Origin of the sequence: Arenibacter amylolyticus (assembly GCF_002150785.1) — a bacterium.
In the GTDB taxonomy this organism is placed as follows: Bacteria; Bacteroidota; Bacteroidia; order Flavobacteriales; family Flavobacteriaceae; genus Arenibacter; species Arenibacter amylolyticus.
On sequence record NZ_MTAZ01000009.1, the window covers coordinates 1 to 57,671 of the forward strand.

The following is a 57,671-nucleotide window of genomic DNA, read 5'->3' on the forward strand; positions in this document are numbered from 1 at the left end:
TACGGCATTGTCAAAATTGATTGCTTCAAAGTTGAAATCCTGACCGTCCTCTTTTGTTCTTCTATCCTTGATGATGATGTCCCTATCGGTTGCTACGGCATTGTCAAAATTGATTGCTTCAAAGTTGATATTCTGACCGTCCTCTTTTGTTCTTCTATCCTTGATGATGATATCCCTGTCGGTTGCTACGGCATTATCTATATAATTCACATGAGTCTCAATATTAAGACGCTCAATGGAATTGGATGTCATTTCTTTTTCTTGGGCAGCTATGATTCCTGCATTCAATAATATTAGTGCTAAACTTCCGGCTAAATTTTTCATAAGTAGATGATATTTCGAGGGTTATATTTTATTTCTTCTGCTAAATTAGTGAAGACACTGCGCTTAAATAATGCGTAAGAAAAATCTATAGTAAAATACATACTTTTACTAGTAGATAGGTAAAGTCTGCGAGTATCGTACTAATTCAGGGTAGATATTGAGTTTTTAGAAAGATGATGCTTTAAATTTTCAACATTACTCCTATATGTTCTGGAAAAAGGCAAGTGTAGTTTATGGTGCTTTAAGGTGCATATTCCCTTGCCATAATTAATCCTGGATACAAAGCTGGTGTTAATGATATAGCTTTGGTGGATCCGGACAAAATTGGACGGTAGACTATTTTCAAAAGTCTTTAACGTTTTAAATGCGCTAATAGTACTTCCGTCTTGCATAAAAAAATCGGTGGCATTGTTATCCGCTTGTAAATACATTATTTCTGAAGTATTTAAATAGCGGTAATCCTTATAAGATTGAAGTAGCAAGGTTTTGGGTTGTGCCTCCTTAGGCATCCTCATCTTTAGCTTAAAGATTGTCTTTCTAATTTCAAATTCGTTGAATGGCAATAACCAATAATCATAGAAATGATTCTTTATTGCTTGGTAAGCATGCTTTTTTGAAGAGGCTAGGGCAATGAACAGTGGAATTTCAATCAAATATTGATGTAACTCCACAATCATTTGGAAATACTGAGGTGCATTTTCATCTAAACGTACAAATACTATGTCTGGAGTTTGTTTAAGGATGGTATCCAGGCCGTCGTTATAATTTTTGACCACCCCCTTGCACGTAAAATCATTGAACTCCTCCAAATAATGTTGTAGTTGTAAATTAGACTTCGCGTCCGAATCCAGAATGGTATAGGTGTACTCCATTGTTGGTTATTTTTACGCAAATTAAGAATCCCAACAGGCTTTAAATGGGTTTAAACCTTAGAAAAACTAAGGTTTTAGTATTTTCGATGAAATGCACCTTAAAAGTAAGTGTGTTCTTACCTGTATTGAAGGTTTATCTCTTTATAAAAACGATTCTTGGCTAATACTTACCAACGAATATTGAGGAGTTTCTTTTTCAACCTTACATAGATTAAGGTTTTGCTTATGGGGAATGCTCAATTGTGCCGCTGGGGCAGCATTGGAATCGGTGAGCTGGGGAAAGAATACATTTGATTAGCTGCTAAAATATTTATCTTTTGGAGATTAAGAAGTTAGGGGTTTTAGGAGTTCTCACTATGAGGGAAGGGGAGGGCTTATGGATTTTGAACAAAAACACTCACAATTTCTGCTGCTATCCGCATAGGTTTTAAGGTTTTGGAATTTAGTAGGCACCATTCCGTTTTGGCTTTTACCAATAATTGATCGGTTTCTTTATTGAACATCTCAACCACACGTGTACTAATGGCGCCCCTACTTTTTTCGATATATGTTTTTAGGACAATTTCATCATCTAGTTTTGCTGCATTCTTATAGGTAATATGATGGGTGAGTACTACCCAAACGGTTTCTTCCACCAGTTCTTTAGGTGCTTTGGCTTTCCAGTGTTCCTTGGCAATATCTTGCATCCATTGAACATACCTAACATTGTTCACATGTTCTAAGTCGTCCAAGTCGTCCTGTACTACCTTAAGTGTTTTTGTGTATACGCCCATTTTATTTTTTTAGAATGTTCACCTCAAATAATTTATCCCAGTTTTTACCGGTTATAAAAAATGTCTTTCTTTCTGGGTGATAGGCAATGCCGTTAAGGACATCTAGAGCTTGGTGTTGGGTAACCCGCTCTTTGAGTCCGCCAAAATTAACCACCCCTTCTATGGCGCCGCTTTGGGCATCTATGATCATTACACTTTCCTTTTGGTAAACATTGGCATAGATTTTACCATCTACGTATTCCAGTTCATTGGCCCTATTAAAAATGGAGGTGTTGGTCACAGTTTCAAAATAACCTTCTTCTGCCATGGTTTCAGGGTTTAGGAACCAAATTTTCTGGGTTCCGTCACTTTTAAATATTTTGTTGCCATCGTTACACAATCCCCAGCCTTCTTTGCTTTCATTGTATTTAAAGCTGCCAATCTTCTTAAACTGGTGAAGGTCGTAAATAAATCCAACTCCACTTTGCCAAGTAAGCTGAAATATTTTATTGTCCATAATGGTAATGCCTTCCCCAAAATATTGGTCTTCCAAGGCTATTTTTTGAAGCACTTTTCCTGTTCTGTAATCTACTTTCCGTAAACTGGAATGCCCTTTCCTTCCGGTACTTTCGTAAAGCGTGTCCTTATAGAACTCTAGGCCTTGGGTGTAGGCGGTATTATCATGGGGGTATTCGTTGATTATTTCATAGGTGTAAATCTCAGGAGCGTTTTCTGCCAAAAGTTTTATGTCTTTGCTCACTGCTACATTTTTACCTTCATAACTGATATTGGCAGTAATGGTCTTGGCACCGAGTTGTGGTATATCCAATTTTAATCTATTATCGTTAACGGCTAGCTCGTCCTGATTGATATAGTAAGTGACTTGATCTATTTTCTTATTTTTTTTATTCTCTATGGAGATATGGACCTCTTGGTTCTTTTGAAAGGCTGTTTGGTTCTCTTCCAATTGGATCTCAAAAAGCTTACTGGGATCCGTTTGGCCACCACATGCCATAAAGAATAGGGGAATTAGAAAAAGGAGGTTTACTTTAAATAAGTTCATTTTTCACCAAATTTAGGTTATGAAATAGGTTTAATTAAAAAATTTTTATGCCGTTGTTGGGGCTAAAATCAAGTGACATCTTTTTGTAGGCCACTCAGACTCAGTTCTTCATGTTTTGGTTTTCCAGGCCGTTTTTTAAGGGCAAGTTATTTAATATAATTAAGATGGGAAAAAGGATTGTTTAAAATTTAAAACTTTGTATATTTGCAGCGGCAAGTCCTACACGACCAGCTCCTGTAGAATCCCCCAGGGTGGGAACGCAGCAAGGGTATATGGTTGTAGCGGTGCGATGTAGGTAGCTTGCCATTTTTTGTTCCCTAAATTTAGATTTTAAGCCAAAAAGCACTTCTCTTTTTTCTTTCAAAATTCCGTCTCACTCTTCATTTATTCCTTAATTTGCGGACTTATTTACTATAGGAATGCAGCAAAAGGTTGTACTGGTGACAGGTGGTTCTTCTGGAATAGGTAAATCCATAGGGGTTTACTTAAAGTCCAAGGGGTTTAAAGTATATGGAACTACCCGGAATTTAGCCAAATACCCCCATTTTAATGATTTTGAACTTCTAGAACTCGATGTTAGGGAACCAGAAAGTATTAAACGCGCAATAGACCAGCTTATTAATAAGGAAGGTAGGGTAGATGTGTTGGTGAACAATGCTGGGATTGGAATAACAGGTCCCATTGAGGAAATGCCACATGAGGAGATATTAAAAGCTTTTGACACCAATTTTAACGGTCCGCTACATGTCTCTAAGGCTGTTTTACCATTTATGAGGAAACAACATTCGGGGCTTGTAATTAATATTACTTCTATTGCGGGCTATATGGGGCTGCCTTATAGGGGGATTTATTCTGCCAGCAAGGGAGCGCTAGAATTAGTAACCGAGGCCATGAGAATGGAAACCAAGGATTTTGGAATCCATTTTACCAATCTTGCTCCCGGAGATTTTGCTACCAATATTGCCGCAGGAAGATATCACGCACCGGTTTTGGAGTCGTCACCTTATAAAAAGCCTTATGGAAACACCCTAAAAATGATGGACGAGCATGTAGATGCTGGGCAAGACCCTCTATTGGTTGCGCGGATGGTCCACAAAATAATTCAGACTAAAAATCCTAAGGTTCATTATACGGTTGGGGAGTTTATGCAGAAATTTTCCTTGTTTCTCAAAAAAATACTACCTGACAAAATGTATGAGAAACTGCTGATGAACCATTATAAATTGTAATTTTGCACAAGATTTACAGCTGTTCCATTTAATAAATGATGGCAGCATTAATAATTTAATAAAACAAGTATTATGAAGTTCTTTATTGACACGGCAAACTTAGCACAGATAAAAGAAGCCCAGGAATTGGGAGTTTTGGATGGTGTAACTACCAATCCATCCTTAATGGCCAAGGAAGGAATTACGGGGAAGGATAATATATTAAAGCACTATGTGGATATCTGTAATATAGTAGATGGTGATGTATCTGCTGAGGTAATCTCTACAGATTTTGAATCCATTATAAAGGAAGGTGAGGAATTGGCCGAATTACACGAACAGATTGTAGTTAAGGTTCCAATGATCAAGGATGGTATTAAAGCGATTAAGTATTTTTCTGATAAGGGAATTAGAACCAATTGTACATTGGTATTTTCTCCAGGTCAGGCATTGTTAGCTGCAAAGGCAGGAGCTGCATACGTTTCTCCATTTATTGGAAGGTTGGATGACATCTCTACAGATGGTTTAAACCTGATTGCAGAAATCAGACATATCTATGATAACTATGCTTTTGAAACCGAAATTTTGGCCGCTTCCGTTAGGCATACTATGCATGTTATTGATTGTGCAAAAATTGGGGCCGATGTTATGACAGGACCTCTTTCTTCTATAGAAGGGTTGCTAAAGCACCCATTAACAGATAGCGGTTTGGCTAAATTCTTGGAAGATTACAAAAAAGGAAATTAATTTACCCGATAAAAGGTAAGTAATCTAGCCCCATAGCTTTGCTTATGGGGTTTTTTTATGCCTATAATTTAGCTTTTGCAAAGAGATAGTACGGTTTAGGAGTGTATATCTTAGAAAAGAAATCTAGGCAAGCTGTTAATTATAAAAAACTGGGGAAAAGGGATTGTAGTAAAACTTAGGAAGATCTTCTGCCTAGAGGTGTTTAAAAACTCCTATATAAATCGGCATATGCATCTACAATTCGTCCGTTTTTGGTAATAATGCCTTTGTTGAGACCACCGATAACCAACGTGTACTTAAGATTTTCAAAATCGTCCGTCCTGTATTGGGTGTCTAAATCCAGATCATAGGTAAAGAGCATGGCTTGCCATCGCTTCATCTCAGTATTGCAATTGATCCCTATAAAGGTGTATTCTGGGTGAAGGCTTCTAAGTTCATCTACTCTTCTAATGATATTTTTAAAATGTTGTTCCTGGGTCCCAGACCAAAAATAGAAAACAACATTCTTATTCTTTTCTGCTATTTCTTGAAGACTTATTAAATTTTCGCCATTATCAAAGACCATTACTTCTGGTAATTTGTTGTTCGGCTGCATGTTTTTCACGCCTTCGTATACAGCTTCTATTTCCGATATATGTTGGTTGTTGGAAGAATATTTCTGGAAATCCTTTATAAAGGCTTCTATGTTTTCTGTGGTATCGTGTATATTGATTAGATAATAGATGGCTACACTTCTAAAAAGGTTGTCGCGTAAATTTTTAGTTTTCACCAAATCGTTTATTACCGCTAATTTATGTTGGTTGAAATGCAATTTGTCGCCAATAATTTCCCGGTGACTCCCCTCGCAATCCTTGGCACATCCCATATAAGCTAGATTGTCTATGTGCGATTTTAGGTAGTTGTAATAATACCTGTGATAGGCAAGGCCGTCTAAATTGTAATCTAAGTTTTCTCTATACCCATAAAAATCATCGTCTAGCTCGGGGATAGATTTTTTACCGGACACCCTTCTATGCCAAAAGGGATATTTTTCTTTGTAGTTATAGTAGTTATAGTCAATACTGGCTTGGGCTAAAGCGATGGCATTATCCGATAGCGCTGCCTCTTTTTGCAATACATTTAAAGTAGAGGTCTTTATATTCCTCAGCGAATCTATTTTATTGGAAAAATCCATGGGATCTAGACGGGCGTAAGAATAAATAGTAGGAACTTCCTCCTCTGTACTCAGAAATAATTCTAGTAAAAAGTTATTGATTTCCTTGCCTCTTCCAGAGAAGATGAGGGATTCATCAAAGTTATTGGTGTTTAATCGCACTAATAAGCTGTCACCCTTTTCCAGGTATACATACTGTAATTCTGGGTGGTGATCAAAATGATATAGGCCTTCCACAACGGATTCCAACTCAATGGAAAACTTGTTTTCATCATTTAGTTTAGCAGAGTCTATAACGATTTCATCCTTGTAAAGCACCACGTATTCACTAGTGGGATTGATTATTTCACCGGCGAAAAATACATTTTGGGACTTTTTCACTTCTGTACTACAACCAACAAAAGCAAGTATAAAAGCGTAGAGTAAAGGTTTATTCATATTTGAATAGCAGCTTTATTGTTAACAAATCTAACAAACGGAATAGATACTGGCTGTTAATAGTGAGTTAAATATCTATCAGCCCTTGCAGAGTGGGGGATAATGCGGGAGCAATATACTTGGTTTGAAGGGGGAATTTTCGTTATTTTTGCACAAAATATAAAACTTCATTTATGCTATCAGTATCAAACTTATCCGTGCAATTTGGAAAACGGGTTCTATTTGACGACGTAAACGTTGCGTTTACCCAAGGCAATTGTTACGGTATTATTGGTGCCAATGGCGCAGGTAAATCCACTTTCTTAAGAATATTATCTGGCCAGATAGACCCTACTTCGGGACAAGTATATTTAGAGCCTGGAAAACGAATGTCCATTTTGGAACAGAACCACAACGCCTATGACGAGCATACGGTATTGGAAAGTGTGGTAATGGGAAATGCCCCTTTATTTAAAATTAAACAGGAAATAGATGCGCTCTATGCAGATTACAATGATGAGAATGCAGAGAGGATAGGAGAGCTACAGGTCCAGTTTGAAGAAATGGATGGATGGAATGCGGATAGCAATGCCGCAGCCCTACTTTCTAACTTAGGGATTACGGAAGACCTGCATTTTACTTCCATGGCAGACATGGATTCTAAATTGAAGGTTAGGGTATTGTTGGCCCAAGCTCTTTTTGGAAACCCGGATGTATTAATCATGGATGAGCCTACCAACGACCTCGATTATGAGACTATCAGTTGGTTGGAAAATTTCCTAGCCAATTATGACAATACCGTAATCGTGGTTTCTCACGACAGACACTTTTTGGATTCGGTATGTACCCATATTGGGGATATAGATTTTGGAAAACTCAACCTTTACTCGGGGAACTATACTTTCTGGTACGAAAGTAGTCAGTTAGCTGCCAGACAAAGGGCTCAACAGAACAAAAAAGCAGAGGAGAAGGCAAAGGAACTGCAAGAGTTTATTAGACGTTTCAGTGCAAACGTTGCTAAGAGTAAGCAGGCTACGTCCAGGAAAAAGATGTTATCCAAGCTGAACGTCGAGGATATTAAGCCTTCAAGTAGGAGGTATCCAGCTATCATTTTTGAAAGAGAGCGGGAGGCAGGAGATCAAATATTGAATATAGAGAAGCTTTCCGCCACTTCTGAGGAGGGGGAGGTTTTATTCCAAGATGTAAATATTAACCTAGCTAAAGGGGATAAGGTTGCTATTATCTCCAGAGATTCTAGAGCATCTACGGCATTCTATGAAATACTTAATGATAATCGTAAGGCGGATAGTGGTGAATTTCAATGGGGGGTAACCACTACCCATTCTTATTTGCCAGCAGATAACTCCGGTTTCTTTAACGACGACATTAATTTGGTGGATTGGTTAAGGCAATATGCTAAAACCGAGGAGGAAAGAGAGGAAGTAAGTATTAGAGGGTTTTTAGGGAAAATGCTCTTTAGTGGTGAGGAGGCCTTGAAAAAATGTACGGTCCTTTCCGGAGGAGAAAAGGTTAGGTGTATGCTTAGTAGGATGATGTTGATGAGAGCTAACGTGCTGATGCTAGACGAACCTACCAACCACTTGGACTTGGAGAGTATTACAACCTTCAACAATTCCTTGAAAAACTTTAAGGGGACTGTGTTATTGACTACTCATGACCACGAATTTGCACAAACTGTGGCAAATAGAATTATTGAATTAACTCCAAAAGGATGTATTGATCGCTATATGAGTTTTGAAGAGTACATGTCTGACAAGACCATAAAGGAACAGCGAGATAAAATGTATTCCGTTCCTGCCTAGGGTAGATAGAGTACTAGCGCGAATTATTCGTTTGGTATAAATTATAAAGTCGTTATTCCATTGTTTCCCAACTGTTTTTCGCTTAGAAATACAGGAGGGCGGAATAAAGACTTTTTTTTTTTGACAGAATTATTAAAAATAAAAGGTAGAACAGATCCCTTGGCTATATGTATTATTTTAGTCGCTTTGGCGGATTTTGCTTAATAGATGAGCGCTATGTCTTTAAAAACCTGCTGTTCCATACTGCGGGGCTAAAGTTTTTGCCCTTTGCAAAAGCGTAATAGACCACCATTGCTACTACAGATTTAACCATAAAAAAGTAAATTATTAGGAATTGGGCCGTAGAGCTTGTTTTGGAAAAAAGTGCATGAGGTACTATCAGCGTAAGGAGGTAGCTAAGGAGAAGTATAAATACAAGAAGGTTTCCCATGCTTTTGTAAGGCCACATAAACGCTTTTCTAAATGGATGTAGATCGTTGCCCCATTTATGTATTAAGTAGTAGTAGTCGTTGTTTATAGGGACAAATAAAATGGGATCGTCCGGATCTTTTAATTTAAAGAGTCTGGAAGGAGCAAGAATTTTATACCCTTTCAATTCTAACCCGTGCTTCTTTTCTAAGCTTCTTATTTTGGAAAGGGCTTCTTGGGGAATTTCACCTTTAAAATATTGAGAATCCAAAAACCGAAGTCGATAGTTTATGGCAATTTTTTTAATATGACGAATGGAATAGATTTCCGATGTTTCCAATAGGTCAAAATTAAACTGATTGGAAGCAGTGGCCGATTTGGTGGCTAAATTTTCAGCGATTCTTGCCCGATCAGAATCTACCTTGCTTAAAATATCTTGTACCTCTTGTAGTATGGTATCAGAGGTAATATCCTTCTGCTTAGTGATAATAAGCTTTTTCTGAATATTGGTTTTTTGCAGCAACATATCTCTTTCATTTATCGCAATAATCATAAAGTTAATAAATTATGGTCTCATTGCATGGGAGAAAATCATAAATTCTGTGCTTTGTAACCTACTCATACCAAAATGGGAAGCGCCCTTTAGTAATGGTGATAAACCTAAAGTTATAGGTGTGCCTTTAAAGAATATTGCTGCTTTTTGGGGGTTGGTTCAAAAATAGAGTGCCTTTGGGCTATTGACTATTTTCTTCGGGAATGATGGGGTGGCGCGCTGTTGTGATGTAGGGTGCCAACTAGAATAAAAGAAGGGCAACAGTGATGAAAGTTTGCCAAGAACTTACCACTAGGTAAGGAGGAAGCTTTTTAGAATCGCTGTTGCCCTTTTAAAGATATTATAGGGGCTATCTTAGTTCGGCACCCAATTCTTCTTGGTATCGCTTGCGCAATTTATTCATAATGGCATCTATTTGCTTATCCGTTAAGGTGGCTTTCTCATTCCGTAATGTGTAGCTTACAGCATAGGATTTTTTTCCTTCTGGCAAGCTCTTGCCGGTATACACATCAAACAAGCTTACATTTTTTAATAGCTTTTTCTCCGTTTCCCGAGCAATATCATAAATTTGCTTAAAGGTCACATTGTTGTCTATCAGCAAGGCGTAATCTCGCTTTACCGCAGGGTATTTGGCAATTTCTTTGAATAGGATTGGTTTTCCTTGTCCCACTAACTCCAAAATGTAATCCCAATCAAAATCGGCATAAAGAACCTCTTCTTTAATATCGAAGGCGGTGGCTATGGATTTCTCTATCACCCCAAGTGATACTACTTCCTTACTGTCTACTTTTAGGCAGATACCTTCAGAAAATATGGTTCTGGTGGTGGGTTCGGATTCGTACTCGGGAAGTCCTAACCTGCTTAAGATATTTTTCACCATACCTTTTAGGAAGAAGAAATCTGATTTCTGGGTTGGAGCGGTCCAACTGTCTTCCATTCTGTTGCCTGTGATTACAAGGCTTAAATGCTTCTTTTCTGCCCTACTATCTGAAAGCTGATGGTAGGTCTTCCCAAATTCGAAGAATTTGAGATTGTGCATTTTTCTATTGGCATTGTGTTCTACTGCCTCTAATCCTGAGAAGAGCATGGATTGTCTCATTACAGAGAGGTCTGTACTCAAGGGATTCAGCATCCTAATGGTCTGCTCTTCCTTAAGGTCCTCGGTTAATTTATGGTATTCCGGAGAGGTGAGACTATTGGATAGTAATTCGTTAAAGCCATTGGATGCCAATAGGTTACCAATAATGTTCTGAATTTTAAAGTCCTCAAACTTAGACGCTGGAGCCACGGAGGCATTCAGTTTCTCCGTAAATTCTACGTTGTTGTAACCATATACACGTAGTATTTCTTCTATGACATCCACTTCGCGCTGAACATCGACCCTGTAAAAAGGAATAGACAAGCCCAAACCGGATTCGGTTACGTTCTTTACTTTGATCTCTAGGGAGGCAAGGATAGACTTAATGGTATCTTTAGAAATTTCCTGTCCTACTAATTTATCAATTTTGTTAAACGTAAGAAATACGTGATAGTCGTCTTTTTTCTTGGGGTAAAAATCTGCAATATCCGAAGTAATATCCCCGCCTGCAATTTCCTGGATAAGTAAGGCAGCTCGCTTTAAGGCATATTCTACATTGTCAATATCAATACCCCTTTCAAACCTAAAGGAGGCATCGGTGTTAATACTGTGCCTTTTTGCGGATTTCCGTACACTTACGGGGTTAAAAAATGCACTTTCCAAGAAAATGCTGCTGGTAGCGTCTGTAACTCCCGAGTTTTCTCCACCTAAGACACCAGCAATACAAAGTGGTCTTTCTGTGTCGCAGATCATTAGATCTTCGTCGCTAAGGGTGCGTTCTATCCCATCTAAAGTGGTAAACTTAGTTCCTTTGGGCAGTGTTTTTACAACAATTTTATTGCCTTTAATTTTAGCGGTATCAAAGGCATGCAGCGGCTGTCCCAATTCGTGCAACACATAATTGGTGGCATCCACCACGTTGTTCTTTGGTGTAAGTCCAATGGCTTTCAGCCTGTTTTGCAACCAATTTGGAGAAGGCTCCACGATAAGATTGCTAATGGTGATTCCGCAATATCTTGGGGCCAGCTCACTATTCTCTACCTCTACATCTATTTTAAGAGAGCGATTGGTAATATTGAAATTGGTTACCGGTGGGGTAATCAATTCTTTTTGGATGTTCATTTGCTTAAGTCCGGCCTTCAAATCCCTGGCAACCCCAAAATGACTCATGGCATCGGCCCGATTGGGGGTTAGGCCTATCTCGAAAACTTCGTCGTCTTCCACTTCAAAAACGTCGGAACAAGGTGTTCCTACCGCGAGGGTGTCTGGTAGTACAAGAATGCCATCATGGCCTTCTCCTAGACCAAGCTCGTCTTCTGCGCAGATCATCCCATGACTTTCTTCCCCTCTGATTTTTCCTTTTTTAATCTTCCAGGATTCCCCTTCCTTAGTATATAAGGTGGTTCCTATAGTGGCAACCGGTACTTTCTGTCCTACGGCAACGTTGGGGGCCCCGCAAACTATTTGTAAAGGCTTTTCCTGGCCAACGTCTACGGTGGTTATTTGTAGTTTATCTGCATTGGGATGCTTAACGCAGCTAAGCACTTCGCCTACTACTACTCCCTCTAATCCTCCCTTAATGGATTGGAAGGAAGAAATGCCCTCCACCTCTAAACCAAGGTCTGTTAATAATCCCGCTGTTTTTTGGGAATCCCAATCAATTTTTAGAAACTGTTTTAACCAGTTATAAGATATTTTCATTGCTTATTTTTACAGAGGTCAAATATAAAACAATGCCGCAAGACATTCAATAGGTAGCCTACTATATTGTCTTTTTTTTATCCCTTTAACTGGAATCGCTCAACTCCCTAAAAATGGTAGATGGGGACCAATATAAAATTCACTGGAGTCCCCTAGTCATTTCTAGCATTGCTTGGTATATACTTTCATAGGTAAGTTGTAACTTTGTGCTACATAGATTTAACCTATTTATAAAATTACAAAAGTGTATAATTTCATTCGGATTACCCTAATTTTTTGCTTTACTGTGCTGTTGGTCTCTTGCGGAGAGCCTAGAACTAATTCCTTAAAGGAGGGAATTTGGCTGGCAGAACTCCAAACCCAAGATGATTACGATCTCCCTTTTAATTTTAAACTGTACCAAGATGAAAATGGGAAGGTCACCATGGAAGTGTACAATGCTGATGAAGTGATTTATGTGGATGAAATTACCTTGACTAAAGATTCTTTCCTAATAAAACTTCCTGTTTTTGAAGGTTACCTTAGCGGAACATATACCCCAAAATTGATGAAGGGTGTCTTTGCAATGGATAATTTGGAGAGAAAAGTACCCTTTAGAGCTACCTATGGGGTAGCAGAGCGTTTTAAGACCGGGGAAGAACCCAAGTACAATGTTTCTGGGGCTTGGGAAACAGTTTTTAATCCCAATACGGAAAAACAGTACATGGCCGAAGGAGTATTTAAACAGCTAGATGGTAGGGTTACTGGAACATTTAGGACCACTACTGGGGATTACAGATTTTTAGAGGGAGTACAGCAAGGCGACTCCTTAAAGCTATCTACTTTTAATGGTGCTCATGCCTATTTGTTTAAAGCCAAGGTCTCGGATAGCCTTATAGATGGAGTGTTTTACTCTGGGAATCATTTTCAGGCGCCTTTTTCGGCCAAAAGAAACGAAAACTTTCAGTTGCCCGAAGCCGATGGGCTTACCTATTTAAAGGAGGGGTATGATAAATTGGAATTTAGTTTCCCGGATGCGGATGGAAATATGGTATCCTTGGAAGATGAGCAGTTTAAAAACCAAGTGGTGGTAGTGCAAATAATGGGGACCTGGTGTCCTAACTGCTTGGATGAAACTAAGTTTTTGGTGGAGTATTTGGAAGAAAACAAAAGCAAAGACGTTAGTGTGGTAGCCCTAGCATTTGAATATGTGAAAACGCCGGAAGCTGCCTTTAAAGCCATCAATCGATTAAAGGATAGAATAGGGGTGGAGTACCCTATTTTGCTAGCGCAATACGCGAGTTCGGATAAATCCCTGGCGCAGGATAAGCTCCCCATGCTAAACCATATTCTATCATACCCAACTACCATTATTTTAGATAGAAAGGGAGCGGTTAGAAAAATACATACCGGATTTAATGGTCCGGCTACAGGAAATAATTATCTGAGCTTTAAAAAAGACTTTTACAGCTTTATAGATGAGTTATTGGCAGAGGAATAATGATAAGTAAGTCTAGGTAATGGGCAGGCCTCCTTATATAATGGTAGACTTGCCCAGTCCTATGTTTTCGTAGTTGTAGTTATAATTCTCGTCAGAATCAATGATGTTGGCTGCGATGTAATCACCTACTTCATTAGTCCCATATTTACTGGTAGCATCCAAGTCGCGCGTAACAACCTGTTGTCTCATGGACTTGTCCACGGCTGTTACTACGGCGTTAGATTCCTCATGTAGGCCAAAATGACTAAGCATCATTGCGGTAGAAAGAATAGAGGCTATGGGATTGGCAATATTTTTTCCTTCGGCTTGGGTATAAGATCCATGAAAAGGCTCAAACATGGCGTGCTCGCTTCCAATGGAGGCAGAAGGTAACAATCCCTTGGTGCCGCAGATGGCACTGCCCTGGTCCGATAAGATGTCCCCGAACATATTGTCTGTAAGTATCACATCAAAATGGTTGGGGTGCAACATCATTTGCATGGCCGCATTATCCACAAAAAGAAACTCTAGGGTTACTTCTGGGTAGCTCTCCCCAATTCTGGTAACTACCTTACGCCATAGTCTAGAGGTTTCCAATACATTGGCCTTGTCTATTAATGTGAGTTTTTTTCTTCTGTTTTTTGCTGCCTTAAAAGCTAAATGGGCAATTCTACTGATTTCCTTTTCGGAATACTCACATAGATCGGAGGCTATGGTACCGTCCTGTCTTAATTTTTTCTCACCAAAATAAATACCTCCGGTGAGTTCTCTATATATTATAAAATCCGTTCCGAAAATTACATGCTTCTTTAAGGGCGATTTGTTTACCAAGGTTGGAAATACCTTTACCGGTCTAATACTGGCGAAAAGTTCTAGCTCCCTTCTCAGTTGTAACAATCCCTGTTCCGGACGAACCTTGGCACTGGGATTCTCATCGTATTTTAGGGTGCCGATGGTGCCAAAAAGTATGGAGTCCGAAGCTCTGCAGAGGTCAATGGTGGCTTTGGGTAGGGGCTTGCCATGTTTTTCCATAGCGATAGCTCCTATATCACCTTCCGTAAATGTAAATTGATGATGAAAGGTTTCTTCTACCGCACGCAGGCATTTAAGGGATTGGGCCAAAACTTCTGGCCCAATTCCATCTCCGCCTAAAACTGCAATTTTCAGATTCATTTAAGCTGTAATTTCTATTGAGATTCCACTAGAAGCAATGATCTCATGGATATCTTCGTCCATAACTTCTTTCTTTTTGTCGGCGAAGTTTAAAAACTCCTTATAAACCTCGTCTAACTGGGTCTTGGTAAGTTCGTATCCTACGTTTTTAGCACGGTAAGCCAAAGCAGCCCTACCACTTCTTGCTGTAAGAACGATGGAAGACTCTGTGACCCCAACATCAGCCGGATCAATAATTTCGTAGGTTTCCCTATTCTTAATGACGCCATCTTGGTGGATCCCAGAACTATGGGCAAAAGCATTGGCACCTACAATAGCCTTGTTGGCCTGTACTAGTACGCCCATTTTTTGGGCTACCATCTGGCTGGTGTCATAAAGCAGCTTACTGTTAATATTGGTATCCAAATTTAAGGTAGGGTGTTGTCTTAAGATCATCACCACTTCCTCTAAGGAGGTGTTTCCTGCTCTTTCCCCAATACCGTTGATAGTACATTCAATTTGTCTTGCACCGTTAATTACCCCTGCGATGGAATTGGCAGTGGCCAAACCAAGGTCGTTATGACAGTGACAGGAAAGGATGGCCTTGTGAATACCGGTAACATTTTCCTTTAGATACTTAATCTTGGCTCCATATTCTTCTGGTAGGCAATATCCAGTGGTATCTGGAATGTTTAATACCGTTGCTCCGGCCTTAACTACTGCTTCACAGACCCTAGCTAAAAACTCATTATCCGTACGTCCTGCATCTTCTGCGTAAAATTCCACATCCTCTACAAAGGTCTTAGCGTATTTTACCGCCGCAACAGCCCTTTCTATAATGGCGTCTTTGTTGGAGTTGAACTTAAACTTAATATGTGAATCCGATGTACCAATTCCTGTATGTATCCTAGGCCTTTTAGCGCTTTTCAGGGCTTGGGCTGCAACTTCAATATCTTTTTCGACGGCACGGGTTAGCCCACAAACCGTTGCATTTTTTACTAGTTTAGAAATCTCATGAACGGAATTGAAGTCCCCTGGGCTAGAAATTGGGAACCCTGCTTCAATCACATCCACGCCCAATACATCCAGTCTTTCGGCGATGATCAATTTTTGCTCCGTATCCAATTTACATCCGGGTACTTGTTCCCCATCCCTAAGTGTCGTATCAAAAATATGTACCTTATCTTTGCTCATTATATTTGCGTAATTTTATATGCACTTTACGAATATACTACTAATAGGTTCCCCCAAGTTGCAGTATGTAGGGCATTTACAATGGTGAGGAACTTTTTATGAGATGTAAAGAACTAAGAATCAACAACATAAACCTTTTTTATTACGATGACAAATGCTCCGAAAGATGCATTATTTGTACTGGTTAAATCGCTTTCAAAGTCAGAAAAACGTCAATTTAAATTATACGTTGGACGCTTGGGGGTAAACACCGATGCGAAATTTTTAGCTTTATTTAATTTATTGGATAAAATAAAAGTCTACGATGAAAAATTAATATTGGAAAATGGCATTGTTAAAAAGGCCCAGTTATCCAATCTTAAGGCACATTTATATAGGCAGATCCTTGTAAGTCTTAGATTAAATCCGGTAAACCAAAACATACGGGTGCAATTAAGGGAGCAGTTGGATTTTGCCACTATACTTTACCAGAAGGGATTGTATAAGCAGAGTTTAAAAATCCTTGATAAAACCAAACAGACCGCCATAGAAAATGAAGAAAAAAACGTGGCCTATGAAATTGTGGAGCTGGAAAAAGTGATAGAGACCCAGTACATTACCCGTAGTATTCCAGATAGGGCAGATGAACTTACCATCCAAGCAAAGGAATTGTCTAGACAAAACTTAATTACCAGTAAGCTATCTAACCTAGCGCTACAGTTATATGGTCAAATGCTGAAGATAGGTTATGTGCGAAGTGATGAGGACTATAGAAGGGTTAAAGTATATTTTGACAAGCACCTTCCAAAGGTGAAAATGGAAGAGCTTGGATTCAGAGAGAAATTATGGTTGTACAAAGCCCACCTTTGGTATAGTTTTTTAACGCAAGATTTTCTGTCTTGTTATAAGTATTCCAGTAAGTGGGTAGACTTGTTTTATGAGAACAAGATGATGATATCCTTAAATCCAGTTTTCTTCCTAAAGGGGAATCATTATTTGTTGGAGTCCTTGTTTTATGTGAGGTATAGTTCCCAGTTTAAGGAAACCTTGGAGCGGTTAGAGGAAATTGTTGCTAGTAAAGATTTTCCGGCCAACGACAACCTTTCATCCCTAGCTTTTATCTATATCAATTCCAATAAGTTAAACCTTCATTTTATGGAAGGTAGTTTTGAGAAGGCAGAGTATTTGGTGAAAATTGTGGAATATGGAATCTCCAAGCATCGAGGACGATTGGATGAACACCATATCATGGTATTGTATTATAAAATAGCTTGTCTATATTTTGGAATGGGCGACAATAAATTGTGCATACAATACCTAAAGAGAATTATTAACAATAAGAATCTTAAAATGCGGGAAGATTTAATGTGCTTCTCAAGAGTTTTAAGTTTAATTGCCCACTATGAAGCGGGAATGGATTATCATTTAGAGGTGCAATTAAAGAGTACTTATAAGTTTCTTTTGAAGATGAACGACCTGCATGCCGTGCAAAAGGAAATGATAAAGTTCTTAAGAAGGTTGGGGGATATTTATCCGCACCAATTGCGCAACGAATTTAATAAGCTTTATGTGGAATTAAAAAAATACGAAGATCACCCTTATGAAAAAAGGGCGTTTTTATACCTCGATATAATTTCCTGGCTGGAGAGTCATTTGCAGAATAAACCGGTAGCACAAGTAATACAGGAAAAGGCAGCGATGATTACCCGATAAGTAGTAGAAATTAAAACGAAACACCTTGTAAGGCAGCGCACTAACTAGGGCTGTTTTACATTTCCCCAATTTAAGTGGAATTCTAAATTATTTGGAAAGGGGTAGCCAAGTATGGAAAACCCACCCTTTGCTAGTGGAAAGCTATTGCTTACACGCCTTCCAAAGGTTCTCCTGTGGCAAGGGTGCCACCAATTCTAAAAGCTCTTTTTTCACAGGGTGTACAAAGCGTAACCTCCTGGCATGTAGGTGAATGCTACCGTCCTTGTTGCTCCTATCTGCCCCGTATTTTAGGTCGCCCTTAATTGGGCATCCCAAAGCGGCAAGCTGCGAACGTATTTGATGGTGTCTTCCTGTTTTTAAATCAATTTCCAACAGGGTATAGCGGTCCAGCTGCTTTAGTACCTCATAGTCTAAAATAGCCTTTTTACTATCCGGAACTTGATTTTTATGGGCGTAGGATTTGTTTTGCTTCGGATTTCGTTTTAGCCAATGTATCAAGGTGCCACTTTTCTGATCTGGCTGTTTGCCTACAATTGCCCAATAGGTTTTTTGGGCATCTTTTTCGGCAAATAGTTTGTTGAGTCTAGGGAGGGCTTTAGAGGATTTGGCGAAGACCACAATCCCGGTAGTGGGCCGGTCTAACCTATGGGCAACCCCTAAGTAGACATTGCCTGGTTTATCGTATTTTATTTTTAAATATTGCTTTACTACCTCGCTCAACGGAGTGTCTCCGGTTTTATCGCCTTGTACAATATCTCCCGCTCTTTTATTGATGGCTATAAGGTGATTGTCCTCATAGATCACCTGTAAATTAGCGGGAGTAGAATGTATTTTCTGTTGGTTTGTTGACACTTTTATGGCCTAAGAAGGTTGTTGTTACTTGTGGTCTTATATGTTATTAATACTGTTCTTCATCACTGGGGAAGTCCTTGGTCTTTACATCCTCTACATATTGTGAAATGGCATTGCCCATTTCTTCATATAGATTAAGATACCTACGTAAAAACCTTGGATTAAACTCCTGGGTGATTCCCAATAGATCGTGTACCACCAGTACTTGTCCGTCTACCCCGTTACCAGCTCCGATACCAATTACGGGGATAGAAACACTTTCTGCTACCTCTTTTGCTAGTGCAGCGGGAATTTTTTCTAGTACTATAGCGAAACAGCCTGCCTTTTCCAGCATTTTGGCGTCGTTCTTCAATTTTTGGGCTTCGTCTTGCTCCTTAGCACGCACCGTATAGGTACCAAACTTATAAATGGATTGTGGGGTAAGCCCTAAATGTCCCATTACAGGTACGCCTGCGTTTAAGATGCGTTTAATAGAATCCTTTATTTCTTGTCCGCCCTCCACCTTTACAGCATGGGCGCCACTTTCTTTCATGATTCGAATAGCAGAACGAAGTGCTTCTTTGGGATCACTTTGATAACTTCCAAAAGGAAGGTCCACTACAACCAGTGCCCTATTTACCGCTCGTATGACGGAGGAGGCATGGTAGATCATTTGATCTAAGGTTATAGGGAGAGTTGTCTCATGACCCGCCATTACATTACTGGCAGAGTCGCCCACTAAGATTACATCCACATTGGCGGTGTCTACAATTTTCGCCATGGAATAATCATAAGCCGTCAGCATGGATATTTTCTCCCCGTTTTGTTTCATATCAACGAGCGATTTTACAGTCACTCTTTTGTACTCTTTTTTGGCAACAGACATGGTATTTATTTTTAGAGCGATAAAAGTAAGGAGATTTGTTCTAAAACTTGGTGGAAATCCACGGACTTGTGATTAAATCCTACAATTTTGGGGATATTGGAAGAAGTTTTGCTGATTTTTAGAATAAAAAGGGATAATTACCACATGGAGCTAAGGATGCGATATGCTGCTTTTGCTCCTTATGTTCCAATTTCTGATGTTATTATAATTGAAGTACAAATATCTGTTTTTTTGGAACTCCTTCCTTATTGGGTATACTTCTGTTGAATGCAAGTGTTTTTCCATCGTGGGACCATACTGGATTGGATAGGGGAAAGGAAGACGGATGGGTAAGTACTTGGCCCTCCTTGGCACCCACTCGTAGATGAACCAATGCATTTTGCCAAATGTATACCAAGCTTTTCTCTTTGGGATGCCATCTAATGCCCCCTGTCACATCGGTAGGGTGAAAGGTTTGTTGAGTGGGCGTTCCGCCCAAAGGAGAGATGGTAAAGACCTGTTTCGCACCCTGTTGGTCTCTCGCTATAAAAGCTAACATACTGCCGTCAAAGGACGAACGGACAATGCCCTCGCAGCCAGGAAATTTACTTTCGGTAGTAAAGCTTAATCTTCTCTGTTGGGTACCCTTGGGAGGAGATGGCATGGTAGTGGCGGTTCCCTCTAAAGGGGTATTGGAGGGGAGGCTAATGTCTTCTGGTATATCTACCACAAAAACTTCATCTACCTCCTCACCGTTTTTATTTTTTACTGTACCTATAAAAGCTCTTGCACGCTGTAGATGACCTTCATTATTTTTATATCCGGCATTTCCTATCCAACTATCTCCGGCGGCCCTACTAATCTCGTCGCTTCCAGGAACAGGTTGGGGTACAACCTTTACTACCAAAACGCTAAACCATTCCCCGGAGAAATCTTCTTCGGGAATGGATGGGGTAACCAAAACGGGGGAGCTCTTTTTAGACACTCCAATGGTTCTAAGGTTATAGGGAATCCCGGTTTCATCCTCCATTTTTTTAAGGAGGGCATCGTTATAGGTGAATCCAATCCACCCTCCATCCCCACTAAATTCGTGTCGGTGGGTACCACCTCGCAAGGCCCCTGGAGTGAAAGGAGGGGAGCTGTCCCTAGCATCCATAAAGACAGGTTTATTTGGGGCGTTGTCACGTACAATCACCCCTGTTCTTCGCCACTGTTCATAGGGGCGTTCTGGACTGCAATTGTTTAAGCCATGGATAAAGATAACTTGGTTCTCGGTATGACTATAGCTGGCGGCACCAACCCCTGGCCCGTAGGGAGTTTGCTCTTTTGTTTGATATAGGATTTTCTTTTCTCCGGTTTTTACGTGTACCTTTTCTATTATTCCATTGGCCCCGATGCCTCCCTCTTCTGTTCGGGTATCGTAGACCAGCCATTGGTCATCCGGAGAGAAGTTATCATTATTGTCCAAATCGTGATTATAGGAGAAATCATGGGTGAGTTGAATTTCCTTTTTATACGAATTGTGGTTGCAACCGCTCATACACATGGTTATTACTATTAAGCGTAAAAGTATCCTTTTTTCAGATTGTTTGTTCATAGAACGGAAGATGGAAAAGCTGGCCGCTTTATCGGGTAATAACTTAGGTCTAGGTAATCTTTTTGATTACTAAGTTGATAAGCATGGTGCCGATGCGAGCTCTATGTTATTTATGGATTTAATGAAATTGAATTCCCTATCTATTGCCAGCTAAGCTCCACCCTCGTTTTCAGTACGTTTTTTATCAAATTGGAACTCGCCCGTGCTTGCTGATTTTTATTCGCTACTCGTTCCTTGCTTCTCCATTGGTGCGCTAATTACGCCAAGATATCTTCCCATCCAATAGGGGAGGAGCCATATATCCCCTGCGGAATATTCCTGATTGCCATCTCCTCCAACCCGATCTAGGCGGAACATATTGGCATTATGACGTTGAACGGGTCTTTCATCTGGGGGTAAGACCTCGGCGATGGTCTGCCTTCTGAAATTAGGTTCTATATGGGTGATGTCTTTTCGATGACTGTTCATAATATCCCAAGTTACTAGGTCCATGGGATGTTTCCTTAGGTACCAGGCAGCTTCTTCCAGGTCAAATTCCTGGGTGCCGGTTAAGGCGGTCATAATATTCCATGCCCCTTCTTTTTCGGGTCTTTCAATTTCCCAATGATCTATGATAGCCTCCTTGTATTTCGCTTTTAGGGAATCGTTTAAGGCATATCTATAGAGTCCCCAATAGCCCACGTAGTACATTTCGTCGTCGGAGTGGTTCCAAGATTCGGAGAGCATATTGCTCCAATCGTCTCCTTCTTCGCCTGCGACTCCTATTTCTTTCATCGGGCGCATTAGGTTTTCCAAATAGCCATGATTGTCCATTAAATCCATTGCCTTTTCCTTATATTTTTCCTTCCCCGTAAAGTGGTAGGCGGTTTGAAGCATCCCAATAATATTAGAAGAATTCAATTTGCGATCGCCCACGGTTTTAGGATGGCCATTCACATATTCTGGGTTCCATCGCCCCCAAGTGGTTGGTTTTCCATCGAAATCTACCAAATACAAATCGTTCTTTACTATATGGCTCATTAGGGTATCTATTAATACAATGGCGCGGTCTTTTAAATCGTTGTCCATCAGTTCGGCCATAACCCCATAGGCAAAGATGTGCCCTATGGCTTCGTCACTACTGGTAGTGGCTTTCCAATCCCATTCCGGATCATCGGTGTGCTGCCATCTTTCCGGATCTCCCAAGCGTTCTATATAACCACTTCGCTCAAAGGAGCGCGAAGGGAAGCCAGGTACGGGGTTAATATAGAAAAGACGTTCCATGGCCTCCATAGATTCCCTGCAGTTTTGTAGCGCATCTTTAGACTTTGTAACGGCATAGCGAAATACTTCACCAGCCAAATACATGGTAGTCCATAATCCGTCGTTATCGGAATCTGAGAGTCGGCCAGAATCTATATTCCCATTGTCTAAATCGACCAACGTAGAATTAAACCCTAGTCGGATATGCCTATGACGCACTTGTTTGTCATAGTACTGTGCTTTGTCATAAAGGGTCATTTCCTCAAAAACGATTTGTCCCAATCCGGCATCGGTAAGAATTAGTATAGATCCATCATGGGCTTTTGATATGTGATGAACCAAGTTACCAGGCAACCACCTTTTCCCGTAGTAGTATTTAAACTTACCGTTGTCTTTTAGCTTAAAGGCTCCTTTGGTAGAGCCAAACCAAAGGGTTCCATCAATATTTTCTATATAGGTGATTTCGGTCCAAGGGAGCTTCTTATGGGTTTCCCCAATTTGCTCACCTGTTTCTAAGGAAGCCTCCAGATACCCATCTAAAGTGCCAATGATTAATTTTGATTCCCATAGGGCCAAAGAGGTGAAATTAGCACCTTCGATAAGGGTGGTTAGGTTTTTATCCTCGGGTTTGAAAACGGTTACCGATTTTTCCCCTAGGATATAAAAGATGCCTGTTTCATCATCGAATTTAATTTGAAGGACCTTATCATTGGGCAATGCCCCTTTCCAGTCATTGTTTTCTTTTGTTAGATATTGTAAAGCCTTTCCATCGCTGATTAAAAAACCAAAATCTTTCCCTGCGGCTATAATATTCGCCTTGGGCAATTGGTGCATAAGGTAAAGGGTCCCTGCCCATGCATTGCTCAACACCGCCCTATCGTCCAAATAAATGAACTGATCTTGATAGAGGGTGATCGCTGTTATGTTTTTGTCGGTCAAGGGTCTATAGGTCTTGTCGGGCATTAGTATGCCAGGGTAGAGAAACTGACCATCATGGGTGCGAAGTATCCCTTCAGAAGAAGCAATCTGAATGAGGTTATTTCTGTCCATATGGGCAGAAAAAAGGGTGAGATCATCTAGATTTGCATGGTATTTTACACTGTAATCTTGCCTATAAGGCACATCTTTATACACGGGCAGGGAGGCAGAAGAATTATTTTGCTGGGGCGCCTCGTTACAGGAAAGACTCAACAACAGCAGCCAAGCGGTAATAGGAAAAAACGTTCTCATGTCAATATTGGTTTTGGTCGGTTACAAGCGTCCCTATTTTAATCTGTATTTTAAGACAGCGATTTATGTGGGGACCCTACTATTACAAATAAACCTGATTTTAGCATGGCATACCTCGTATATGTTACGGGATTTGCATTAAATATTGACTTCCTGAGTGAAAATTGGGAATCCTACGGAGTTTTCCTGTTAGGATAATTGATATTCTGAGGTAGCAGCTAGTAGTGTTTGTAAGTGCAAAACGAATAGGGGAAAGTCCACAACAACCTACATGGGTTTGGACCTTTTTATGCGCTATTAGTTGATAAATCTACTAACAGCAACCTATATATAAATAAAAATACCCAGAACCACCGCTATAAAGCAAGTTCCGGGTATTTCCCTATCAACCAATAAACACTAATCACATACTTCTTAAATCGATTTTAAATAGGCTTCTAGGTCTAGCTTGTCTTGAGCACTCAGCTCCAATCCAAAGTGGTTATCGTAATGGGTTATTACCTCGTTTAAGGTGGCAAATCTCCCATCGTGATAGAAACCTCCCTTCATACGGGCAAAAAGTCCTCTTAAGGGTGTGGTTCTATACATGCCTGTGGGGGATCTTTTGGCTTCAAAGTCGTCTATCCCTATTTCCGCGGCGGTGTGTAAATTATACCCCGCGTCGGTAAACATAGGAGCTATATGGCAGGTTGCACAAAGGGCGCTACCGTTAAACAAGGATTTGCCTCGTTCTGCAGCTGCCACATCATAGCTTCCTTCGGGGGGAGTGGGGGCGGTTAATGATAATTGATAGGCTTGCAATCCTGGTAATTTGGAGGTGATGAGGTCTGGATCATTAGTAATATTCCCAAAATTGTTTTCTGCTGCAATAGGAAACTGGTTGGCATCGTTTAAACGCGCATCGGTAAAGCTACCCTGTCCGTGCATTTCCAAATTTGCTACAAAGGCATTCCAATACACCATATCTCCCCAGCCGGTATAGGTCGCTAAATTAACGCCTTGTAATCCATAGGCAGCAGGTAATAAATTAGCCGCAATGCTTCCATCTGGTTTAAGAGCAATACCATCTACCATTAAGCCAGCATTAAATTTTCCGGGCCCCCAACCTGTTAGTACCGCCTCAACCGTGGGTTCGTCCACATGGAGTAGATCGGCCAGGAACTTTTTGTTGTCGGTTAGGTTTACAATTGCGCCAACGTTTAAATCCCTATTGGGGTACCCATCCAGTCTTCTCCCTATGCCTTCTGAAAAGGAATTATCTACCGTAGAGTGACACAGTGCACAATTAATCCCAATCGCCGTCATATTCCCCTCCTCATTAAAGGATCCTTTTATCCCCACCACGGCATTCATTTTTAACAATGCAACTGTAGTCGCAGGATCGTTGAGGTCTACTTCCCCCGCCAGGATGGCCGCTGCTACCTCGGGAGGAATGGCCTCGGAATCTACTTTTAAGCCTACTGTTAGGGCAGTGGCCGGACTCACCCCGCTACCGTAGCCGCCTAATTCCTCGCCCAAAATAGCTTTGTCTAAATGTAGGACGTCACTCCAAAAGGCCTCGTCCCCAAAGGTGTCGTACCTAAAAGTTTCTTTTCCTTCCGCAACAAGTACTGGATCTAAATGCAAGGTAAGGGTGTCTGTTACAGTTTCTATAATGGTATCGTTTACTATTTCTGTAATGGTTTCGGTGATTGTCCTGGTTTTGGTACAACTATAGACAAATATCATGCTTCCAACGAGCAAGATTCCGACAAATTTTATTGGATTAGCTACTTTCATAGTTCTTCTGTTGTTAATGATTATTATTCAATCTGTTTATCCCCATCAAATTAAAATATTGGGCCTGGGGGAATAACCCTTTTGCGATAAGGATTCCTTGGGGGTTACATTCACAGGAAGACTATGTTAAGAACCAACCTAAATTGCTTTAAATTGGTTCTTAATCTCCCTATAAACACCAACTAATTAAGAGCTAATCTTAATAGTTCCCTTCATCACCTTGTGCAGGCTACAGAAATATTCCTCGTCCTGGGTGATGATTTTACTCCAAGTTTCATCCTTACCAAATGGTTTGGAGGTCCACTTTCCATTTTTTTCATCGGTCACGTCGTGTAGAATAAAGTCTTTGTTAACCCATATTACTTTGTCTCCTTTATGTACCGTAAGATGCTGGGGTATAAACTTCATTTTTTCAATGGTGACCGTATGTACTTGAGGTTCGTTGGCAATTGGGGCCTTTATTCCAATACCTCCTAGCAACAAGAGGAAGGCAATTGTAAGCATGCTAAATAAATAGATAGTAGGTTTCATTTTTTTGACGCCATTTTCTTTTGTAACATTTCTGCATGTCCTAGGTGGACTTCCAAGGCGGGAACTACATTTGATAATAGCTCCTTTAGTTCCCCATTTTGAGACTGTGGTATCAATAGCGTATTTACCGCGCCAATTACCTGTTTGTGATATGCAACCTCGTTTTCCACATAGAACTTGTCGAAATTCTTATTAGTAAGCTTTTTCAACTTTGCCTTGGTTTCCGCAGCCTGGTCTAGCAGGGACTTACTAACCGCATTGTCCTTGGGAACCACTTTTAATTTTGTAACCAAAGCCACTGCCTGATTAATCACTGCGGTGTGGTCTTCTACCATTCGGCTAGCAAAATCCAAAACCTCTTTATTTTTAGATTTATTCATGGCAATTTTGGCGAAATCAATATCAATTTGATTGGCTACCACCGCAACCGAGGCAATTTCAGGATCGGTAAGTTGGGGTGATGTTTGGGCGTACATAGGGATGGCTATCATAAACATGGAGAAGACACCTAATACGCTGAGGTAATTTGTTATCGTTTTCATCTTGTTGTATTTATTTGTTTCCCATTGGATGTAAATAGGGAGGAAAGGTTACAAACCAACACATGAACGCTTTAAAATTTATTTAATGTGTTGATTGTAAGATGAATGTAAAACTGACTTTCTAATTAAAGGGCCTAAGAAGAAGATAGCCTTTCCAGATAAATTCCAGTTTTAGTAGGCACCTAAATTGCATTGCTTTTCCTTTTATATTTTTTTAGGAATGGGTAAGGAAAGAGGTTGAGGGAAGTTAATAAGTACAGAAATGTTTGGTGTCAGGAAATCTTAAATTTAATAAGAAGATTAGAATGGGTTTTAGCGATTCAATTTCGTAACTTGTTATGGGTTAAGTATCAATGTGTTATTAATCCTTATTCTATCAAATAGCGCGTAGGTTTCTGTTTATTTTGTAACCTTTTCTATTGTATTGCATCCAACCTTAAAATAGTAGCTATGAACATCTGCAAACCCTTAAGAAAATTAAACCAAGCTCCCTATGCCACTTTACCAGATTGGGTAGTGGTCCAAAAAGTATTGGATGGTGAGACCGAATTGTTTGAAATATTGTTGAGAAGGCATAACCAATTATTGTTTAGAACGATAAGAAGTTATCTGGATAGACCTTCGGACATAGATGATATAATGCAGGATACCTACATAAATGCATTCCAGAAATTATATCAGTTTAAAAATGATGCCCTCTTTTCTACTTGGTTGGTTCGGATCGGAATTAATGAGGCGTTACAGCGGAAAAGGAAATCTAAAAGAAATAAAACCGTAGCCATCAACAATGAAAAAGGAGTTATTCAAATTGCTGATACGTCTATTATGAATCCAGAAAGAAAAACAATGTACTCAGAGTCTGTGCTAGTGGTGGAAAAGGCAATAGACCAATTACCGGAAAAGTACAAGGTTGTTTATATGTTGAAAGAAGTCCAGGATATGGATATTGTTGAAATATCAAAAAGCCTAGACCTCACTACCAGCAATGTAAAGGTGCGGTTGCATAGGGCTAGGAAGATGATTCAAGAGTACATCCTTAAATTCTCCAATGCTAAAAATGCATTCGAGTTTGGCAATGCCAAATGTGATTTGTTGGTACAAAGGGTAATGGATAGGATTAAAGAACTATAGTAGAATTTATTGTATGCTATTCACCAATGTTTAAGTAGTGGTTATTTTAATGGCGCATAATTAAAGTTAATTTCGGTTTACAAACTTATATTTGTGGAAGAGAATAAACTAAGGGCGCTTTTACTTTAAAATCTCCGTGTATAGGGTGGTTTTAATGTTAAAATTGGGAGCCTTTAGGGTTGAGTTAAAAAAATAAAGTTCCCTATGACCTTGGATTACTTAAAAACGTCCCTATTTAAAGCCTTACAATATTTTAGTATCTATGCCTCCATTGCGTTGCTTTTTTTGTGGCTAGTCAGTGGTTTGGAACTTTTTATATATAAGGGAAGTCACTTTTTGCCATTAGATTACTTTAGTTTGCTTAAGTCCAGTATATTCATCGATACCGTATTTTGGGCGCAATGGATTTTCATTCTTTTCCTGGTCTTTTTACCAATTTTTCTACTGCATCAAAAAACTGCCAAGATATTCTTAGGGGGGGTATGGATGCTTTTCTTTATTATTCATCTAAGCTTAATAAATTATTTTAATACCTCCCTGGTTCTGTTGGGTGCCGATCTTTTTGGGTATTCCCTTCAAGACATTAAACAGACGGTAGGGGCCTCTGGAGGGGTATCCTTAATTGCTTTATTGGGCCTGCTCCTTATCTTGGGGCTCTTTTTATGGGCACTATTCTTAGTACCTAAAAAATGGAAAGCACCCAAGGCTTTTGCCATTGCCTTGCCCTTGGTATCGCTCCTAGTATATACCTCGGGAATTAGCAGTAGAGTGGCCGAACCGCAACTGGGTTCGGATTTTGCCAATAACCTGGTAATCAATAAAACGCAACACTTTTTTAAGGAAGCTGCCAATTATTTTTTTGATCCTGGATTTGAGGTAGATATTTATGCCGATAATTATTTGGGCGGACCAGGAAGTAAGCATATGAGCGATGTAAAAATGGTGGACTATGTAGATGATGCTTATCCTTTTCTTCATGCTAAACCTGATAGCGATGTCTTGTCCCCATTCTTTAGCCCTAAGTTGAAGGCTCCTAATATTGTTATTTTAATAGTAGAAGGCTTGGGCAGGGCATTTACCAATGAAGGTGCTTATTTGGGTAATTTTACGCCTTATTTAGACTCTTTATCCCAAAATAGTCTCTATTGGAAAAACTTTTTAAGCAATGGAGGAAGAACCTTTGCGGTGCTGCCTTCTATTATAGGATCACTGCCTTTTGCAGAGAACGGATTTTTAGCATTGGAAAACGCAATGCCGAAGGAAAACTCCCTTATAAGTCTACTAAAGAATCATGGGTACCAAACTTCCTTTTACTATGGTGGCGATGCTAGTTTTGATGGAATGAAGGGTTACCTAAATAAAAATGGCATTGATTATATCTTTGATGAAGAAACTTTTCCCAGTTCCTATAAGAAACTCCCTGCCAATAATAATTTTAGCTGGGGATATGGCGATGGCGAATTATATCGCTATTACTTAAACAGTCAGCAGGCCGATTCCCTGGCAAAACCCAAGCTTAACATCTTACTTACCAATACTACCCATAGTCCGTTTGTATTATACGACGAGGAGTATTACGGGAAGAAATTTGAGCAACGTTTGGAGGCCCTCGGTTTTGATACTGAAAAAAAGGAGGACTACAAAGCGTATGCAAAGCAATATGCTACGGTTCTTTACGCAGATGATGCCATAAAATACTTTATGGAAGCGTATAGGCAACGGGAAGACTATGAGAATACCATTTTCCTAATTACTGGCGACCACCGATTGCCAGAGATACCTCTAAGCACTAAAATAGACCGTTATCACGTTCCCTTGTTAATTTATTCTCCCTTATTGAGCAGAACGGCAGAAATGGCATCGGTGTCTAGTCATTTTGATATTGCACCTAGCTTACTTAATTATTTGGGAAATAATCATCAAGTACCATTACCGGATTATGTAAGTTTTATGGGGCAAGGCTTGGATACGGTGAGGAAGTTTAGAAGCGTACAACAAATCCCGTTGATGCAGACCAAGACCGATCTGGTCGATTTTGTTATGGGAGACTTTCATTTAAATGGTAATAATCTATACCAATTAAATGATAACCTAGGCGAGGTGTTAGTAGAAAACCCTGAAAAACAGCGGGAATTGCAAGCCGCTTTTTCTGCCTTTAAAAGACGGAACATAAAACTAACGGAAAAAGCGCCCTTGGTGCCCGATAGTTCTTATACCAAGTACAATGGTAATTATTAATCCTGCGATACCAATTCCATTTCTTTTTCCAAAATCTGGCTAATTAATGGATTATAAAAATTCCAAAAGAAACTACCACGCTCTAAAGGGTTACGGTCATCATAGAAGAATCCTTTAAAAAATCCGACTCCCTTAAAGTAGGAACTGTTAAACCTTATGGGATTGTCACTAAAGTCGCCCGAAAAGTAAAAAAAGCGATAGTCGTCTCCCAAATGGCGGGTAACTGCCGGGAAGGATTCGGGTATTTGGTACTTGGCCAATTCCTCTTTACCAGCGGGTAAAAGGCCTAATTTAAACGATGCATCTACGGTATTAACCTCTAAATTAGGTATCATTACATCAAACCAAAAGGGGTATTTGGTTTTTGCTGGTAAAAGCCACTTCTCTTGTGCCTCTGGAGTAGCATAAATAAAGGGCAACGCATTATCCACATGGGTGCCTTCCTCTAAAATAATCACCTGGTCGTTATCGTTCACCAAAGCCAAACCGGCACGAGTAAAGGGCCAAGATCCATTATGGGATTTTTTGTAATTTTCTATAAGCCACTTAGGGATTTCTAAATTTTTGGTAGGATCCAAATTATCAAAATAACGGCCCGTCCAACCGGTCCATTTTAGATGGAATAATTCTTCAAATTTCTTTCGATTTTCGGCGCGGGTAGGGGATCCAATAGTATTAAACTCGGTAATGATGAGCTTGTTACGTTCTTTCATGTACTCCAAAAAGATAAGGTCTTCGTTACTTAAGCCCCCATAAAGCATACCCGATTGTGCATTTACATCTCCCTCCCGGTACCATTCATTGTTGTAAATACCATAGGTGTCGGTGAAATAAGCCATATCGGCATCCGCACTTAGTTTTTTCAACTGATCTGTAGTAAATCTTTCTAAACCTTTTAATTGAAACTCATCATCCTTTAAGGGGAAGAATCCAAAATAATCTTTACTGATTTTATAAGGATCTTTGGAGGTTTTGGTGTATCTGTTGTGATTTAATATCCACCCTAGGGAAATATGTTCTTGACCTTCTGTAGTTAAAACAGTCTTATCTACCAACGCAATAACCAGCTTTTTTTTAGGGGTAAAAAGCCAGGACATCCACATAACAAGCGGGATACCGATGATACAAACTAGTATAAGACCAAAAATCTTCTTTGCCATAATTAAAATCGTTTGCTATATCCAACACCTATGGAGAGTTGGTTCCCTCTGGTTTCCGCCCTGTATTCTTGATTCTCTAAAGAGGCCTGAATACTAAATTCATGGGTGTCCCAGAGTAGTTTCTTATACCCTAAGGACATATTTACAGATTTTAGTTTGTAGCTATTGTCTGGATCAAAGGCAACGTTGTTTGCATTGTCGTCCGGAGAGATGCCGGTGCCTATTTTAAAACTAAGATAGTCGTCCGCTCCGCCTAAATAATATCTGGTGGTTAGGGAGTAAGAATGAGAAATTGAATTTGAGGAGGGCGTTAAATAGGTTCGCAAATTAAACCAATAATTCTTATAGTACTTACCAACACCTAAGGTGTAAACCCATGTATTACTGGAAAAAGACAGGAAGCGAAATCCGGCATCTGCTTCAAAGGCGGCAGGAAGATTAGCATAAAGGGAAAAGCCTGCTCGGTAACGTGGAAAGATGCCCTTGTTTTCCGAAATTCCACCACTTACATAGGCGTAAAAAAGATCCGAGATTCTAGGGTAGGCATCCAGCTCAAACTGGGCGCCATTGGTAGTAAACCTATTGGCATAATTAAAACGGGCGGTTAAAGAACCCAAGCCCGTTTGTCTGCCATAACTAACACTGGCTAAATGCCAGGGGTCATTAAAACGCTTATCAAAATAAACAAAGTCGTAACTAAGGCCAATACTGTTTTTAGCAGCGGAACTGTTTACGCTTCCCAATAAACTTCTTGCTTCTGTAAATTCTGGATTGTTTTTTAGTAACTGGTCTATAACAATTCGCGATTCGTTAAATCGTTTTAAGTCCTTTAAAATTTTCGCTTTTAACAGTCCCAAACTTTGCGAGTTAGGATGCTTTTCCAGCCCGGAATTGACCACAACTAAACTTTTCTCGGAATTGGAGTTCCAGTACTCAAGGTTGCCGTAGGCTAGGGAAGCTCCTTCGTGGCCTGCTTCTTTTTGGAGTACTTCCTTAAAAACCATTCTAGCTTGTTGTAGACTATCGGTGTAGGTGTACAGTCTGCCAAGGAAGACGCTTACTTCCAAGTAATCGGGGCTTTTAGCCAATGCCTTCTTTAACAGGGCAATTGCTTTAGGGTAGTTGTCCTCATCAAAAGCCGCGGTCCTAGCCAAACTATACAATTCATCCGTGGATGCCTCTGTTTGTGCAGCCATAGGCAAGACGTTGATCGCTAGAAGTAGAAGGAGAAGTAGTTTTATTTTTTGTTTGTACATATTCAATTAAAATTTACTAATCAATATTGGGTTTGGAGGGGTTAGATAAACCGGTACGAGTCATCTTTCCCCAAGATGTTTTTCCCAGCAACAAATCAACATTTCCTTTCACTGCCGCCCACATAACAAAAGGATGGTACAAAAGTGGCTCTAATAGGGCAGTACGCAGCAAGAGGAGCATGTATTTTGGCTTTTTATATTGTTGGAATGAATATTCTTCAAAAAACAAGGCTGTAATGGAGAACAATACCGAAAAGGTATAGACTACCCCGAAAAAGACCAGGAATACTTGGATATTTATTTGGCCGAAAATGAACATTAATAGTAGAAAAATGATTCCGAAAAATTCGATAATCGGTGCAAACCATTCAAAAAACATCCAATAAGGGGTACTGAGCATGCCCAACACGCCATACTTTGGATTAAATAGTAGCTTTTTATGCAGGCTTAGGGTTTCTATGGTGCCGCGTGTCCACCTGTTCCTCTGTCTATGTAGTACCTTCCAACTTTTAGGGACTTCGGTCCAACACAAGGGGTCGGGGACAAAGCTTACGGTGTATGGAATTTTTTTGTCCCTCATTAAGCGGCGCATGCGAACCAGTAACTCCATATCCTCACCTACGGTAGCGGGATTATAACCACCCGATTCTATGACCGTTTTCTTGTCGAACATACCAAAGGCACCAGAAATAAGCAATAAGCCATCTATACGGGACCATGCCATCCTTCCCATTAGAAAAGCCCGGAAATATTCTAAGAGCTGAGCCCGATCTATGAAGGAATCCGGTAAGCGAACTTTTATTATCCTCCCATCTTCAATAATACAGGAGTTTGCAACCCGGATAATTCCCCCAGAGGCAATAACTTTTTTGTTGTTGTTAAGAAATGGCTTTACCAACTTTAGAAGCGCATCCCTTTCCAAGATGCAATCAACATCTATGCAACAAATAATTTCATGACTACAGCAATTAATTCCAGAGTTTAATGCATCTGCCTTCCCACCATTTTCTTTATCTACAACTTTTAAATTTTTATAAGCTTTCTGTCTCGACGAATAAACAGCGCGCACATTTTTGGTAGCAATAGGGGAATGGTAGAGTACATCATCCTGGTAAAGATCGAAGGTTTTGATTAATGAATCCAAGGTGTTATCGCTACTTCCATCATTGATGATTACAATTTCGAAGGAAGGGTAATCAAGGGTGAGTAGGGATCTTACATTTTCAATGACATTAGCCTCTTCATTATAGGCGGGTGCTAAAACAGAAATTTTAGGTAGGTGGGACGACTGCAGTAAGGCAACTTCATCTTTAAAGTTGTTCTTGCGTTTATAATCACGGAGCTCAAATAATGAATATAAAGCCAAGAAGATATAGCCCGAAATGATAATTAAACCATAGGTTAAAAAAATAAAACTTGCTATATCAATAAATTCGAAAAAATTAAAATTCAAGAGGCCCTAAGGTATTATATGGATTGTTAACAAAAATTTGGTGTGCACATTATCTAGCTATCAATAGTTATGAAGATGTTGTTTAGTAGGGCAAATTGTCATATTTAATAGTATTAAAATTCGCTCCAAGGAAATGGGATGCTTCTAAGTTCTTTTGAAGGGCTACCTTCTTAAATTCCACTTCTAAGCTAGGTTCCTCTGTAACCATAAATTTACCAATAGATTTTAGATGTTTCTCGGAACCAATTTTACCAATAGTTTTTAGGATTTCATGTTTTATTAAAAGGGTTTCCTCGTTAAAATTATGAATTAAAATAGGTAGGAGTTCCGGCTCCTCCATTTTCCGTAGTGAGATGATGGCTTGCTGTCGTAACTCGGGATTTTGGTGATGTAAAAACCTCAATAAAATAGGGATATGTTCAAATTGGTTGTAATCGGCAATCATTTTCATGCAGAAAATCACCACGCTAGAAATATCATGATGGAGCCATTTGGAAAAATCAGGGGTTTCTCCGTCATAACTTTTAAGTCCATTCTCAATATAAATTTGTTCCCAAAGCGTTAAAGGAATTTCTACTTTGTCTAAGAATCCCAAAGGGTTTTCAGTGGACATATGGAGATAGTACAAAAATGCTTGCTGTCTTAGTTTCTTGTAATTGGTGTTAAATAAGGAATCTACTAAGGTCATTGGGATCTCTAAATTTAATTGATATGCTACATTGAGAGCTTTGGCTTGTTTATACCATGCCTTACTTGTTAATTTGGTTAGGAGAAATTCCTTCAATCCAAAACCATAAAAAACCTCCTTTAAACTGGCCGAAGATTCCCCTTTTAAGTTCTCTGCGAAAACTAGAATCTGATCAATCGCTATTTGTTTGTCGAGGGAAGTCCTGAGGTGTCTGTTTTTAAAATTGCGAGTTTCCTTTTCCTTATCAAAATCTTCATTAAATAAATAGTTGTTGATGAAATCTATTATGAAAAGATTTAACTTTTTTCTTCTGTGGTTTTGACTGTTTTTATGGACTCTCAGATAAAGTATAAGGCTTAACAATAAAATAGTGAGTACAACAAAGACCATGGTCATTACCAGGTTTATTTCCAGGACTACGGGTAAGTCGGAAATATAAAATGGTAAATTCCCCATAGTTAAATGTAGCAACATCATATTATGGTCTAGCATCTACTTTTAGGAGTGAATGTTTTTTTTTGATGCACCTAAACTCCTTTTTACGCGCAAAGTTAATTCGTTTGGACTAAAAGGTTTGCTTATAAAATCATCTACGCCCATATTAAATGCATCAGTGATAATATCTTCTTGGGTAGCGGTAGAGAGCACAATGATCGGGATGGTGGGATAATTTTTCTTAATGTGTTCTATAAGTTGACTCCCCGAAACAAAAGGCAACATCAAATCTGTTAGAATTAGATCAAAGCTATTAGTTTCTAGCTCTTCCATAGCACTCCTTCCGTCTATTGCGGTAGTTACCTCGTATCCTTCCTTAGTAAGCTTAAATTCGAGCGACTTAACAACCATTGGATTGTCTTCTATGACTAAAATCTTCTTCTTCATTTTAATTAATATCTAGCTGGTAATCTGCGGTAATTTGGGTTTCAATTAGTTGAAATTCTTGATTTAATTCACTAAATAATGTATTTAATTCTTCTTCTTTTTTGGCGGTTTCCATAGACTGGCACAGATCCCTTCCATGCTGATTTAAAACCATTTGAAAGGAGGGCTTTATGCTATGGGCAATTTTTCGGGCTTCGTCAAAATTATTTTGTTCCAGGGCTATTTTAAGGTCGTTTAACCTACCAGATACAGACTCCTTAAATAAAACTAGGGTTTCTGCAACAAACTCCTTGCTCCCCTCGGATAACTCCTCTAAATAGTCCGTAGAGTAAGATTTCACCAACTCTTCATTCTTATCCTTAAGCTCTACCGTATTTAAGAAATTTTCAATTTCTAGTGCCGTTTTATCCGAAAAAGGTTTGCGTATAAATCCTTGTAACTTTTTATTTGTGATTTCTGTATCGGAGTCTATTACAATTAAGGTTGGATGCTCCATTTTAAGCTCTGTCCGCAGATAATCCATGGTCTGCCATCCATTTAATGGACTAGAGGACTCTTCCAAGATGAGCAATTGTGGATTTCCATTCTCCATAATCCATTGTATGGCACCCATACTGTCTGTAAAGTCTAGGACCACAAACGGACTGTTGTTAAGAATCCTTTTTATCCGGGTACGCTCTTCGGCATTACTTACTACTATTATTATTTTTTTATTGTTCACCTGTTTTTGGGGTGTTAGGTTATATCTATTAAGTTGGGTCCAAGTTTACACTTACCTAAAGTGTATCTGTTTTTATTAAATTGTCAATGATAACTTTTTTAATCGTATCTAGCACCACGGGCTTGGTCACATAATCATCCATACCGTGATCTAGGCACCTTTGGCGTTCCCCAGAAACCGTTCTTGCGGTTAAAGCTATAATGGGAATACGAGTTCCATTGCTTTCTAGTTTTCTTATTTTCTTGGAGGCTTCATAACCACTTAATAGTGGCATCTGAATGTCCATTAATATCAAATCAATTTCCCTGTTCTTATAAGCTCCTACTGCCTCTTCACCATTATCCACTTCTATCAACTCTATTTTGGGAAGTAGTTTTTTTAGAATTGTACGGGTTAGATGCTTGTTAATCACATTATCTTCGGCTACCATAATCCTAAAATTGTAGTCGGAGATATTTTGCTCATTAGGTTCTGTGGCTATTGATTTTTCTGAATCTGGACATTGGATTTGAGAAATAAGTTTAAAAAGCGCGTTTATTTGTATAGGCTTTACCACATTGAACTGCACCTGATATTCCGCACATTCCTGCCTTACCTTTTGATCTTCCCCGGAACTGTGCAAAAGAATAATAGGAAGCTCTTCCTTGGATATCTTAAGTACCGTCCTAATGTGTTTAATGAGGTCAAGACCATTTAAATAGGGCATATGGTAATCGATAATGGCCAAATCAAAAGCCTCACCCTTTTGCAAGGTATTTATGGCTTCTATTCCATTAGATAGGAGGGTGGTATTGATTTGTTCTACGGCTAGCATTTCATTTAGGATGGTGCGGTTATTGGCATTGTCATCCACCACTAAAACTTTCCCAACACTTCGGGTAACATCGACATGTTTAGGACTTTGTTCCAATTCCGTTTTAAATGCTACGTCAAAATAAAATACACTGCCCACATCTGGGGTGCTTTTTACTTGAAGCTTACTCCCCATAATTCCTAATAAGCGGTTGCTAATTGTTAGTCCAAGTCCAGAACCACCAAACTTACGGGTGGTGGAGGCGTCTTCCTGGTTAAAGGCATGGAAAATTTTATGTATGTTTTCAGGGGCAATGCCAATTCCAGTATCGCGAATGGAAAAACTGTATACCATTTCCTGTCCTTGAGCATCGCTTCTCCCATTCACCTTTAACTCTATCTCTCCCTGATGTGTAAATTTAACGGCATTCCCCAATAAATTAATGAGAATCTGTTTTAAGCGTACCGTATCTGCATACAGAAAGCGTTTTATTTTTGGGGAAATATTTAATAGAACCTCTAGATCTTTGTCGTGTGCCTGAAATTTAATAAGGTCTATAGCTTCCCCACAAAGCTCCACTAGGTCGGTTCGTTCAATATTTAACTCCAGTTTCTCTGCCTCAATTTTGGAGAAATCCAAAACGTCGTTTATCAAATCTAGTAAGGAGATCGCAGAGGTGCGAACGGTTTTCATATAGTTTTGCTGACTCTCTGAAAGCGCTGTTTTCATTAACAGGTCTGTAAAACCAATAATGCCGTTTAATGGAGTTCTAATTTCGTGACTCATATTCGCCAAGAATTCGGACTTGGATCTACTCGCCGTTTCTGCTTTTTCCTTAGCGGTGATAAGGGATTCTTCCATTGCCTTAAGCTTGGAGATATCTGTTCCCACCCCTAGGTATCCAGTGATGTTCCCCTCATTATCTTGTACGGGGGTAACTACTAATTGGACGGGAAAGGTACTGCCGTCTTTTCTAACATAAGTCCATTCCTTTGGAGTTATTTTTCCTTGACCAACCTCATAGCTAAAAACCGCCTCTCTAGGTATGGGCTGACCATATTTATTTGAAAGGGCTGCTACCTGATTCGTAATTTCGTCCTCTAAATGAAAGATGGCTGCCCTAGAAGTTCCAATGACCTCCTCGGCACGGTATCCTAGTAAATTTTCAGCTCCCTTATTAAATTTCCTAATAGTAAGATCTAAATCGGTTTCTATGATGGAAATCTGTGTGGTGGCATCTAGCAAGCCTTGTAGGTCGGATAAACTCCGTTGTAATGCTTTTCGGCCCAAAATGGTCTCCGTCATATCTACCACCTGGCCAATTAAGGAGGTTACTTTTCCATCTTCATCATACATGCCAGCTACGTGGAAATGACAGTAAACAATATGCCCATCCTTATGGATATACCTCTTCTCAATACTGTAGTTGTCAATTTCACCTTTAATTAGTTGGTTTAGAAGATGACTATCATTTTTATAATCCTCAGGGTAGGTAATATCTTTAAACCGTAAACTAGCAAATTCTTCCTTAGAGTACCCTATCATGTTTGCTAGGTTGTTATTGAACATTATCCAAGTACGGTCTAGCCCAATAACTCCCATTCCGTTAGGAGAGTGATCAAAAGCCTGAATAAATTTATCGGCATTTTCTTTTGCCAATCGTTCTAATTCCTTCTGTTCGGTTATCTCCTCAAGTTGGGTAATAATCAATTCTTCTCCATCTTTAGCCCCTGGAAGAATGGTAGTATTGATGGTACACCAAATGAGCTTTCCTGTGTTGTGAAAACATTTCACCTCCAACTTATAACTACTGATTTCCCCTTCAATTAGTTTCTTTCGATAATCTACAGCCTTTTGCAGGTGATCAGGATGGATAACATCCTTAAAGGTAAGTTTCATCACGTCTTCCCTAGGGAGATGGTCTAATCCGAAAATATTGATCCCTGCAGGATTGATATCAATAAGTTTATTCTCCTTCGTAACCAGAATAATTCCCAAAGGTGACCTTTCAAAGATCATTTTGAAGCGTTCCCTTGTTTTCTTATGTTCTATGGATCGCTTCTTTTTCTCGTCAATATCCTGAAAAGCTCCGTAGACCCTAATACATTTTCCTAGTTTAAATTCTGGTTTTCCAAAAGCCCGGACCCAAATATCCCTCCCCTTAGCGGTAATTATTTTGCATTCTATATCATATGGAGTACCGTTAGTAACACAATCATTAAATGATTCAATTATAAGATCTCTACTCCATCCTTCTTTAAAAAATTGAATAGCCTCATCAAATTGTGGTATGTAGTCACTATCTACTTCGTGAATTTCTTTGGTAACCTTAGTCCAGAGCACCTCCTTTTTTAGAGTATCGACTTCCCATCCTCCAATTTGGGCAATTTCGTTGGTTTGTTCATAAATGTCCAGAAGCGCGTTTAAATCGTGCTGCTCTAGTTCATTATCCTTTTCCAGTCTTATAAACCGTAAGAGGTAAAAGAGTCCTTGTTGACTATCCTCTATAGGGAAGGCTTCTACCGCTAAGCTTTGTTGGTTTTTAGAGGCATCCTGCACCGTAAGTTGCCATTCTGAATCTCCTAAATCTCCCTTTTTTAACGAGTTTATGAATGCTTCCAGGGTCTCTGTGGTATTGGCATTCAGATGTTTATTTATAAAGGCGGCTTCGTAGTCAGCTTCTGAATAATCAAAATGAAGGGCCTGCCAAAAAGATTGACTTACCCAAAAGCGACTTTTTTCATCTGCCCTAAAAAACCATAAACCGGCTAGCTGTTTTTCTGTAATCCAGCTTAAAACAGAAGGGGTATATTGAAGTAATTGGTTTAATTGATCTTTTAAGGAGTAGTTTTTTGACATACATTATTAGTTGGGGGACTTAGGCTAAAATACATAAATCATTTTACTTGGCGGTAAAATAAGCCTTTCGTCGATAAAATCTTAGGTTTTTGCAACGCTATGAAAAAGGAGAATATTTAATTAAAGGGATCTCTTAGGTTTTTTGGGGTAGCTTATGGCATTAATGGTGCCCACAGGTTTCTAAGATGTTTTTTGAAATAGCTAAGTAATTGATAGATAGGAGTTTTGTCTTTTTATGGATTATTAATTTTTCCGACGACAAATATAAAAAAAATTACCGACTAGGAATTATCCAGATACCTCATAATAGGAAAGTTATGGTAAGCAAAGATTTAAAGCCATTTGCCCCTAGCTGCAGCCCTTCTTATTAAATTTTGATTTACCCGTTAACTTACCTTAGAATTTAAAGCTGTTTAAAATGCTCCATATAACAGTTGTGGGTCTATTTTTATTAAGTTGGTTGTACTATAAGTTACCTTGAAACGTATCTCGGTCTGTAGATGCGGTAGTGCATTGGAATAGAGGCTAGGAAGAATAGCATAATATCGCAATTGCTTTGTAACCTTTTGCCAATCGAACCATCCAATAGATACAAAACACAAAAATAAAAATACGATGAAACTACATACACCAGTGGAGGTAAACCTTCTAAAGTATACGTTTGGATTGGTACCCATAGTGGCCGGCTTGGATAAGTTTACACATATTTTAACGGATTGGACCGCTTACCTTACCCCTTGGATGTTGGATTTAATTCCGTTTGAAGCAACTACCTTTATGGGGATTGTTGGGATTATTGAGATCGCGGCAGGTGTCTTGGTACTGATAAAGACCCATATAGGTGCCTTAGTGGTATCTGGTTGGTTGGTGCTCATTGCCTTCACTTTACTGATTGGCGGAGGGTATTTGGACGTAGCGGTGCGCGATTTAGTGATGGCTGTTGCGGCTTTCTCATTGGCGAAGCTTACTGAAGCGTCATAAAAGCAATGGAAGGCAGGTAAAAAGGGAACCTCTAAAGCCATAGAGATTCCCTTTTTTCAATGTAAATGGTGACTACTTTTTACCAATTGGAACTTATTTGCTGCCTACGGTAAAGGAAGCTTCAATAGAGATAGCACTTACTTAAGATCTGTTACTTTCAATTGCTTTTGATCCCAGTATTCGTCCTTTCTAAATTCATAATTAGTGGGGGTGTAATCACCCACCAAGGTAACGTCTGCTTTGGCGGGAACAGGAAGATCCATGGCCCAAAACACTCCGTTTACTAATAACCTTCGAGTACCTTCCAGTAATAGGTCGTTTGCCGCCCCGATGGTAGACGTAAATACTCGGCCTTTTTGGCCGTCTTCTAGCTGGTAACTCTTGGTCCAGGCTATAGGCATCATAGGGTTGTTCAATTGCACTCCCTTATCATTGGTGGTTGCAACTTCTTCGTCTGTGGGTTTCATCCCGTAGAAAATATCCTTTTCATCAAATTCCCCTGTTCGGTTTACTACCTGTCCTAGCATAATGGGCTGCGAATCCCCAGGGAGCGGAAGCCTAACTCCATAAACATCGGTGGGACCCCAAACATCTCCGTCTTCCAAACCGTTGTTTATTGGATGGGATTTTGCTCCTTCCGCAATAATTCCCCTCGTGCTCTGGTGTTTGTGATGCCCGTGGTGGTTTACCCAGTTTTCTCCTAAGATAAATCGGCCAAAACCATCTTTCCATTCCTCTTTATCCCCATTGTAGTAATTGCCATAATGTTTAAAGCTGGAGTTGGAATCGGCACCGAAATTAAAGGCGTGGGTGGCGGTACGGATCCCTAATACCGGCTTGCCCTCTTTCAAGTAGTTGTCTATATGCTGCATTTGATTGTCTGGTAGGGCACGGAACCGGGTAAAGATAACCATCAAGTCTGCGGTGTTTAAAGCCTCTAATCCTGGGATGTTCTGACCGTAATTGGCGTTGATGATCCCTGGTTTCCCTGGGTCTTGCGCAAATAGAACGGTGGATTTAAATCCGTGGTGGGTGCTTAAAATCTTTGCCATTTGCGTTAACGCCTCCTCAGATCGGTATTCCTCATCCCCAGAAATGAATACAATGTGCTTTGCATTGTCATCCGTGCCATCAAAAGTTAGCCACTGCACAGGATCATCCTCGGTTTTATTGGCGTTGTCCTGTGCTGTTTTTTTACCATTACAGGATACTATGACAAGAGCAAGCAATAAATAAAAATAATTTTTCATAACGTATTTTAAATAGTGTATTTATCAATCTAAACATAACCATTAAATTAGGATATGTTCTAAAATAAGACAGTTAGGGTAGTAGCTTGCCCTATGATCCTTGCATCCCCTTCTTTATAAAATCCAACCCCTGAGTATAGATTTGCACCGAGGGGGAAAAATCCCGCCAAACATTAATGGCATTCGCAAATTCCGGTATCACCGTGCTAAAAGCCTCAATAGTAAGCCAACCGTCATATTCTATTTCTTTTAGGGTGCTAAAAACGGCATCCCAGTGAACCTGGCCGCTGCCAGGTGTTCCACGATCGTTTTCACTAATATGGACGTGCTTTAGGTGTGGTGCGATGGTTTTTATGGCGTCTACCTGACTCTTTTCTTCAATATGAGCGTGGTGACTATCGTACATTGCACCTAAATTGGGATGATTTACCTGTTCGGCCAAGGTCTTTAAATCGGCCATTGTATTGTATAAATAGCATTCAAATCTATTGAGCGCCTCAGGGGCAAGCATAATGTTGGCAGTAGCGGCATATTCAGCTGCTTTTTGTAACATTTCCACACTCCATTTCCTTTCGGATAGGGTAGGGGGTTGCCTGGTAAAATATGCAAAAGAGGAATGAAACGGCCCGCAAACCACCTCCACATTGGATGCGGCGGCCACGTCTATGGACCATTTTAGTTTATCTAGGCCAGCTGCCCTTATGTTGGCATCCGGGCTGGCAATGTTTTCTTCAGCTGCTAAACTTGCAACAGCGGTCACCCCTAAATCTAGCGACTTAAAAAAAGTGCCTAGCTTAGAATAATGACCAACATCCCCTTCTCCTAGGAATAGTTCTATGCCATCATAACCTGTAGCCTTTATTTTTTCCACGAGTGGGAAATGCTGCTCAGTAACATGATTGGTCCAAAGCAACATATTCATTCCAATTTTCATAATCTATAGTTTTTAAAATCCTTTGGCTTTGTTTAAAGTTTAGCTAATGGAAATACAGTAAGACAACTGTTTTTTAGTTGTCAATTTCCACCTGCCTATTTTCCCCGATGGCGCTGCATCGGGGAAAGGAGGTATGTATGTAGAATGGTTGGTTTACAATTCTGGTGCGGGCTGCCCACTAGTGGCTTGCGCGGTGGTAGTTTGGTTTCGTTTTCTTATCCAGAACCACAGGATGGCAAAAAGGATGATTAAAATGGCAGGAAATGAGACCATGGTTCTTAGAGTTGCCTGTCCGGCTACCAACTCCAACTCATCCCCAGTTAATCCCGCAGCTGCGGCAACAGCCTTGTCTTTATCTATCCAACCTCCTATTATTGGTTGGAAAATTGAGGTAGAGAACATTCCCACCGCACCGATAATAGACATACCTAAGGCACCACTTTTAGGAATCTTATCTGCTACAAAGCCAATCATGTTAGGCCAGAAATAAGCCACTCCCAAGGCGAAAAATATGGCCGCCACATAGGCCATGGCCCCTGTTTGTGTGCTGAATAAGAATATACCAATGGTAGCGATCACTGCTGATCCCAACAGTACCCCGGTTTGGTCGAACTGTTTAACAACACTTCCGCCAAAATAGCGGGCAACAGCCATTAAACCAGTTACTAATGCTAATATTAACATTGGGTTGGCACCACTTTTCTCTAGAATAAGGCTGGACCATTGCTGAGGACCAAATTCGGAAATGGCGGTCAATGCCATACAGAATATCATGAATATAAAGAGTGGGGAAATCATGGCTTTTAGGTTTCCGCTAAGGGTAGCAGCTTCCTCTACCTTGGCTTCTGGCCATTTTTGACCCAAGAAAATATAGCCGTATATCAATGTGGGTATAAGGATAACCCAAATCTGGCTCTCCCAGCTCATACCTCCGCCAACTAAGCTTCCACCAATAGAAAACCCATCTGTCATAAAGGTAGAAATAATACTTCCTATTGCAATTCCCCCCGGGAACCACATATGAAATCGGTTCATCATCTTGCTCATTCTTACTCCTTGATAAGCATCGGCAATCATAGGATTACAAGCAGCTTCCGTACAACCGTTACCTAAACCAATTAGGAAGGTAGAAATCAGTAGGCCGGTATAGCTACCAGAATAAATAGTCATAATTATACCTATGGTATGGGCGAAAAAAGCAAATTGCATAATGGCTTTTCCTCCTACTTTATGATATATTAAACCTCCTATAACCATAGAAATAGGGAAGCCAAAAAACCACATGGAATTGATAAAGCCCAATTCTTCTGCGGTTAAACTGAGTTGATCTCCTAGTTGAGGTAGAATTCCCGCTCTAATACTAAAGGAGAATGCGGTAGTGATTAAGGCGAGGCAGCTCCCCCAAAATAGTCGGTTGGCATTAGGGTGTAAAATAGATGTTGATTTTTCCATCGAGATAATACTTTATAATTATAGTTTGGTTATTGATTTGATGCTATAAGATTAATCACTTTTTTGTAATAATCATAATTTTTTATGATAGGTATCCTTTTATTAATAAGGATAGTCCGTTCCAAGAACCTATTTCCAGATTTACGATAATGTAGGTGTATAAAGGAAATACTAGGGTTAAACATCAACAAAACTAAATTATAAAGCAGTTGCATGCTTCCTATTTCTTGTTAAAGAACAGTACTATTTTGTCTTAAAGGTGGGATTTTGAGAGGAAATGGGATATGTTAGGCCTATAACGGGTATGGAAAGCTTGTGCTATGCTTACCTTTCATCATTGCATAATGTATGCTTGCTCCAGAAGGGGTAATTTAGGAGAGGCTGTAGTTAGGGCATCGGATTTTATATTGCCTGAAGAATCTAAGATTAGTGTACATTAATTGGCATTATGAATCTAAAAGCCATAAGCTAGCTTATCACTAAATTCCTAGGATATACTGGTCTTAATGTTCAAAAATAACTTTCTAAACTCATGGGGGCTCATTTTAACGATGGACTTAAACTGTCTGTTAAAATTGGATAAGGCGTTAAAACCGCATTCGTAACTAATTTGAGAAATATTCAAATTATCCTCCAGCAATAATTTTCGGGCATGTCCTATCCGTATTTCATTTACAAATCGGGTGAAGGTCTTATTGGCCCGTGGTTTAAAATACCTGCAAAAGGATGTGGTGGTCATATTTAAGAGGCTGGCTATTTCTTCCAAGGATATCTTATCCTTAAAATTATTCATTACATAGTTGTACACAATCTGCATTTTTTCGGCATCATCCCCTTTAAAGGCGTTTACGTAACCAGGACTGGCCAAAAGGTGGTACTCTTCAGAATTGGCAAGGATGTCTATGATTTCCAAAAGCTTCATAATTCTAGCGAAGCCATTTTCTTTTGCTAATTTTGGCATTAGCTGATTGATTTTGTGTCTGGTTTCGCCATAAAACTCCATGCCTCTGACCGAGTTTTCAACCAGTTTATTGATCTTGTAAAACTCCTCCTTGTTTAAAAGAGACTCGCTTAAAAGCTCATTGTCAAAATAAATTACCAATCCTCGGGTGGTGAGGGTGCTGTCTTTTTCAAAATAATCGTCATCACTACGCCATAAATGGGGAAGGTTTGGACCCGTGATCACTAGATCTCCCTCCTCAAAAGACTGCACATGGTCCCCTACAAAACGGGTGCCCTTCCCTTCGGCGATAAAGGAAATTTGAAACTCGGGATGAAAATGCCAATTGGGATTGAAATAGGGGCCTACCAAGTCTTTGAAAATAAAAGTTTGCTTATTGGTCAATGCCTTTTCAATGTTCGGAGTACTCATAATTTTTCCTATTTCTTTTTAAATGCCCCTAAGTTAAGACAAAAAAGTGTCGACAATTAGTAAAATAAAGGAAATTTGATGTTGTATAGTATTCTAGATTTGTAGGAGTTGATTGATACGCCAATTATTAATCAATATATTTAGACTCGGAAAAATGATATTACCCGCTTGTCTTTCTTAGGAATTTAGCCGGATTTTCATCGTTTAAAAATACTATCTGCTTTTCTCCATTACTGGAGTTTTGCGGATGCCAAACTATAAAAACCAAATACTATGCAAGAAAACAACTTTCCTAAACTTCACAACGCCTCATGGCCTGGGGTAGTTGGAAAAGGACCAGATTCTGAACCACCAGTATCTTTGGATACCCTAATTGATCTCACGGCCAATGCGGAAGTCGACGGTGTAAAGTTTGACGGATTTGATCTTTTTGTTTCCGAACCACATATGGACATCGATTCTACCGATGACGGAATTAAAAGGATGGCCGACAAGGCTAGGGCAAGAAACTTAGAAATAGGAAGTCTTGTGGCTCCAGTATGGGCAGGCACTGGCGGTGGATCTGCCATGGGGAGCAAGGCAGAACGCGATCAATTTGTGACTCAGGTGAAAAAAGCCTGTGTCATAGGAAAAAAACTACGGGATTTAGGGGTGAGGCCCCATGGGATAATCAGAATCGATTCTTCCGTAGATCCCGCTAGCTGGGCGACCGATCCAGTCGCTAACACCAAATTAATTGCCCAAACTTTTAGAGAGGCCTGTGATGTGGCTGCAGATTATGGGGAGTCCTTAGCGGCAGAAGGGGAAATCTGTTGGGGCGGAATGCATGGATGGAAAACCATGATCAATACCCTGGAGGCCGTAGATAGGCCCAATATTGGATTTCAGGCCGATATGGCCCATACCCTGTTGTATCTTCTTGGCGCCAATAAACCCGATGAGCGGATTTTACCAAAGGACTTTAAATGGGAAGATAGGGAAGCCCTTAATGAGGGGTTAAAAACGCTTACTGCGGCTTTAAGACCGTGGACCATTGATTTTCATGTTGCCCAAAATGATGGGACGGTCTTTGGTGCCGGTTCCCATGATAAAACGGGGCGACATTGTTTGGCGACGGACCCCAATGGTAAATTGGATATAGTGGCCGACGCTGGGTATTGGTTGCGTGATGAGAATGGGGTGCTGACCAAAAATTTTAAACATATTTGTTGGGATGGCTGTATGTTCCCCAATGAGGTAATGATGAAACAACAAACGTGGAATGATATCCTCGCAGCAATGATTGAGGTAAGACAACAACACGGGTGGTACGAAGCCGAATAATTAGGACGCCCTATTTACCTGTACTCGTACAATTAAATCACTCACAACTAATTAAAACATTAAAATGTCAGAAAAGAAAAGTATCAGAATAGGAATGGTAGGTTACGGATTTATGGGGCGTACCCATTCTAACGCCTACAATAGATTGGCTAATTTTTTCCCAGAGTTAAAATTTCAACCGGTGTTGAAAGCGGTATGCGCGCGTAATAAAGAACGCCTGCAGGCCTTTGCAGACCAGTGGGGGTACGAATCCATTGAAACCGATTGGCGCAAATTAATTGCTAGGGACGATATTGACGCTATCGATATCTGTACCCCTAATAACATGCATGCAGAGATCGCCATTGCCGCGGCAGAAGCTGGGAAGATGGTGTTGTGTGAAAAACCTTTGGCCAGAACAGTAGCAGAGGCTCAGCCCATGGTAGATGCCGTAGAAAAAGCAGGTGTTAAGAACACCGTTTGGTACAACTATCGTAGGGTTCCTGCAGTTACCCTTGCCAAAAAACTGATAGATGCGGGAAAATTGGGGAAGATATTCCATTATCGCGCCAATTTCTTGCAGGATTGGACCATAAGTCCAGATTTACCCCAGGGGGGAGAAGGTACGTGGCGATTGGATAATGACGCTGCTGGATCTGGAGTGACTGGAGATTTATTGGCGCATTGTATAGATACAGCCATGTGGTTAAATGGGGGAATTAAGGATGTTTCTGCAGTAACGGAAACTTTTATCAAAGAACGTATGCATTCTGGGACCGGAGAAGTTCAAAAAGTAGGTATAGACGACGCGTGTATCTTTCATTGTCATTTTGACAATGGGTCCTTAGGAGTATTCGAATCTACTCGTTATGCCCGTGGACACAAAGCTGCGAAAACGTTCGAGATAAACGGGGAGCATGCCTCTATACGATGGGATCTGCACGATTTAAACAGGTTAGAGTATTTTGATCATAGGGATGAATCCATGGAGCGAGGATGGCGATCCATTCATGTTACTGATGGAGATCATCCTTATATGGACAAATGGTGGGTACCCGGACTTAGTGTGGGGTATGAGCACACCTTTGTTCACCAAGCTGCGGATTTCTTTAAAAGTTTGGAAGACAATTCCGTTTGTTCCCCTACCTTTAAGGAAGCCCAAGAGACCCAAAAGGTTTGTGAGGCTGTCTTAGACTCTGCAAGGGAAAGACAGTGGAAGGATACAGGGGTTATCTGGTAGGTAATAATCGTATAAAACAAGGAATGGGGTTTGGTGTAGTCCGCCCCAATTGTTTTAAATAAAATCTTAGGGTGAGGGAAGCATGGAAGGCCATCCCACCCCTTCTTATTAATGTATATATCGGGAAATTGTGGACTCCATACTATTTCCCTGTGCATCCAAAAATTTGGGAATGACTGAGAAAATAAAAGGCTTTTGTCTGCATGGACGTGAAAAAATAATGCCCCATTCGGAAGGATTGGTAACTAGGAATACTTCTGTGGTAGATATGGATCTCCCGCCTCTGAAAGAAGGTGAGATCCGGGCAAAAACCTTGTTTACCGGTATCTGTGGGTCAGACAACAGTGCCGCCTTGGGAAAGGCCAATTTTGATTGGGTAGAGCGACCTAGGGTTATTGGGCACGAATTTAGTGCTCAGGTGCTAGAACTGGGCCCAGGAAACCACGGTGAACTAAAGGTAGGTGATATAATTACCCCACTGGCCATGTTGGGTTGCCAAGAGGAGGATTGTCCCGCCTGTAGTGTGGCTAAGTGGAACCTTTGTCCGACTAAACAAATAATAGGTTTCCATAGAAATGGCGGTTTTGGTCAGCAGGTCATAATGGAATCAGACCGTGCCGTAGTTTTAATGAACGGATTAAGTCCGGAGCAAGGGGCCTTGGTAGAACCCTTATCCGTAGTGGTTAATGCACTGCACAATAAATGCGATATTAAACCAGGACAGGATGTAGTAGTCACTGGATGTGGAATTATTGGGCTGATGTCTGCAGAAGTGGCACGTGCTGCAGGGGCAAGGGTGGCAATAACCGGAATTGCCCACGATAGGGATATTCGATTGAAAAAAGCGAGGGAAAGAGGGTTTATTGCCATGGAGGTATCGCCGGAAAACCCTTTATCCAAACAGCTACAAAACGGTATACAAGATGCCAACGGAGTGGCCTTTGGTAACCATGGAAAAGTAGATCTCCTTATAGAATGTTCCGGAGTACCCCAAGTTTTATCCGAGGCCATTTCCGTAGTACGCCCAGAAGGGGATATCTGTGTAATTGCCACCTACGGCAAGGAGGTAGCGATCAATGCGACTCATCTAACCAGAACCTCCTTAAACATGAGGGGGTCCATGGGATCGTGCAGGGCAGATTATATGGTGGCACAAAAACTGATGCTTACTGGGGCATTCCCTGCGGAACACTATGCTGATTTTTATGATTTTAAGGATATTACCCAAGCATTTGAAGACTCTATAAAAGCCACCAACGTAAAGGCAGTGGTAAAAATGAATAGCTAACAGAAGAAAGAGTATGCATACAATATTTATTACCGGAGGTACAGGCTGCATAGGATCGGCAACTATATACAAGTTATTGGAATCCAAAGAGGTTTCTAAAGTTGTGGTGGCCACGCGGGCCAATAATACAGATTCTTTAAAATTATGGTTAGGGGAAGACCTAGATCCACGATTGGAATTTGTAAGCTTGGACGTGGCAGATTACAAGGCAATGGAAGAAACGTTGTTGCGTATAAATCCTACCCATATTATTCATTTAGGAGCTTATCAGAGTCCTGATTGTTCCATGTATCATATAAGGGGAATGGAAATCAATACAGGCGGTACCATGGCGCTCTTTGATGTGGCGGAAAAGCTGAGGAACTTAAAACGATTTGTTTTTGCAAGTTCGGCAGCCGTATATGGCATGCGTAGCATGTATTCAAATCCAGGAATTAAAGAGGACGCGCAATTGGCACCCCCAAACCATTACGGAATATGGAAATTAGCTGGGGAACATTTGGCCAGATTGTTTTTTGACAATACCAAGGTACCCACCGTTTGCCTAAGGATCAATACCACCTATGGGAAGGGGAGGGACAAAGGGAAGACTTCTGCTCCTACCAATGCTCTAAAAACGGTGGCCATGGGCGCGGTAAAAGGAGAGGTAATCCCCTTTGAAATGCCCTACGAAGGACGTGAAAACTATCACTTTGTGGAAGATGTAGGCACTCATTTTGCAGTATGTGCGCTTTCCGAATTTAGTGGATTTGGGGCTTTTAATATCAAAGGAGAAACCATTGCTATAGAGGATTTTTTGGAGATAATAAGGCAAGAAGCCACTGCTTTGGGAATAGGGGAGTTTGCACAGCTCTCCATAGCCGAAGGAGCAGCACCCAACCTCTTTGTGTCGGACCTCAGTCATGAAAAAATTGAACGTACCTTTCCAGAATTGCCTTTAACCTCTATTGGGGAAGGGGTTCGTAAATCCCTGCTTGAGTTTAAGGATATGGCAGAAAAAGAAATCTTAAATTATTCAGAACAAGGCTCATGAAAACAATAAAAATAGGACTCCTAGGTGCTGGGGATGTGGCCGATTTGCATGCCGAGGCTATCAATTCTTTGGAGGGGGCAAAACTGGTGGGACTCTGGAACAGAACCCCGGAAAAAGGAGCCTTAAAAGCAGCGAAATACGGCTGTAAGACCTATAAAACGGAAGAAGAGCTTTTTCAGGACCCTCAATTAGATGCGGTTTTTATACTGACCAATATGGAGACGCACTGTGAGTATACCGTAAGGGCCGCGCAAGCAGGGAAGCACATTTTGGTAGAGAAACCTGCAGCCTCCAATATTGCCGAACTGGAGAAAATGCAACAGGCTGTAGAGAAAGCGGGTGTAAAATGTATGCCTGTACACAACTATATCTACGAAGATGGCATCCAAAGGACCAAAAGAATGATCCAAGAAGGCCGCTTGGGTGCTATTACCCAGTTTTACATGATGTACAATATTCATCATGCAGACGATATCCGGGCCAGATACCCTGGAGTAATTCGCCAGATACTTACCCACCACAGTTATACCATGTTGTATTTGGCTGGCTTGCCAAAAACAATCTCTTGTTTAAAGCATACGGTAGATGCAAGTCTTGCTCCACAGGAAAATGTGGCCATGGCAACTATTCAGATGCAGAATGGTAGCTTAAGCCATTTATCGGCCAGTTTTGCCAATGACGATCATGCCGGAGATCCATGGACCTGTATCATCAAAGTAATGGGCACTAAAGGGAGTACCCGCTACAGTTACAGGGATTGGGTAATCAATGCCAGGCACGGGGCACATTCCCAAACCTATGAATGCTATCCCGAATCCATAAAAAATACGACAACCCATTTCGTGGATAAGGTGTTGAGGCATAATGAAGCACCCCTTTCCACCTTGCAAGATGCCATTAGCTGTCAAAAAATTATTGAAGCCTGTGAAAAATCGGTAAAAGAGGGAGTTCACGTCAAGTTTAATTAATAGATAAACAAACCAACCAACCTTATGAATATCAAGAGGAAGTGGATCCTAGGTAAAATATGCCTTCTGATCTTAATGGCAATAACAGTACATAGTTGTGCGGAAAAGGGAAATACCATTCCCTTGCAGAAAGCATCGAGTATTGTGTTAATTGGCAATAACCTAGGGTCTAGGATGATGAATTTTGGCCACTTTGAAACGGAAATGCATTTGCGCTATCCGGATAGTTTACTCTTTATAAGAAATATGGCCGACGGGGGCAATACCCCTGGCTTTAGGCCACATTCCTCACGCAATTCGCCTTGGGCATTTCCAGGGGCTGAGGTATTTCACGCAGAATTGGCGGAGAATTCTGGTAGTATCGGTCACTTTGATACGGAAGATGAGTGGCTAAGCCGATTAAAGGCGGATGTAATTCTTGCATTTTTTGGATATAATGAATCTTTTGAGGGGATTGAGGGGCTTGATAATTTTAAGGAAGAACTAAATGCTTTTATCCAGCATACCTTAAAACAGAAATACAACGGTACCGAGGCACCAAAATTGGCTTTGGTTTCCCCAATTGCCTTTGAAGACCTATCCGCAGAAATGGATTTGCCTAATGGAATTAAGGAGAACGAAAATCTTGCTATGTATACCGAGGCGATGCGTGAGGTAGCAGCCAATAATGGGATCTACTTCCTAGATGCCTTTACACCATCCCAGAATTGGTACAACTCAGAAAAAGAGAATTTAACGGCCGATGGCTTCCAGTTGAATGATTTGGGATATCAAAAGTTTGCCAGATTATTGGCCGATAAGCTGTTTGATAAGGAAAAGGCTGTGGCAGAAGCACATAGAGACTTGGTGAGGGAGGCTGTATTGGAAAAAAACTGGTTTTGGCACAATGATATTAAAATCCCAAACGGGGTGCATGCCTATGGGAGACGTTATGACCCATTTGGGCCAGACAACTACCCCTTTGAGGTAGAGAAGATCCGAGAAATGACGGCTATTAGGGATACTGCTATTTGGGAGGCTACGAAAGGGAAAACAATGGATTTAGCTGCAGCAGATGCAAAAACGAAGAAACTCCCTCCGGTGGATACCAATTACCGTCCCAATAATAAAAATGGGAATCCCGAGTATTTATATGGGGAGGATGCCCTGGATAAAATTACGGTTCCAGAAGGTTATAAATTGGAGCTGTTCGCTTCTGAGGAAGAATTTGAAGAGCTAGCCAATCCGGTACAGATGACCTTTGATACTCAAGGCAGGTTGTGGGTAGGCGTTATGCCAAGCTACCCTCATTATAAGCCTGGGGATAGTAAACCAAACGATAAACTTCTTATTTTAGAAGACACCAATAATGATGGCAAGGCCGATAAACAAACGATTTTTGCGGATGGTTTGCACCTTACCATTGGTTTTGCCTTTGCTCCCGAGGGAGTCTATGCTTCCCAGGGTACTAATCTGGTACTACTAAAAGATACGAATGGCGACGATAAGGCAGATGTAACGGAGGTGATATTAAGCGGTTTTGATGATCATGATACCCACCATGCCATCAGTGCTTTTGCTACAGATCCCTCTGGGGCCATTTATATGGGCGAGGGGGTGTTTCTACATACCAATGTAGAAACGGCCTATGGTCCGGTTAGAGGCACCAATGGCGGATTTTATAGGTATAGTCCACAGCGGCATCACCTAGAGCGTACCGCACAACTCTCTATTCCCAATCCCTGGGGAATTGCATTTGATGAGTGGGGACAGAATTTCTTTGCACATACCTCTGGTCCGGATATGACCTGGATGATGCCGGGAACCATTAAATCGCGTTACGGGGTGGCCAATCCCTTGCCAAAAAATTTAATTGAGGATGCCCATAGGGTACGTCCTACCTCTGGATTGGAGTTTATTTCCAGTAGGCATTTTCCCGATGAGGTGCAGGGCGACTTCCTTATCAACAATACCATCGGATTTTTGGGGACTAAACAACATTCCATTTCAGACGATCCAGATTCGGCAGGATATCTTAGTAAGCATCGATTGGATCTAGTAAAGGCTACCGATCCCAATTTCCGGCCGGTGGATATGGAGTTTGCACCCGATGGATCGCTGTATTTCTTGGATTGGCATAATGTGTTAATTGGACATATGCAGCACAATGCAAGAGACCCGCTTAGAGACCACAGTCACGGTAGGGTATATAGGATTACCTATCCGTCTAGACCCTTGGTGAAGCCGGCAAAAATTGTAGATGCTAGTATAGAGGAACTATTGGACAACTTAAAATTACCTGAATTTAGGACCCGAGAGAGAACAAGATTGGAGTTACGAGGCAGGGATGCTGATGAGGTGTTAAGCAAATTGAAGGAGTGGACAAATAATTTGGATAAAGGGGATCCCAGATACGAACACCATCTTTTAGAAGGGCTATGGGTAAGCTGGGGGCTAAATAAGATTGATAAGGAGCTTTTGGATCAAGTTTTAAATTCCAAAGATTTTAGAGCCCGCGCCGCAGCGGTAAGGGTAGTGAGGTATGGCGGACACCAGTTGGACAATCAAGAAGAAATATTGATGAAGGCAGCCCAGGACCAACATCCAAGAGTGCGTTTAGAGGCCTTAACGGCCGCATCCTGGTTAGATAAGGAAAAGGGGCTGCCCATAGTTATGGAGGTGGGCAAGAAACCCTTGGATAATTGGATGCAAAGACCTTACGAAGCCGCCATCGCCCATTTAAACGGACATAAATTGGGAGAAGACCCCGAAAGCAGTAAAATCAACACCCAATTAACAGGCAAGGACAGGGAGCGATATATTAAAGGCGCGGAAATTTATGCAAGGGAAGGATTCTGTATAACCTGTCACCAGAGCAATGGTAAGGGATTAGAGAGCTCTGGATTTCCTCCACTGGCTGGTTCGCGTTGGGTGACGGGAAGCGAAGACCGTTTGATAAAACTTACCATTAACGGCATGATGGGTCCTATAGAGGTCTTGGGTAAAAAATATCCTGGGCAAGTTCCGATGACCCCCTTTGGTGGCATGTTAAACGATGAGGAAATGGCAGCAGTGCTTACCTATGTACGCAATACTTTTGGAAATAAGGCATCTGTAATCGATGCCGAAAAGGTAAAACAGGTACGTGAGGCAATCAAAGATAAAAATGGATTCTATACCGCCGAAGAATTGTTAAAAGAGCATCCCCTGGAATAGAGAAAACTACAATTAAAATAATATACACAGCTATAGGCAAAGGAATGCTAAAAAGGCTCTGTAATTTAGGAAATGCAATAATATCATCGTTTTAAGGCGAATTAGTGCTAAGTTTGTGTTAAATTCATGAAAATCTTAGGTTTACATTAGAATAAGGGGTATTATGCTAGATTCTGATATTAAGCTAAGGTGTAGTTTAGAAGACAAACCTAATTTAATGGCAGAATAATATTGTTAAACTATTAAAAAAACAGATATTATTTATGGCTAGATCTAGAGGAAGATTGGGGAGACCTGCTACGAGACCGACAGAATTAAGAGATGGTTATTATATCGAGGTTCGCAACAAGAATCAAAAATCGGGAGGGATCAAGATCCGAAGGGATACGGAAGAACAAATGATGTATGCCTATGAAGAGTATAAAAAAAGTAAAGACGTTACGGTTTTGGGAGAAATGAAAGACGGGAAGGTCGTAGATGTAGTGGCTTAAGCCATCTCATTATCACGTATAGTAAAAACCCTGTCCATATTAGGACAGGGTTTTTGCTTTTCTAGGAAGGCCTGATCTATAAGTATTGTATATGTGAACATGGGGAGATTTAAGTAGAATTAATTCAATGAATTCGACTTTTTAAAATATCTTTATTAAATCGGTGGTCCCTATCTACTCCTTCATGGCCAGAATATATTCTGCCACGGCCATTTTAGCTTCGTCCGATAGGTAGTCCTGAGGGGGCATTTCTGGGTAATCTTCCCGTAGGTTTTTTGGGTTGGTGATATAGTCTACAATACCCTGGGGATTATTATTGTGTATCGCCTGAATAATTTGGGTAGGCGGACCAATTAACCGCTCATCCCATGCATGGCAACCTGCACAGACGCCGTAGTAGGTAAGCTGACCTATTTCCTCCTTAGAAACCGATCTTGGAGCTACGGGGACGTCCAATAGAAAGGTGGTTACCTCTTTGGTGTCGGTTATTTGCGCCGGACCAAAATTGTCCAGTCCAAAGGTGCGGTACCTGTTCTTATCTCTGATAGTACTACCTACACCGACGCCCATAGCAAGGATATCCGGGCCTTTGGTAGATAATTGAGTGAGCATTAGGGCTTTTATCTCCCCGGTGGGATTGTTGCCATTATTATGCATAAAGTTATCCAGTATGACAATCCGGTCTGGATTGGGCTCAGAATTAGGATCGTTGGAAGTACTGCCGCCTGTGGCGAGGTCTACAATGGTAATCCCCGCATTGTCATTCCCGGATATAATATTGTTCTCTATGATGACGTCATCGGCCGCCATAACCAAAATGCCGGTCCCAGGGGGTATGCCCGCTACAATGGATCCTGGAGCACCAAAATTGGGATGGTTGTTGTTAACGACAAAATTATTGCGGATAATGATATCGAAGGCAGTTTTAATGGGTAATCCTGGGGTAATAAATGCCAAGATTCCACCAGTATTATTGTGCGCGTAATTATTTTCGACTAGTGCGTGTCTAGAATTTTCAATTTCTATTCCTGCTACACTATTAAAGACCTCATTGTGGAGTACATCAATATTATCGCACATACCCACATAAATGGCTGCGTCTTCTATTCCGCTGAGCACATTGTGTTCTATCAACCCATTTTTACCGTATTGTGGAAAGATGCCGTATACCCCCGCATCCATGATCCAATTATTCCTGAGGACAAAATTATTTCCGGCCTGACCCATGATGCCGTTGCCTTTATAGTTCATGATCTTGAAATTCTCTATATGGATTCCGTTTCCGGAATATAAAAAGGCATCATTCAATTCCTTTTTACCATCCAAGGTGGGCCATTCCCCCTTTACGATAATTCCCTGTACACTAATATTATCCTTGTCTATATACACGGTTTCATAGTAATTACCAGGAAAAACCTGAATCAAATCGCCCGGCTTCGCCGCTAGTACCGCTTTTTGGATGGATTCCCCTTTTTTAACCTGAATGATTTCTCCGGTGAATTCTTCGCTCATCGCTAACTGCGTACTATCCTTGGTGAGTCCCACATTCCTATATTTCATAGTGGTTGGCATGGGAACATATTTTGACGGGCCACTGGAAAAAAGTGTTTTTCCGATAAAAACACCAAGGGCAAGTGTGAGGATTAACCCGATAATTAATAATCCTGATGATTTTTTCATTTGTTTTAATTTAGATGTTGGTTGTTCATTGTAGTTAGCCCAGAGGGTAGTATTTCTGGAGTTTTTGGCATAAAGGATTCATCTGTCAACGTTTTTAGAAAATCTACGATTCTATCTAGTTCATAATCGGTTAAATTAGGTTCCCAAATATGCCAATGTAAGATCAAATCCTCCTCTTCCGGTACAGCGTGTCCACGACCGTTATTATAAAATTGCACCGTTTCCCTGGGACTGTAAATTATTTTGTGTTTTTGCTCTGAGTTAGTCGAAAAATGATTTTGAAGTTCATAGGCAAAAAATTTATTTTTAAATTTTTATTATATGGACCCAGAATTAGAAAAACAATTAGATGCCTTAATAGGTAAAATCAGCAACAAAGAAGACTTCGATCAAGTCAAGGAACAGTTGCTTAAGCGTGGTATCGAATCGCTTTTGAAAGCGGAAATGACAGCCCATTTGGGGTTTGAAAAGGGTGGCGCTGTAGTTGGGAACAACCAGCGTAATGGTTACTCGGAAAAGACTATCAAAACCCAGAACGGAGAGCAGCGCATCAAGATACCCAGAGATCGTCAGGCCAGCTTTGATCCGGTGATTGTACCCAAACATCAATCCATCAGTCAAGAACTCGAGGACTGTATCCAATTACTATATGCCAAAGGGATGGGTAATAGCGATATTATAGACTTTATGGAAAGCACCTATGGTGTCCATTATAGCACCTCGCAGGTATCCATCATTACCAACCAATTACTGGAGGATATCAAGAGCTGGCAGAACAGGCCATTGGAGGATGTATACCCCATTGTCTGGATCGATGCCATCCACTATAAGATACGCCATGAGGGAAAAGTTGTCTCTAAGGCCTGCATGATTGTCCTGGGGATTAATACCGAAGGGCAACAGGATATTTTGAGCATGAGTATTGTCGAAACAGAAAAGGCCGCTGCCTGGATGTCCATATTGGATGATCTGCGCTCCCGTGGGGTAAAGGATATCTTCTTTTTGTGCAGCGATAATCTATCTGGATTGGACAAGGCGGTAGAGGCCATTTACCCCAATAGTATTCGTCAGGTCTGTATTGTGCACCAAAT

45 protein-coding genes and 1 other RNA gene (1 of these 46 running past the window's edge) are annotated in these 57,671 nt (G+C 40.5%); 17 read left to right on the forward strand and 29 right to left on the reverse strand.

Annotated elements, in window-relative coordinates; genetic code table 11:
* The 4 genes from BV214_RS05395 to BV214_RS05410 all read right to left on the reverse strand — a co-directional run.
* Positions 1-324: hypothetical protein (locus BV214_RS05395; protein WP_140157723.1), on the reverse strand; the 324-nt coding region annotated here is incomplete at its 3' end.
* 140 nt (positions 325-464) lie between these two features.
* A complete protein-coding gene (locus BV214_RS05400; RefSeq protein WP_086476479.1) occupies positions 465-1,196 on the reverse strand; it encodes a LytR/AlgR family response regulator transcription factor in 732 nt (243 codons plus the stop codon).
* A gap of 374 nt (positions 1,197-1,570) precedes the next feature.
* The gene (locus tag BV214_RS05405; protein ID WP_086476480.1) at positions 1,571-1,969 is read right to left on the reverse strand and encodes an acyl-CoA thioesterase; all 399 of its coding nucleotides are present in this window, start codon (positions 1,967-1,969) and stop codon (positions 1,571-1,573) included.
* A gap of 1 nt (position 1,970) precedes the next feature.
* Positions 1,971-3,011, reverse strand: coding sequence for a glutaminyl-peptide cyclotransferase (locus BV214_RS05410; protein WP_086476481.1), 1,041 nt, complete (start codon positions 3,009-3,011; stop codon positions 1,971-1,973).
* Between the two features lie 210 nt (positions 3,012-3,221).
* Between BV214_RS05410 and ffs the strand changes: the two genes are divergently transcribed.
* The 3 genes from ffs (at position 3,222) to fsa (ending at position 4,966) form a co-directional block, all read left to right on the forward strand.
* An RNA gene (ffs, locus tag BV214_RS05415) (signal recognition particle sRNA small type) lies at positions 3,222-3,320 on the forward strand.
* Positions 3,321-3,430: 110 nt separating this feature from the next.
* Positions 3,431-4,240 carry an SDR family oxidoreductase gene (locus BV214_RS05420; protein WP_086476482.1) on the forward strand — a complete coding sequence of 270 codons (810 nt, stop codon included), beginning with the start codon at positions 3,431-3,433 and terminating at the stop codon, positions 4,238-4,240.
* A gap of 72 nt (positions 4,241-4,312) precedes the next feature.
* Positions 4,313-4,966 (forward strand): fructose-6-phosphate aldolase, encoded by a 654-nt coding sequence (gene fsa, locus BV214_RS05425; RefSeq protein ID WP_086476483.1) that lies wholly within the window; start codon positions 4,313-4,315, stop codon positions 4,964-4,966.
* A gap of 202 nt (positions 4,967-5,168) precedes the next feature.
* Here fsa and BV214_RS05430 read toward each other — a convergent pair whose 3' ends face one another.
* Positions 5,169-6,557 (reverse strand): transaldolase, encoded by a 1,389-nt coding sequence (locus BV214_RS05430; protein WP_086476484.1) that lies wholly within the window; start codon positions 6,555-6,557, stop codon positions 5,169-5,171.
* A gap of 173 nt (positions 6,558-6,730) precedes the next feature.
* Between BV214_RS05430 and BV214_RS05435 the strand changes: the two genes are divergently transcribed.
* A complete protein-coding gene (locus tag BV214_RS05435) occupies positions 6,731-8,359 on the forward strand; it encodes an ABC-F family ATP-binding cassette domain-containing protein (RefSeq protein ID WP_086476485.1) in 1,629 nt (542 codons plus the stop codon).
* 214 nt (positions 8,360-8,573) lie between these two features.
* Here the strand turns inward: BV214_RS05435 and BV214_RS05440 are convergent, their stop codons facing one another.
* Positions 8,574-9,320, reverse strand: coding sequence for a hypothetical protein (locus BV214_RS05440; RefSeq protein WP_245806750.1), 747 nt, complete (start codon positions 9,318-9,320; stop codon positions 8,574-8,576).
* A 349-nt stretch (positions 9,321-9,669) separates the two neighbouring features.
* Positions 9,670-12,099 (reverse strand): phenylalanine--tRNA ligase subunit beta, encoded by a 2,430-nt coding sequence (gene pheT / locus BV214_RS05450; protein WP_086476488.1) that lies wholly within the window; start codon positions 12,097-12,099, stop codon positions 9,670-9,672.
* A gap of 244 nt (positions 12,100-12,343) precedes the next feature.
* Between pheT and BV214_RS05455 the strand changes: the two genes are divergently transcribed.
* The gene (locus BV214_RS05455; RefSeq protein ID WP_245806751.1) at positions 12,344-13,579 is read left to right on the forward strand and encodes a peroxiredoxin family protein; all 1,236 of its coding nucleotides are present in this window, start codon (positions 12,344-12,346) and stop codon (positions 13,577-13,579) included.
* Between the two features lie 33 nt (positions 13,580-13,612).
* On the opposite strand, the gene leuB is transcribed toward BV214_RS05455, so the two are convergent.
* Both leuB and BV214_RS05465 read right to left on the reverse strand, forming a co-directional pair.
* Positions 13,613-14,731, reverse strand: coding sequence for a 3-isopropylmalate dehydrogenase (leuB, locus tag BV214_RS05460; protein WP_086476489.1), 1,119 nt, complete (start codon positions 14,729-14,731; stop codon positions 13,613-13,615).
* Positions 14,732-15,904, reverse strand: coding sequence for a 2-isopropylmalate synthase (locus BV214_RS05465; RefSeq protein ID WP_086476490.1), 1,173 nt, complete (start codon positions 15,902-15,904; stop codon positions 14,732-14,734).
* A 147-nt stretch (positions 15,905-16,051) separates the two neighbouring features.
* Here BV214_RS05465 and BV214_RS05470 point away from each other — a divergent pair, with 147 nt between their 5' ends.
* The gene (locus BV214_RS05470) at positions 16,052-17,596 is read left to right on the forward strand and encodes a hypothetical protein (protein WP_086476491.1); all 1,545 of its coding nucleotides are present in this window, start codon (positions 16,052-16,054) and stop codon (positions 17,594-17,596) included.
* 141 nt (positions 17,597-17,737) lie between these two features.
* Here BV214_RS05470 and BV214_RS05475 read toward each other — a convergent pair whose 3' ends face one another.
* From BV214_RS05475 to BV214_RS05505, 7 genes are all read right to left on the reverse strand, one after another.
* Positions 17,738-18,448 (reverse strand): RluA family pseudouridine synthase, encoded by a 711-nt coding sequence (locus BV214_RS05475; RefSeq protein WP_086476492.1) that lies wholly within the window; start codon positions 18,446-18,448, stop codon positions 17,738-17,740.
* Between the two features lie 46 nt (positions 18,449-18,494).
* Positions 18,495-19,313, reverse strand: a complete 819-nt coding sequence (panB, locus tag BV214_RS05480; protein WP_086476493.1) for a 3-methyl-2-oxobutanoate hydroxymethyltransferase — start codon at positions 19,311-19,313, stop codon at positions 18,495-18,497.
* A gap of 202 nt (positions 19,314-19,515) precedes the next feature.
* Positions 19,516-20,832 carry a DUF3748 domain-containing protein gene (locus tag BV214_RS05485; protein WP_086476494.1) on the reverse strand — a complete coding sequence of 439 codons (1,317 nt, stop codon included), beginning with the start codon at positions 20,830-20,832 and terminating at the stop codon, positions 19,516-19,518.
* A gap of 273 nt (positions 20,833-21,105) precedes the next feature.
* Positions 21,106-23,361: a ligand-binding sensor domain-containing protein gene (locus tag BV214_RS05490; RefSeq protein ID WP_217868634.1), complete on the reverse strand. Its 2,256-nt coding sequence runs from the start codon at positions 23,359-23,361 to the stop codon at positions 21,106-21,108.
* Positions 23,362-23,775: 414 nt separating this feature from the next.
* Entirely contained in the window at positions 23,776-25,140 is a 1,365-nt protein-coding gene (locus BV214_RS05495; protein WP_140157724.1) for a hypothetical protein, read from the reverse strand.
* 186 nt (positions 25,141-25,326) lie between these two features.
* Positions 25,327-25,671, reverse strand: coding sequence for a plastocyanin/azurin family copper-binding protein (locus BV214_RS05500; protein ID WP_140157725.1), 345 nt, complete (start codon positions 25,669-25,671; stop codon positions 25,327-25,329).
* Positions 25,668-26,213 (reverse strand): DUF4142 domain-containing protein, encoded by a 546-nt coding sequence (locus BV214_RS05505; protein WP_086476495.1) that lies wholly within the window; start codon positions 26,211-26,213, stop codon positions 25,668-25,670. The genes BV214_RS05500 and BV214_RS05505 overlap by 4 nt, the downstream gene beginning before the upstream one ends.
* Positions 26,214-26,663: 450 nt before the next feature.
* Between BV214_RS05505 and BV214_RS05510 the strand changes: the two genes are divergently transcribed.
* On the forward strand, positions 26,664-27,344 hold the full coding sequence (locus BV214_RS05510) for an RNA polymerase sigma factor (protein ID WP_086476496.1): 681 nt from the start codon (positions 26,664-26,666) through the stop codon (positions 27,342-27,344).
* A gap of 204 nt (positions 27,345-27,548) precedes the next feature.
* Positions 27,549-29,582 carry an LTA synthase family protein gene (locus BV214_RS05515; protein ID WP_086476497.1) on the forward strand — a complete coding sequence of 678 codons (2,034 nt, stop codon included), beginning with the start codon at positions 27,549-27,551 and terminating at the stop codon, positions 29,580-29,582.
* Here the strand turns inward: BV214_RS05515 and BV214_RS05520 are convergent.
* From BV214_RS05520 to BV214_RS05550, 7 genes are all read right to left on the reverse strand, one after another.
* Complete coding sequence (locus BV214_RS05520) at positions 29,579-30,742, reverse strand: hypothetical protein (protein WP_086476498.1); 1,164 nt, start codon at positions 30,740-30,742, stop codon at positions 29,579-29,581. The genes BV214_RS05515 and BV214_RS05520 overlap by 4 nt on opposite strands.
* Before the next feature lie 2 nt (positions 30,743-30,744).
* Positions 30,745-31,998 carry a YaiO family outer membrane beta-barrel protein gene (locus tag BV214_RS05525; RefSeq protein ID WP_086476499.1) on the reverse strand — a complete coding sequence of 418 codons (1,254 nt, stop codon included), beginning with the start codon at positions 31,996-31,998 and terminating at the stop codon, positions 30,745-30,747.
* Positions 31,999-32,014: 16 nt separating this feature from the next.
* On the reverse strand, positions 32,015-33,451 hold the full coding sequence (locus BV214_RS05530; RefSeq protein WP_086476500.1) for a glycosyltransferase family 2 protein: 1,437 nt from the start codon (positions 33,449-33,451) through the stop codon (positions 32,015-32,017).
* A gap of 82 nt (positions 33,452-33,533) precedes the next feature.
* Positions 33,534-34,595 (reverse strand): HEAT repeat domain-containing protein, encoded by a 1,062-nt coding sequence (locus BV214_RS05535; RefSeq protein WP_176328461.1) that lies wholly within the window; start codon positions 34,593-34,595, stop codon positions 33,534-33,536.
* Between the two features lie 42 nt (positions 34,596-34,637).
* Positions 34,638-35,021, reverse strand: a complete 384-nt coding sequence (locus BV214_RS05540) for a response regulator transcription factor (protein ID WP_086476502.1) — start codon at positions 35,019-35,021, stop codon at positions 34,638-34,640.
* 1 nt (position 35,022) lies between these two features.
* Positions 35,023-35,742, reverse strand: coding sequence for an Hpt domain-containing protein (locus tag BV214_RS05545; RefSeq protein ID WP_086476503.1), 720 nt, complete (start codon positions 35,740-35,742; stop codon positions 35,023-35,025).
* Between the two features lie 55 nt (positions 35,743-35,797).
* Positions 35,798-39,394, reverse strand: a complete 3,597-nt coding sequence (locus BV214_RS05550; protein WP_086476504.1) for a PAS domain-containing hybrid sensor histidine kinase/response regulator — start codon at positions 39,392-39,394, stop codon at positions 35,798-35,800.
* A gap of 615 nt (positions 39,395-40,009) precedes the next feature.
* Between BV214_RS05550 and BV214_RS05555 the strand changes: the two genes are divergently transcribed.
* The gene (locus BV214_RS05555; RefSeq protein ID WP_086476505.1) at positions 40,010-40,375 is read left to right on the forward strand and encodes a hypothetical protein; all 366 of its coding nucleotides are present in this window, start codon (positions 40,010-40,012) and stop codon (positions 40,373-40,375) included.
* A 137-nt stretch (positions 40,376-40,512) separates the two neighbouring features.
* Here the strand turns inward: BV214_RS05555 and BV214_RS05560 are convergent, their stop codons facing one another.
* The 4 genes from BV214_RS05560 to BV214_RS05575 all read right to left on the reverse strand — a co-directional run bounded on the left by BV214_RS05560 (position 40,513) and on the right by BV214_RS05575 (position 45,383).
* Positions 40,513-41,625: a ThuA domain-containing protein gene (locus BV214_RS05560; RefSeq protein WP_086476506.1), complete on the reverse strand. Its 1,113-nt coding sequence runs from the start codon at positions 41,623-41,625 to the stop codon at positions 40,513-40,515.
* 91 nt (positions 41,626-41,716) lie between these two features.
* Entirely contained in the window at positions 41,717-42,559 is an 843-nt protein-coding gene (locus BV214_RS05565; RefSeq protein WP_086476507.1) for a sugar phosphate isomerase/epimerase family protein, read from the reverse strand.
* A 153-nt stretch (positions 42,560-42,712) separates the two neighbouring features.
* Positions 42,713-44,011 (reverse strand): MFS transporter, encoded by a 1,299-nt coding sequence (locus BV214_RS05570; protein ID WP_086476508.1) that lies wholly within the window; start codon positions 44,009-44,011, stop codon positions 42,713-42,715.
* A gap of 487 nt (positions 44,012-44,498) precedes the next feature.
* Positions 44,499-45,383, reverse strand: a complete 885-nt coding sequence (locus BV214_RS05575; RefSeq protein WP_086476509.1) for an AraC family transcriptional regulator — start codon at positions 45,381-45,383, stop codon at positions 44,499-44,501.
* A gap of 273 nt (positions 45,384-45,656) precedes the next feature.
* On the opposite strand from BV214_RS05575, the gene BV214_RS05580 reads away from it, so the two are divergent.
* The 7 genes from BV214_RS05580 (at position 45,657) to BV214_RS05610 (ending at position 54,900) form a co-directional block, all read left to right on the forward strand.
* Complete coding sequence (locus tag BV214_RS05580; RefSeq protein ID WP_086476510.1) at positions 45,657-46,706, forward strand: sugar phosphate isomerase/epimerase family protein; 1,050 nt, start codon at positions 45,657-45,659, stop codon at positions 46,704-46,706.
* 64 nt (positions 46,707-46,770) lie between these two features.
* Entirely contained in the window at positions 46,771-47,925 is a 1,155-nt protein-coding gene (locus BV214_RS05585) for a Gfo/Idh/MocA family protein (protein WP_086476511.1), read from the forward strand.
* 172 nt (positions 47,926-48,097) lie between these two features.
* Complete coding sequence (locus tag BV214_RS05590; RefSeq protein WP_086476512.1) at positions 48,098-49,213, forward strand: zinc-dependent alcohol dehydrogenase; 1,116 nt, start codon at positions 48,098-48,100, stop codon at positions 49,211-49,213.
* Between the two features lie 13 nt (positions 49,214-49,226).
* Positions 49,227-50,246 carry an NAD-dependent epimerase/dehydratase family protein gene (locus BV214_RS05595; RefSeq protein WP_086476513.1) on the forward strand — a complete coding sequence of 340 codons (1,020 nt, stop codon included), beginning with the start codon at positions 49,227-49,229 and terminating at the stop codon, positions 50,244-50,246.
* Positions 50,243-51,214 carry a Gfo/Idh/MocA family protein gene (locus BV214_RS05600; RefSeq protein WP_086476514.1) on the forward strand — a complete coding sequence of 324 codons (972 nt, stop codon included), beginning with the start codon at positions 50,243-50,245 and terminating at the stop codon, positions 51,212-51,214. The genes BV214_RS05595 and BV214_RS05600 overlap by 4 nt, the downstream gene beginning before the upstream one ends.
* Before the next feature lie 75 nt (positions 51,215-51,289).
* Positions 51,290-54,409 carry a PVC-type heme-binding CxxCH protein gene (locus tag BV214_RS05605; RefSeq protein ID WP_245806752.1) on the forward strand — a complete coding sequence of 1,040 codons (3,120 nt, stop codon included), beginning with the start codon at positions 51,290-51,292 and terminating at the stop codon, positions 54,407-54,409.
* A gap of 263 nt (positions 54,410-54,672) precedes the next feature.
* Positions 54,673-54,900 carry a hypothetical protein gene (locus tag BV214_RS05610; RefSeq protein ID WP_317045167.1) on the forward strand — a complete coding sequence of 76 codons (228 nt, stop codon included), beginning with the start codon at positions 54,673-54,675 and terminating at the stop codon, positions 54,898-54,900.
* 174 nt (positions 54,901-55,074) lie between these two features.
* Here the strand turns inward: BV214_RS05610 and BV214_RS05615 are convergent, their stop codons facing one another.
* On the reverse strand, positions 55,075-56,580 hold the full coding sequence (locus tag BV214_RS05615; RefSeq protein WP_086476516.1) for a parallel beta-helix domain-containing protein: 1,506 nt from the start codon (positions 56,578-56,580) through the stop codon (positions 55,075-55,077).
* A 5-nt stretch (positions 56,581-56,585) separates the two neighbouring features.
* On the reverse strand, positions 56,586-56,798 hold the full coding sequence (locus tag BV214_RS05620) for a hypothetical protein (protein WP_217868643.1): 213 nt from the start codon (positions 56,796-56,798) through the stop codon (positions 56,586-56,588).
* A 103-nt stretch (positions 56,799-56,901) separates the two neighbouring features.
* Between BV214_RS05620 and BV214_RS05625 the strand changes: the two genes are divergently transcribed.
* Positions 56,902-57,671: the 5' portion of an IS256 family transposase gene (locus BV214_RS05625; protein WP_086476517.1), read on the forward strand. It continues 424 nt past the right edge of the window; only the first 770 of its 1,194 coding nucleotides appear in the window; the start codon lies at positions 56,902-56,904; its stop codon lies beyond the right edge, outside the window.

What these genes read in the sequence shown, in the direction of transcription:
- BV214_RS05615 (WP_086476516.1), bottom strand. Translation starts at nt 56,580, where the DNA reads ATGAAAAAATCATCAGGATTATTAATTATCGGGTTAATCCTCACACTT.
- BV214_RS05430 (WP_086476484.1), bottom strand. Translation starts at nt 6,557, where the DNA reads ATGAATAAACCTTTACTCTACGCTTTTATACTTGCTTTTGTTGGTTGT.
- BV214_RS05540 (WP_086476502.1), bottom strand. Translation starts at nt 35,021, where the DNA reads ATGAAGAAGAAGATTTTAGTCATAGAAGACAATCCAATGGTTGTTAAG.
- BV214_RS05435 (WP_086476485.1), top strand. Translation starts at nt 6,731, where the DNA reads ATGCTATCAGTATCAAACTTATCCGTGCAATTTGGAAAACGGGTTCTA.
- BV214_RS05420 (WP_086476482.1), top strand. Translation starts at nt 3,431, where the DNA reads ATGCAGCAAAAGGTTGTACTGGTGACAGGTGGTTCTTCTGGAATAGGT.
- BV214_RS05505 (WP_086476495.1), bottom strand. Translation starts at nt 26,213, where the DNA reads ATGAAAACGATAACAAATTACCTCAGCGTATTAGGTGTCTTCTCCATG.
- leuB (WP_086476489.1), bottom strand. Translation starts at nt 14,731, where the DNA reads ATGAATCTGAAAATTGCAGTTTTAGGCGGAGATGGAATTGGGCCAGAA.
- BV214_RS05485 (WP_086476494.1), bottom strand. Translation starts at nt 20,832, where the DNA reads ATGAGCGGTTGCAACCACAATTCGTATAAAAAGGAAATTCAACTCACC.
- BV214_RS05490 (WP_217868634.1), bottom strand. Translation starts at nt 23,361, where the DNA reads ATGAGAACGTTTTTTCCTATTACCGCTTGGCTGCTGTTGTTGAGTCTT.
- BV214_RS05605 (WP_245806752.1), top strand. Translation starts at nt 51,290, where the DNA reads ATGGCAATAACAGTACATAGTTGTGCGGAAAAGGGAAATACCATTCCC.
- BV214_RS05470 (WP_086476491.1), top strand. Translation starts at nt 16,052, where the DNA reads ATGACAAATGCTCCGAAAGATGCATTATTTGTACTGGTTAAATCGCTT.
- BV214_RS05560 (WP_086476506.1), bottom strand. Translation starts at nt 41,625, where the DNA reads ATGAAAAATTATTTTTATTTATTGCTTGCTCTTGTCATAGTATCCTGT.
- BV214_RS05590 (WP_086476512.1), top strand. Translation starts at nt 48,098, where the DNA reads ATGACTGAGAAAATAAAAGGCTTTTGTCTGCATGGACGTGAAAAAATA.
- BV214_RS05570 (WP_086476508.1), bottom strand. Translation starts at nt 44,011, where the DNA reads ATGGAAAAATCAACATCTATTTTACACCCTAATGCCAACCGACTATTT.
- BV214_RS05495 (WP_140157724.1), bottom strand. Translation starts at nt 25,140, where the DNA reads ATGAAAGTAGCTAATCCAATAAAATTTGTCGGAATCTTGCTCGTTGGA.
- BV214_RS05600 (WP_086476514.1), top strand. Translation starts at nt 50,243, where the DNA reads ATGAAAACAATAAAAATAGGACTCCTAGGTGCTGGGGATGTGGCCGAT.
- BV214_RS05510 (WP_086476496.1), top strand. Translation starts at nt 26,664, where the DNA reads ATGAACATCTGCAAACCCTTAAGAAAATTAAACCAAGCTCCCTATGCC.
- BV214_RS05610 (WP_317045167.1), top strand. Translation starts at nt 54,673, where the DNA reads ATGGCTAGATCTAGAGGAAGATTGGGGAGACCTGCTACGAGACCGACA.
- BV214_RS05585 (WP_086476511.1), top strand. Translation starts at nt 46,771, where the DNA reads ATGTCAGAAAAGAAAAGTATCAGAATAGGAATGGTAGGTTACGGATTT.
- BV214_RS05440 (WP_245806750.1), bottom strand. Translation starts at nt 9,320, where the DNA reads ATGATTATTGCGATAAATGAAAGAGATATGTTGCTGCAAAAAACCAAT.
- fsa (WP_086476483.1), top strand. Translation starts at nt 4,313, where the DNA reads ATGAAGTTCTTTATTGACACGGCAAACTTAGCACAGATAAAAGAAGCC.
- pheT (WP_086476488.1), bottom strand. Translation starts at nt 12,099, where the DNA reads ATGAAAATATCTTATAACTGGTTAAAACAGTTTCTAAAAATTGATTGG.
- BV214_RS05515 (WP_086476497.1), top strand. Translation starts at nt 27,549, where the DNA reads ATGACCTTGGATTACTTAAAAACGTCCCTATTTAAAGCCTTACAATAT.
- BV214_RS05580 (WP_086476510.1), top strand. Translation starts at nt 45,657, where the DNA reads ATGCAAGAAAACAACTTTCCTAAACTTCACAACGCCTCATGGCCTGGG.
- BV214_RS05550 (WP_086476504.1), bottom strand. Translation starts at nt 39,394, where the DNA reads ATGTCAAAAAACTACTCCTTAAAAGATCAATTAAACCAATTACTTCAA.
- BV214_RS05500 (WP_140157725.1), bottom strand. Translation starts at nt 25,671, where the DNA reads ATGAAACCTACTATCTATTTATTTAGCATGCTTACAATTGCCTTCCTC.
- BV214_RS05525 (WP_086476499.1), bottom strand. Translation starts at nt 31,998, where the DNA reads ATGTACAAACAAAAAATAAAACTACTTCTCCTTCTACTTCTAGCGATC.
- BV214_RS05405 (WP_086476480.1), bottom strand. Translation starts at nt 1,969, where the DNA reads ATGGGCGTATACACAAAAACACTTAAGGTAGTACAGGACGACTTGGAC.
- BV214_RS05535 (WP_176328461.1), bottom strand. Translation starts at nt 34,595, where the DNA reads ATGGGGAATTTACCATTTTATATTTCCGACTTACCCGTAGTCCTGGAA.
- panB (WP_086476493.1), bottom strand. Translation starts at nt 19,313, where the DNA reads ATGTCTGTTGCCAAAAAAGAGTACAAAAGAGTGACTGTAAAATCGCTC.
- BV214_RS05565 (WP_086476507.1), bottom strand. Translation starts at nt 42,559, where the DNA reads ATGAAAATTGGAATGAATATGTTGCTTTGGACCAATCATGTTACTGAG.
- BV214_RS05520 (WP_086476498.1), bottom strand. Translation starts at nt 30,742, where the DNA reads ATGGCAAAGAAGATTTTTGGTCTTATACTAGTTTGTATCATCGGTATC.
- BV214_RS05555 (WP_086476505.1), top strand. Translation starts at nt 40,010, where the DNA reads ATGAAACTACATACACCAGTGGAGGTAAACCTTCTAAAGTATACGTTT.
- BV214_RS05410 (WP_086476481.1), bottom strand. Translation starts at nt 3,011, where the DNA reads ATGAACTTATTTAAAGTAAACCTCCTTTTTCTAATTCCCCTATTCTTT.
- BV214_RS05595 (WP_086476513.1), top strand. Translation starts at nt 49,227, where the DNA reads ATGCATACAATATTTATTACCGGAGGTACAGGCTGCATAGGATCGGCA.
- BV214_RS05465 (WP_086476490.1), bottom strand. Translation starts at nt 15,904, where the DNA reads ATGAGCAAAGATAAGGTACATATTTTTGATACGACACTTAGGGATGGG.
- BV214_RS05400 (WP_086476479.1), bottom strand. Translation starts at nt 1,196, where the DNA reads ATGGAGTACACCTATACCATTCTGGATTCGGACGCGAAGTCTAATTTA.
- BV214_RS05575 (WP_086476509.1), bottom strand. Translation starts at nt 45,383, where the DNA reads ATGAGTACTCCGAACATTGAAAAGGCATTGACCAATAAGCAAACTTTT.